Origin of the sequence: Streptomyces sp. NPDC093225 (assembly GCF_044753805.1) — a bacterium.
Classification (GTDB): domain Bacteria; phylum Actinomycetota; class Actinomycetes; order Streptomycetales; family Streptomycetaceae; genus Streptomyces.
Map to the genome: position 1 here is coordinate 517,388 of NZ_JBIVNX010000001.1, position 55,717 is coordinate 573,104.

The following is a 55,717-nucleotide window of genomic DNA, read 5'->3' on the forward strand; positions in this document are numbered from 1 at the left end:
GCACCAAGTTCGCCCTCGAAGCCCTCAGCGACTGCCTGCGCCTGGAGGCCAAGCCCTTCGGCGTCGACGTCGTCGTCATCGAACCCGGAGGCATCGCCACCGAATGGGGCGCCATCGCCGCCGACAAGCTGGAGGAGTCCTCCGGCAGCGGCGCCTACGCCGCGCAGGCCACGGCCGTTGCCTCCGCCCTGCGCTCCGAGGCCAACGCCAAGCGCAATTCCCCGCCCACGGTCATCGCCGACACCATCGGCAAGGCCGTCACCGCCCGCCGCCCCAGGACCCGCTACGCCACCGGTTTCGGGGCGCGCCCGCTGATCGCCCTGCGCCGCCTCCTGCCCGACCGTGCCTTCGACGCGATCATCTCTCGCGCTGTCGGCGTGCCCGGCTGAGACAGACAACCGACCGCGGGGCGCTGCCCGATCTCCTGGACGGTCCGATCGGCCACGACCCCGGGGGATGGCGGTCCAGCCCACGCGGCCAGCGGCCCGGCTTCACGCGTCGGGAGCACATCGACCACGCACACGCGGAGTACTGAACCGCGGATCGGGCAGCGCCATAACCCTGCGCAACAAGGTCATCCGTCCCGCACCGAAGCCCAGCCGGGCCGCCAGCCCCGACATGAAGCGCCGCCTGCGCGCCCCCTCGCCACGACCTCGACCGTGCCGAACGCGGCCGAAACCGCCTCGACCTCGACATCGTCGAGCCCCTCGAACACCAGCGGGCCCCAGAGCACTGCGTCGGTCTGGCGCATGCGCGTGGGGTGCATCCACCGGGCCCGTCGTCGCAGAAGCACAGGTGACGGTGGACGGGCCCCCGGGCTCGGCGGCGCGTGGAAGGAGGACCGTACGGTGATCGCTGTGGAGCGCAGTTTCGTGGTGTACCGACCCTTGTCCGAGCTCGTGGCGTACCTGGAGGACTTCGCCCGTGCCGAGGAGTGGGACCCCGGCACCGTCAGCTGCGTGCGGCTGGACGACGGGCCCGTGCGGCCCGGCGCCCGCTGGCGCAACACGTCGCGGTTCCGGGGCCGTACGACCGAACTCGAATACCGGCTCGTCGTGCGCGAGCCGGCACGGCTGGTGTTCGTCGGGGAGAACGGGACGGTGACCGCCGTCGACGACCTCCGCTTCGTGGGTGTGGGCGCGGGCGAAGGCCGGGCCGCAGGTGACGCCGGTGGCGGCGCGGGCACCCGGCTGACGTACCGGGCGTCCCTGACGTTCAAGGGCCTCGCCCGGCTCGCCGCACCGTTCCTGCGGCCCGAGTTCGAGAGGCTGGCCGACAGGGTGACCGCACGCCTTCCGGCCGCGGCCGAGGGGCGTCCCTCCTGACCGCGCCCCCGCCCGCCGGGCGAATCCTGGAGCCCGAGGCGCATCGTTTCCGCATCGTATGGGGGCTGTATGTCCGATTCGGTGTACGGGATCACGACCGGGGCGGTGGCACGGCGCCTGGGGGTCTCGCCGACCACGGTGCGCTCCTGGGAGCAGCGGTACGGCATCGGGCCGGCCGCGCGCGCGGACGGGCGGCACCGCAGGTGGAGTCCGGCGGACGTGGCGATGATGGAGGAGATGTGCCGCCTCACGGCGTCCGGCGTCCCGCCCGCCGAGGCGGCACGGGCCGCCCGGTGCCTGCGCGCCGGAGCACCGGCCGCGGCCTTCGGCGCACGCGCAGCCGCGCCCCCGGCCCGCCCGTCCGGCCCGTCGGGGCCTTCCGGGGCGGCGGAGCCGAGCGCGATCCCGGCCGCCGTGCCGCCACCGGGTCCGCCCCCGGCCGACGTCTCCCTGGCCGCCGCACCCCTGGCCGCCGTGCCCCCGGTCGGCGGGCCGTCGCGCGGGAGCCGTCGTGCGGGGCCGGGTGGCGGACTTCCCCTGGGCGACGTACGACAGGAGTGCCGGGGACTGGCCCGCGCGGCGGCGCGCCTCGACGGTCCGGCGATGGACGGGCTCCTGACGGAGGTCGTGCTCCGGTACGGGCTGGTCACCGCCTGGGAGGAGGTGATGTCCCCGGCACTGCACGCGGTCGGCCGCAAGTGGGAGTCCTCCGACGACCGCTACGTCGAGGTCGAGCACCTGCTGTCGTGGCACGTCTCCACCGCACTGCGGCGGGCCGCCGTCACCGGCCCCGACCCGCCGGCGGCCTCCCCGGCCTCCCCGGCCGATCCGGTCGTGCTGGCGTGCGTCCCGGCGGAGCAGCACACGCTGCCGCTGGAGGCGCTCGCCGCGGCACTCGCCGAACGGGGCCTGCCGGTGAGGATGTTCGGCGCGGCGGTGCCGGACGAGGCCCTGGTCGCGGCGGTCCGCCGGTCGGGACCGGCTGCCGTCGCGCTCTGGTCGCAGTCCAGGTCCACGGCGAACCACGCCCTGGCCCGGCACGTCGCGGACACGGCGTTCGGGATGAGAGGAGCGCGCACCGCTCCGCTCGTCCTGCTCGCCGGCCCCGGCTGGCTCGGCCGACCGCCCGGTCCGCGCATGGTCCGGCCCGGCGGACTGCGCGAGGCCCTGGACGCGATCGCGCGACGGTACGGGGACCGGGCCGCACCCGCTCGGTGACGGTGAACCACGCCGACCAGCTCGGTGCGCAGCGCACGCACCGTCAGGGCCGTCTCGTTGAACGGTGCCCGGGTCAGCGCGACGTCGACCCGTCCGGCCCGCGGCCCGCAGGTCGGGTCGGTCAGGTCGGTGGGGCGGATGCGGATGCGGATGTCGATGCCGGGGCGGCTCCGGCGGCGGGCTTCGGGCGGCATGGCCACTACCGGGTCGGTGCCGTCGCCCAGCATGCCGACGGCGATGCTCTCGCCCCCCGCCGCCGCGCCGGACCCGGGCCCGGACGCGGTCGGCGTGGTCGAGCAGGGTCCGCGCCTCGCCGAGCAGCACTGAGCCGACCGGGGGAGCGTGGCGGGCGAACAGCGGCCCCGACATCGGTCTCCAGCTGCTTGATCGCCCGGGCCGTGCGGTTCACCGTGGCCTCCGCGGGACCGCCCCTACCCGCCGGAGGCCGTCCGCGCGTCCGCCGCACCGCGCGGCGGGCGCGGGAAGAACCCGCTCGTACGGGCCCGGTAGGCCGCGTACCCGGGGCGATCGGCCATGTGCGCCTCAAGGAGCCGCTTGCCGCTGCCCCAGATGAGCAGTCCGCTCATCACGACCGGGGAGACCAGGACGAGGCGGGCGGTCCCCCAGGAGGCGCAGGCCGTCAGGTACAGGCCCCACCACACCAGGAAGTCGCCGAAGTAGTTGGGGTGCCGGGTCCAGCCCCACAGGCCCCGGTCCATGATCCGGCCCCGGTGGGCCGGATCGGCCTTGAAGCGGGCGAGCTGGTGGTCCCCGAGCGCCTCGAAGGCCAGGCCCACCGCCCAGACGGCGAGTCCCAGCACGCCGGTCGCCCCCAGCGGGCCGGGCACCAGGACGGCGACCTGGACGGGCAGGGAGACGAGCCAGACGAGGGCCCCCTGGAGGAGGTAGAAGGTCCGCAGCGCGTAGAGGGCGGGGTTGCCGCGGGCACGGGCCAGCATCCGGGCGTACCGGGGGTCCTCGCCGTGGCCGCGCCCGCGGCGGGCGATGTGGGTGGCGAGCCGCATGCCCCAGACGACGGTGGCCAGGGCGACGGCCGTCCGGCGCACGTCGTCGCCGTGACCGGCCGCGAGGGACCAGGCCACGACGGCGACGGCGGCGAACGCGACCCCCCACGCGACGTCCACGATCCGGTGCAGGCGCTTCGCGGTGCCGACGGCGAACGCCGCCAGCATGACGGCGAGTGCCGCGGCCGCCGAGGTGGCCAGGACCGCGCCCAGGGCACCGCTGTCGACGGCGGCGGTCACGACGGGCCCCCGTACCGGGCGGCACCGGCGCCCGCGCCGTCACGGCCACCCGTGCTCATGGCGTGCCCTCCGCGCCTGCCGTGCCCTCCGTACCTGCCGTGCCCTCCGTACCTGCTGCGCCCTCCGAACCCGCCGGGTTTCCCGCGCCCTCCCTGCTCTCCGAGCTCCCCGTGCCGTCCCCGCCGTCGCCGACGAGCTGCAACTGGCGGACGTCGAGATAGCCGGCCCGGAAGCCGGCCTCGGAGTAGGCGAGGTAGAACTCCCACATGCGCCGGAAGACGCGGTCGAAGCCGAGGGCGGCGACGGCCGGCTCCTCGCGAAGGAAGCGTTCCCGCCACTGCCGGAGGGTGGCCGCGTAGTGGTCGCCGTAGCCCGTGTCGTCGGTGATGCGCAGACCCGCGGCGGCGCTCTCCCGGGCGATGGCCCGCGGGGAGGGGATCAGGCCGCCGGGGAAGACGTACTTGCTGATCCAGGTGTGGGTGCGGGCGGTGGCGAGCATCCGCTCGTGCGGCATGGTGATGGCCTGCAGCGCGATCCGGCCGCCGGGGGCGAGCAGGCGGCGCAGCGCGGCGAAGTAGTCGGGCCAGTACTCGGCACCGACGGCCTCGATCATCTCGACGCTCACGACCGCGTCGTAACGGCCCCGTACGGCACGGTAGTCGAGCAGCTCGACGCTGACGCGATCGGCGACCCCGGCGCCTGCCGCACGCCGCCTCGCGAGGGCCAGCTGCTCCTCGGAGAGGGTGACGGTACGGACGCGGGCGCCCCGGGCGGCGGCGCGGATCGCCAGTTCGCCCCAGCCGGTGCCGATCTCCAGGAGCGCGGTGCCCGGGCCGGTCCCGGCCAGGTCGAGGAGCCGGTCGATCTTCCGGTGCTGCGCGGCGGTGAAGTGCGCGTCGGAGAGGATCCCGGGTCCCTCCCGGAGGGGGTCGAAGACCGCGGAGGAATAGCTCAGGCCCGGGTCGAGGAACAGCGCGAACAGCTCGTTGGAGAGGTCGTAGTGGCGGTGGATGTTTTCGCGCGCCCCCTCGGGGGTGTTGAGGTCGGCGGCGGGGCGGCGCCGGACCCAGGCGCCGCGCAGCCGGCGCAGCGGCGCCGGGACGAGGTCGTCGACGTGGCGGGCGAGGAGGGTCAGGACGTCCACGAGGTCGTCGGCGTCCCATTCGCCGGCCATGTACGACTCCCCGAAGCCGATGAGTCCGTCGGCCCCGATCCGGCGGTGGAACGCGTCCGGGTCGTGGAGCACCAGGGTCGGCGGGGCGCCGTCGCCCCCGCGGCCGCGGGGCACGGCGGGCGGGTCGCCGGCGGCGCGGACGCGCAGCGGCAGGCGCGCGAACGCCCGCTCGACGAGCCGACGGGCGACGGCGGTGCGTACGGCCGACGCTCGGGGCAGCCGGGCGACGCCGGGCCAGCGCTCGGGATCGACCGCGACGCGATCCGGTGCGCCGGGGGCTGCCGTCGCGGGGGCCGCCGGGGCGACGGCCGGCCCCGTGGTGAGGGAGGAGGTCACGGGGTGCCTTCCTGGAAGGGACGGGGTTCGCTGGAGCTGGAGCTGGAGCTGGAGCTGGAGCTGGAGCTGGAGCTGGAGCTGGAGCTGGAGCTGGAGCTGGAGCTGGAGCTGGAGCTGGAGCCGGTGCCGGTGCCGGTGCCGGTGCCGGTGCCGGAGCACGGGTGGGGGTGGGGGAGGGCCCGGACGGGGAGACCCTTGAGGTACAGGCGGATGCCGTGGCGTCGGATGCCGATCGAGACGCCGAGGGTCGACCAGGGATGGCGGAGCGCGGCCGCGAGCAGCGTGCGGGGGCGGGCGGGCCGGCGGGTGCCGCGGACGGTGGCCGTCAGCGGGCGTGATCCGTCCCCGAGGCGGAGCTGGACGGTCAGGTCGAGCCGGTCGCCGGGCAGCGGCAGCCGCATGTGGTAGGAGCCCTCGACGTCGAGGAACGGAGAGACGTGGAAGTCCTTCGCGACCTCGGCGCGGCCCTGTCCGTCGGGCCGGACCAGGTAGCAGTGGCGCCCGCCGTAGGTGTTGTGGACCTCCGCGACGACGCAGACGGGACGGCCGGCGCGGTCGTGGCACCAGTACAGGCTGAGCGGGTTGAAGACGTACCCGAGGACGCGCGCGTGGGTCAGCATCAGCACCCGGCCGTCCGCCTCCCGTACGCCGTGCGCAGCGAGGTACGCGTCGAGGCCGGCGCGCACGGTCGGCGCGTCGCCCTCGAAGTGGTCGCGCGGGTCGAAACGGGCGAGCGGCCGCAGCGGCCGCGGCGGGACGGGCAGGTCGTCCAGGTCCACCAGCCACATGTACGTGCGGTGGCGCAGCGCGTACCGGAAGGGCGTGGTGCGGGTGTGGGCGACCTCGGTCTCGTACAGGGCGGGTACGGCCGGCAGGGTGGCGGCGTCCGGCGCGTGGGGCGGGGGCGCGTCGGGCACGGGCTCGTTGCGAACGGGCGCGTCGGGCACGGGCTCGGGGGGTTCGGGCGTACCGCGCCCGGGTGCCCGGGGCAGGGGAGCGGCGGCCATCACCAGTCCACCCCCAGGTGCCGGGCGGCCTCGACGCCCGACCGGCAGCCGTCCTCGTGGAACCCCCAGCCGTGGTAGGCGCCCGCGTACGCGGTCACCGGGGTACGGAGGTCGGGCAGGAGGCGCTGGGCCGCGACGGACTCGGGGGTGTAGACGGGGTGTTCGTACGTCATGCGGGCCAGGACCGTCGACTCGTCGAGGCGGTGGTCCGGGTTGAGCGTGACGATGTGCGGCTCGGCGGAGGGCAGTTGCTGGAGCCTGTTCATGTCGTAGCTGACCTGGACGCTGCCCGGGCGGGCGGTGCAGGAGGGCAGCCGGTAGTTCCAGGAGGCGCGCGCGTGCCGCGAGCGCGGCAGCAGCGCCGTGTCGCGGTGCAGGACGGTCGGGTTGCGCGAGTAGGTGAAGGCCCCCAGGACGCGCCGCTCCAGCTCGGTGGGGTCGGCCAGGAGACGCAGGGCCTGGTCGGGGTGGACCGCGACGACCACGGCCGCGTGCTCCACCGCCTCGCCGTCGGCGGTGACCACCGTCGCGCGGTCGGCGCCGCGCACGACGGCGCGCACCGGGGTCGCGGTTCGGACGGAGGAGACGGACTTGGCGACGCGCTCGACGTACGCGGCGGAACCGCCGGTGACGGTCTTCCACTGCGGGGACCCGGTCACCGAGAGGAGCCCGTGGTGGTCGAGGAAGCGGAAGAGGTAGACGGCGGGGTAGCGCAGTGCCGTGTCGGGGGCGCACGACCAGACGGCGGCGACGAGGGGGAGAGCGAAGTGGTTCGTGAAGTGCGCCGAGAAGCGGTGGTCCCGGAGGAAGTCGCCGAAGGTGCGCGTGGTGTCGTCGGCGGACAGCAGGCGACGCGCGGCACGGTGGAAGCGCGGGACGTCGGCGAGCGTCAGCAGGTGGCGGCCCCGGCGGGCGTTGCCGCTGCCGAGCAGACCGCGGACCCCGCGCGCGCCGGCGTACTCCAGGCCGCATCCGTCGCAGCGGACGGACATGCTCATCTCGGCGTCCTGCGTCGCGACGCCGAGTTCGCGGAAGAGGCGCAGGAGGTGGGGGTAGGTCCGCTCGTTGTGGACGATGAAGCCGGTGTCCACCGCGAGCGTCCCGCCCTCCCGGGCCGCCAGTTCGTGGGTGTGCGCGTGGCCGCCGATCCGTCCTTCGGACTCGTACAGCACCACGTCGTGCGCGCGGGAGAGGACGTGGGCGGCGGTCAGGCCCGCCACTCCCGCCCCCACCACGGCGATGCTTCGTCCGCTCGTCGTCTCCACCCTCGTCTCCACCCCTCGTGTGCCGGCCGCCGTGCCCTGCCGGGGCGGCGGTCCGTTCCGTGCGGTCGTCCGGTGTCTGCGGTGGGGTGTTCGGAGCCCTCGCCCGGCCGGATGGGTCGGATCAGCCGCGGATGTCGGTGCCGATGTCGCTGCCGGTGCCGGTGCCGGTGCCGGTGCCGGATCCCGTGCCCGCACCGGGGAGGGCGAGGTTGTGGCGCATGCGCTGGAGGCCGCGGCGGGCGTGGCTCTTGACCGTGCCCAGGGGGAGGCCGGTGCGGTCGGCGATCTGCGCCTGCGTCAGGTCGGCGAAGTAGGCGAGCGCCAGGACGTCGCGCTGGACGCGCGGCAGCCGCGCCAGTTCCGTGGTGACGACGAGCCGGTCGAGGACCCGCTCGGCTTCCTCGCCCGCCCCGCCCGGACGGCCCGCCCGGCCCTCGTGTTCCAGCCCGGCACCGAGGACCAGGGCGAGTTCGGTGGAGCGCGTGCGCGCGGTCAGGGCGTCCGCGACCTTCCGGCGGGTGATGCCGCTCAGCCAGGCCGGCAGGGTGCCCCGGTCGGGACGGAAGCCGGCCCGGCCGCGCCAGGCCGCCACGAACACCTGCTGCGTGACGTCCTCCGCCTCGCGGGGGTCCCCGAGCGCGCGGGCGGCGATCGTGTGGACCAGCCTGCTCCAGCGGCGGTAGGCCGCGTCCAGGCAGCGCTCGTCGCCCGCGACGAGTCCACCGGCGATCGAGGCGTCGGTGTCGGCCCCGGTGCGTCCCTCGGTCCCGGTGTCGGTCCCGGTGTCGGTGCCGTCTCCGGTTCCGGTCCCGGTCCCGGTCGTGGTCCCGGTGTCGGTCGTGGTCCCGGTGTCGGCGTCCGTGTGCGTGCCCGTGTCCTCGTCGCTGCCGATGGGCTCCGCCAAGTCGGATCCGCCCGTCGTCCGGTGCGCGGTCATGGCGGTCCTCCTCCGGTGGGGGTGCGGGTCCGGGGGCCGTCGGCCGCCGCGGAGCCGCGGTCCGAGGGACCGTGCGGTCCCGTGCGTGTCCTCCTACGCTCCGGCCGCCAGGCCTCGCGCCGCAATCCGCATCGTTTCCGCATCGAAGTGGGGGTGCGCGCCTCGGTTCGGGCGGCTCCGCCGCTGCACCGCATCCTCCATCGCCTGATCGCCGGGCCGCCTCACCCCCGGCCCGACCAGCCCGCCGAGCTCCGCGCCCGCCCGCACGTCGTCCGGGGTCGCGCGCCTCCGGTGCCGTTGCGCCGCCGCACCACCGGGCCGCCGTACCGCTGCCCGCCGCACCGCCTCCGTGGCCCGCCCGCGGGCCAGGTCACCGGGCCCGTTCCGCGCAGGGGGTGGTCCGAGGGGGGCGCGGATGATGAACTGCCCCCCATCCGTTGGCCCATCCGCTCCGAAGAACCGACGACATACATGCACGGGGTGCGGCGGCCGTACCACACGTAGGACGGCCGGCTGCGCCCGAACGACACGGACAAAGGACCGGCATGCGATGGACGCCCCGCCCCCCGACGGCCGACCCCGGCCGCCCCTCCGCCTTCTCGCAACGGCCGGAGCGGTGCCGGTGAGCCAACCGATCCCGTTCGGCACCCGCCCCGGCCCCAGTGACCGCACGGCCCTCGTCGAGGTCGTGCAGCAGGTCGCCCGCGGCGACAAGCAGGCCTTCTCCACCCTCTATGACGCCCTCGCGCCCATGGTGTTCGGGATCGTCGTCAAGGTCGTACGCGACCGGGCCCAGTCCGAGGAGGTCACCCAGGAGGTGATGATCGACCTGTGGCGGCAGGCCGCCCGCTACCGGCCGGAGGCCGGTGGCGTCACCACGTGGGCCGCGACGATCGCCCACCGGCGGGCCGTGGACCGGGTCCGCTCGGCCCAAGCCGCCACCGACCGCGAGCAGGCCCAGGCCGCCCGCGCGCACGCGACCGCGTTCGACGAGGTCGCCGAGCAGGTCGAGACCCGCCTGGAGAGCGAGCAGGTACGCCGTTGCCTGCGCGGGCTGACCGAGCTCCAGCGGCAGGCGGTGTCCCTGGCCTATTACCAGGGGCTGACCTACCGTGAAGTCGCCGTAGCCCTGCGCGCGCCGCTTCCCACGATCAAGACACGCATGCGCGACGGGCTGATCCGGCTCCGCGACTGCATGGGGGTGAGCACATGAAGCACCACGCGTCCGACGCCCACACCCTCGCCGCCGCCTACGCCCTGGGTGCACTCGATCCTGCTGAACGCGAGGCCTTCGACGCCCACCTGAAGACCTGCGAGGCCTGCCGGCAGGAGGCCAAGGAGTTCGAGGCGACCGCGGCGCGTCTGGCCGCGGCCGTGTTCCAGCCGCCGCCCGTGGCGGCCAAGGCGCGGGTCATGGCCGCCATCGAGGGGGTGCGCCAACTGCCCCCGCGTGTCCCGGCCGCCACCCCCGTGTCCGCGCGCGCCGTCCGGGCCGGGCTGCGCCGCAGGGCCGTGCCCCTGGCCCTGGCCGCCAGCGTGGCCGCCGCGGTGCTCGGCGGCGCCGCGGTGTGGCAGGCGCGCACCGGCGAGGACCTCCGGCAGGAGGCCCTAGAGGTTCAGCGGCAACTGGACGCCGTCAGCACCGTCCTGGCCGCACCCGACGCCCGCACCGTCCACGGCAGGGCCGCCAACGGCGCCCTGACCACCGTCGTCACCTCCCGGCGGCAGAACGGGGCCGTCTTCACCGCCGGCAACCTCGCCGCGCCCGGGGCGGGCCGGACCTACCAGCTGTGGCTCGAACACGGCGGCACGATGAGCCCGGCCGGGTTCATCCAGGGGGACGGTACGGTCGTCCTGTCCGGCAGCCCCGGCGACGCGGGGGCGGTCGGTCTCACCCTCGAACCCGCCGGCGGGTCGCCCCGGCCGACCAGCGACCCCCTGCTCGTCATGCCCCTTCCCGCCTGACCCGCCCCGCCGCACGCGAGCAGCCACCGCCGCCGGGCTGCCGACCGCCGCCACGCCGCAGCGGGCCGACCAGGAACAGGAGGTGACGGTGCGCAAGTGGACCGCCCGCAAGCAGACCGCCGGCACCCGGGCCGACCGTACGACGGACGCGGGGACACGGGGGCACGGAGATCGCACGCCTCGCCTCCATGCCCGACGCATACGTCCGCGACTGGAGGGCCCGCCTGACCGACGAGGAGACCACCACACCCGGACCGTGAAGCCCGCCCGGTCCGGCGGCAGCGGGCCCGGGGGAACGTGCCAGCGACGCGCCCGCCCGGCACCCCCGCTCCCGCAGGTCGCGTACGTGTTGCCCGTCGAGGTGACCAACGAGGGTCTCTCCGTGACCCGCTGGCCCTTCGAAGTCGATGTGCACCTGCCGCAGGGCTTCAGCCCCACGGCACTCCCCGAAGATTGCGAGACCCGTGGGGGACGCCTCGTGACGTGCACTCTTCCGCGCGGGATGCTCAGGCTCGACAGGGTCGGCGTTCTGGTGCGCACCCATGCCGAGCCAGGCGTGCAGCCCGGGTACCACTACGGCGAGGCGGTGCTGCGCAGCCCTGAGGACACCGACCGGAGGGACAACCGGCAGCCCTTCAGATTCCTCGTCCGGTAGGAGACCTGGACGGACGGAGATCGGGGACGACCGCACCCGGTTCGCCACCGCCCAAGGGTTGAAGGCAGACACGGGCCCGGCCCCCCAACCCGGGGCCTCCGGCAAACGGCAGTAGTTGGACGCCGGTTCGTCAAGGACAACCGGCACCGTGCGGGTCTTCTGCTTCGCCTTCGGTACGGATCGTGGGCGTGTCGTCTTCCGTGACGCTGGGCGCTTCCTCTTCACCTGCACCTCACCAGCTTCCCGCCCTTCTGATCCCGGAGCTGCACGCCGCTCCAGCGGACGCGCGGCCGACGGCTTCTGGGCGGGCGCAGCGGAGGCCGGTACAGGGGACGGACTCGGCGGGCAGCGCGCTCAACGGCGAGGCGGTGGTGGGAGGCGTCGAGCGACCGAGCGGTGCGGAGGAGCGCCGGTGCGGTGCTCACCGTGGGCGGCTTGTCGTGGGCCCGAATGACCGAGACTCACCCGGACGGGGCAGCAGGGCAACGAGCACCTGCCCTTGCGGACCGCCGACCAGCCCTCTTGAAGGCTGCCGCTCTGCTTGAGGATCCGGACCCTCAGGCCGGACGGCGGCACTTCTCACGGCTCGTAGCAGGGTGAATTCGACCGGTAGTGTTTAGGTGAATTCTTGACTGAATTCCCGTCAGTAAGCTTGGGTTGTTTGTCTTGATCTTGTAACAGCATCCCCGGAAAGGTGCAGACCTTGACTGGGTGGCAGTCGCAACTTGCTGGATTTTAAAGAGAATTGACGTGTCGTCAGATTCGATGTTCCGGTGACATTCTGATATCTCGAGGCCTGTTCCGGTTTGCCGGAATTCTCCGCACGATCCGTCTGGCAGGCTTCCGGGCACCCACTCCTTCGACCAAAGGAATTGAGGTGCGCATGATGATTCATCGTCGAGAGAAACCTGAGCATCGGTGCAGTCCGCACGAGCCTGGCCTTCTCACGGCTGCCATGGCGTCGGGGGCGACAGCGGGGGACATCGCCTACTCCGGCCTCGGTGGGCCCGCCCATGACAGGGCGCTGCTTGGTCTACGGCGGCCTCAGGGCCGCGCCGAGGGGCGACGGCGAGCGCAAGCGACCGTATTGCACCCGGCACCCACTGCACGCGCGGCAGCGGCAGCGGCAGCACAGGCATGGCCGCAGAGCTGCGGGGCGGCCGCAGCACCGATGCGACGCACCGTGAGCAACCGCCCGTACTACGACGAGTGGCTGCTCGACGTCCAGAGCGCGGATGACCGCGCCGCCCGGGTCTGGACGGTCCACGAGGCCGGCTGACCGGCCTCCAGCAGGCATCCCCACCACCCGGCCATCCAGCGGCGGGCGGTTGCCCGTGCCGTGGCCCGCCGGGGCGCCCGCATCCCAGCGCATGAGCCATCGCGCGGGCATGTCGAGAACGAGGCCGCCGTATCGCTCGTCGTCGATCGCTTCCGCCCGCCGGATCGGTCACGCCCACCACCGCTGCACGACCGTCCTCTCCGTCACGACCCCGGCACCCGGAGGTCCGCCGGTGTCGTCGAGTCTGCCGGGCCCGATGACTGCCCATCACCTCTCGGAATGCCGCCGAACCAGAGGTCGCAGTCGCGCCCCTCGCCAGCTGCGCCGCAGCCCGGACGGCCGGGTTGCGGGCAGGCAAGTCCCCGAAGCTCTCGGATCAAGGAGCATGATGCACAAACGTCGCGAGTCCCCCCGCAAGAAAGCATTGATAGCCGCGATCACCACCGCTCTCTCCGGCGGTCTGCTGTTCGGCTTCGGCGCCCTCGCCCAGGCCGATGTGGCCACTGGCACGGTCACGGGCGGGCAGGGCAACTACCAGACGGTCAACCACCGTGCCAAGCCGTCCCTCTCGGCCCAGGTCAACGGCTCCTCGAAGGTCGGCGACAAGATCCGGATGTCCTGCCGGACCACCGGCGACACCGTGGAGAACAACCCGCGGTGGATCTACACCGGCTCGTACTACATCGCGGACGCGTTCATCCAGGAGAACACCACCTCCCTGCCCGTCTGCGGCTCGAACCCGAACCCGAAACCCACCCCGACGACTCCCACGACCGCGAAGTCGCTCCGGATCGACATGCAGAAGCAGGTCAGGACCCAGTGGTGCTGGGACGCCTCTGGCGTGACCATCGCCAAGTACTGGGGTCGCAACGTCACCCAGGAGCGGTTCTGCCAGCTCGCTGCCCAGGGCACATGGGTGAACTGCAACAACCAGCCCGCGACGCTGGAGGACATGGCCAACGGCCTGGCCAGGCTGGGGATGAGCAACAGCGGCCGCAGTCTCTACCGCAACGCCTCGTTCAGCGAGTCCGCTGCCGAGATCGCCGCGGGCCGGCCGTTCGCCGTCCGGTTCGGCTGGCGGAGTGGCGGCGGCCACATGAACGTCATCTACGGCTACGACCGCACCAGCAACATGATCGCGGTCGGCGACCCGTGGCAGACCACCCAGACCTACACCTGGTGGAACTACAACACGTACGTGAACAACAACCAGTTCCAGTGGACCCACTCGCGCATCGGCATCCAGGGCTGAGGAGAAGACCGACCATGCAGACCACTCAGACCATGCGACGCGCCAGGCGCGCTGCCGTACGGGCCGCCGTCCTCGCCACGGCCACCCTCGCCGCCGCCCTGTGCGGCAGTGTTTCCGCACACGGCGCGGAGGGCGACGGCATCGCGGGCTACTCGTCCGCCCAGCAGACCCTCCGCAACGACCAGCTCCGCGACACCGTCTCCCGCTTCCTGGTCTCGGCCCGACAGCCCGGCACCGCCTCCGCTGCGGACGGCGGCTCGGTCGGCACCCGGGGCAACGCACCTGCCGCGGTCGGCGCGCCGCCGAGGTTCGATCTCAAGGACCCGGTGCCGATGTTCGAGATCAGCCCCGAGTTCGTGGCCGGCAAGACCCGGGCGACCCCGCAGACCGCACTGCGGCTCTCCTACCTGGCCTCCCGGGTGACCACCTCCGACGGCAAGAACGCCGCCGTACTGCTCGCTCCCAAGGGGAACACCGCCACGAGGGGAAGCGGCCCGCAGGACGTCGGCGCCGAGGGCTGGGAGCTGGCCGGCATCCGGGACGGGGACAACGATGTCAGCCTTGCCGAACGCGGCACCCCGCAGAGCCGTGCCTTCACCGAGCCGCAGATCCACGCCTGGTACCGCCTCACCGACGGTGGCATGGTCGAGCCGCTCAACAAGGAGGCGACCACCGGCCTCCGCGGAAAGCGCTCCATGACCCTCGCCGCCTACCAGAAGCTGGTGCACGCCCGGTACGGCGACAAGCTGCCCGGCTCGGAGTACGACCGCAAGGGCCTGGCCGGCGGGTACGCCGGCCTGGTCGAGGGCCAGCCGGCCCAGGCAGCCGCCGCGCCTGCGATACCCGCGCCCGAGACGTCCTGGCAGCCGGTGGCCGTCACCGGGGCCGCGGCCCTCACCGCGGCCGGCGGCGCCGTGGCGTACGCGCACCGCCGGAGGACTGCCGGCGTCCGCTGACCTGCCCCTTCGTGGAAGGCCGGGTCCCTCCCGGGTACAGCCTGAGGGCTCGCTCCTCGCATGCTCATGAGCGCGGGAAGGGGATCCGGCCGTGCGGTCCGAGCGGCAACCGGGACCGTGGAGTGACGAAAGGACCCGATGGGACACAGAAGGATCAAGCGACGGCGCCTGATTCCCGGGCTCGCGGCGTTGTCCCGCCGCCTCGTCCCGAGCACTGCCGCCCGGGTTCGCCACCGAGGCGGAGTGGCATCTGTTCCGTAACAAGCGGCCCGGTACGGTCATGCTCTGCGAGTGCCAGGTGGGTGAGCACTCGATGCTGACCCGGCACCCGGGATGCGAGGGCCGGTTCCCCTTGGGGCCCGTCGGCCACATCCACACGCGCCGGCTACCCGGGGCTATCCCGCTCTACCGCTGGTACGTCCCGGGCAGCGGCGACCACTACGTATCCCCCCGAGCCGACTGCGAGGGTCCCCACACCAGGGAGTCCCTGCTCGGCTACGCGATCCCGTGAAACGAAGTAATGGGTTGTGATGACAATGCGGCCAATCTGGTCATGTGCATGCTCAACAGCGTCCGCGCTCTGTCGTGACGCACGATGCGAGAAGCGGTCAGGAGCGCGTTTGCGCTCGGTGGGGATTTACACGGCCGTCCTGTCCGTGGCGGCCGGGTCGCTCGTCGGAGCGGGGGTGCTGACGGCGCCGCGGGCTGCCGCAGTGACCGCCCCGGTCGCCATCACGGCGGACGCGCTGCCCACATGGCAGACCAACGGCATCGTGTGGGCCATGGCCCACACGAACGGGGTCGTCTTCGCCGGCGGCACCTTCTCCGCGGTCAGACCGCCAGGTGCACCGGCCGGCAGCAAGGAACGGCCTGCAGTGAACCTCGTGGCACTGAACGCGGCCACGGGCGCGCCAACGTCATGCGCACTGTCGTTCACGGTGAACAGCGGAACGGCGACGGTACGGGCGCTGACGGTGTCGCCGAACCACAAGACCCTCTACGCAGGCGGCCGCTTCGGAGCCGTCAACGGCGTCAAGGTCAGCAACCTGGCGGCCATCGACATCGCCACCTGCACCCCGAAGCCAGGCTTCAGACCGTCGGTGAACGCCACCGTGCGGGCCCTGGCCGCCACCTCCGACAGCGTCTACCTCGGCGGCGACTTCACCAACGTCGCCCACCGGCCCCGCCGCTCCTTCGCATCCGTCACCACCTCGGGTGCGCTGCGCCCCTGGACGGCGGACGCCGACGAACCCGGCCGCGCCATCGACGTCACCCCGAACGGCCACGACGTCATCCTCGGCGGCGACTTCTTCCACCTCAACGGCGCCGACTCCCACGCGCTCGCCGTCGTCAACAGCAACAGCGGAGCCCTGACCAAGGGCTATCCGGTGGGATTCTTCGCCGCCTCCACAGTGGTGAAGGACATCACGACCGACACCACCAGCTTCTACACCGCCAGCGAGGCCGTCGGCAGCCAGGACGAAGGCCGGACCGCCATCAGCCTCTCCGACTTCAGCCAGCGCTGGCGGGACCCCTGCAAGGGCGCGACCCAGGCGGTCGAGGTGTACAAGAACGTGGTCTACTCCGCATCACACGCACACGACTGCAGCGGCATTGACGGGTTTCCCCAGCAGGCCGACGGCGTGCGCCAGCACCTACTCGCCCAGTCGGTCAACGCCCCGGCGCTGCTGGGCTGGACCCCCGATACCAACAACGGGATCGGGGAGGGAGTGGGACCGCGCGTCATGGCCACCGCCTCCAAGAACGGCACCGACTACCTGTGGGTGGGCGGTGAGTTCACCCACGTGACCGGCACCTCGACCAGCACCCACGCCGACAAGCCGCAGCAGGGCCTGACCCGCTTCGCCAGTAGCCCGGACACCGGCGCACCGTCGGTGCCGCAGGAGGTCAGGGCCACCAGTACCCGGCGGGGCGAGGTCGACGTCCGTTGGAAGGCCAGCTTCGACCACGACGACAGCAGACTGACCTACCGCGTCTACCGCAACGGCTCCAGCACCCCTATCCGCACCGTCACCGGCTCCTCCATGTATTGGAAGCGTCCGCAGCTGACCTTCACCGACACAGGAGTCCAGGCCGGAGCCACCTACACCTACCGGATCACCGCCAGCGACGGCACCAACACCAGCGCCCTGTCCGCACCCGCCAAGGTCACCACGTCCACCACGCCGCCCCACACAGAGCTGCGCCGCGGCTACAACCCCAGCCAGGGCCACGTCGCCACCTCCCGCGCTCTGCCACCCGGATTCGCCCATGAGGCGACGTGGTACCTGTACACCAGCGCACAGCCCGGCACGGTCAGGCTCTACGAGTGCCAGGTGGGCGGGCACTCCCTCCTGACCCGAGACCCCGGATGCGAAGGCCAGCGCCCGCTGGGCCCCGTCGGCCACATCCGCACCAGCCACGTACCCGGGACGATCCCGCTCTACCGCTGCTACATCCCGGGCAACGGCGACCACTTCGTATCCCCTCGAGTCGACTGCGAGGGTCCCCACACCATGGAGTCCCTGCTCGGCTACGCGATCCCCTGAACCACCCGGGTCGGGAGCCTACGGCTCCGGTCCACTCCGGTGTCGGGCGCGATCCCAAGCCCTGGCCCGAACTGTAGATCGGTCGTCCCCGCGGCTGCGGGCAGCCGCGGGGACGACCCGAGACCTGCGCTGGCCGGGGTTCGCCAGTGGGCGCGATCCCCGGGGCGACAGCCCGTGGCGAGAGCATCGAACCCGGCCCCGAGGACAACTGCTGAGCGGTCCGTTGCGGCAATCTGAACGAGAGAACCCGACGATACTTGCCGGATGGATGGATCAAGGGCTTCGTGGGTCAACACCACGCACGACTGGGCCGACACCGTGGACGCGGACCATCTCGATCGGATCCGCCGGGGACCCGCGGAGTTCGTGCCGGGCGGACCCGAACACCTCGTTCTCGAGATCGTTGCTTACGCCGCTGACGAGGCAGCGAGCCGAGGCGGCGGAGGGTGTGTGGTCACGCTGCATGCCGACGGCTCGGTGTCCGTCAAGGATGACGGCCGGGGCACCGACACGCGGGTCGACGAGCATGGCCAAGTGGTGAAGAAGCCGGTCATGGCCACAAAGGATCTCCGATTCTTCGACGTCCCGGAGGCGGAGCGGCTTCCGGACGGACATCCGCGTCGCGGCATGTCCGTCGTCGCAGCGCTCAGCGAGTGGCTGATTCACACCAACCGCCGCTCCGACGGAGCCTGGAGCCAGCGCTATGAGCACGGCCTCCCGGTGACCGATCTGCAGCCCGCCGAAGCCGACGGGACCACGGGGACCTGCGTGCGCTTCCTGCCGGACGGAGCCATACGTTCGCGGTGGTCGTTGACCCCGGACGACCTGGTGCGGTGGTCCGAGTATTGGCCCTACCTGACTGCTCACCTCGACGATCAGCGCGACGGCGCGGACCGGTCAGGTCCGTGACCACGAGGCGGCACGACCGAACTGTGCCGGGGCGGCAGGGAGAGTGCCGCTGCGCCGAGCCCCTCCCAACTGGCTGTCTGCAGATCCTCCGCGGCGCGGCGCGCACGGCTGGCTCCGGCCGCAGGGCGCCGAAGCAGATGTGAGCCGGATGCGCTGCGCGCGTCGTATGACCGTGCGAGGCGCTGCTCTGGTTCGCCGACGGTGGGACCGGGCCCGGTCCATGGGGCCGGGGAGGCCGACGGACAGGCTGTGGGCGAAGCCGGCAGTTCTGTCGTTCGTTTCATGCCTGTGACCCTGTTCCGAGAGGCCAGGAGGGTAGGGCCGAGACGGCACCCAGGGCTTGATCGAGTGAGGCGCCAGCGCGGTGGGAAGGGCACGGTCCCGGCGCGCTGCCACAATCGACCGTGGTCTTCTCCCTGTGAGCCCTCGGTACCGGCCGGCCCGCCCCCGCGCGACCCACTGCGCGAGGCCTCCAGTCTCCGCTGGAACGTCTGCTGCCCTGCTCGGCCCCGTCGGCCCGTGGCTGCCCGCGGGGGAGGGAGGGGGCGCTTGGTTGGGCTGTACGCCCAGCGCGGTCAGCCGTTCCTGCTCCTCGGGCAGCAGCCGCGCCCAGGCGGCCAGCTGCCCGTAGGCGTCGACCAGGTCGGCCAGGACGCGGTAGTGCCGCTGCCGGCCCAGGGGCCAGAGGCAGTTCCAGGTCAGCTCGCGCTGGAGTTCGCCGGCGGCGGCGAGGGACCGGAGCGTCAGAACGCGTAGAGCGCGTTGCCGTTCAGAGCTGCGGACATTGCGCACCCGTTGGAGAATGTGTGCTTCCACGCGAGGCGGCTGCCGCGCCAGACGCCATCGGCCGTGACGGTGACGGGGTCGTAGTACAGCGGGCAGGCCCGGTCCGGAGTCTGGGCGGACACAAGGCGGTTGAGCTCGCCGTCGGTGGCGTTGAGGGCGTCGCACGCCGCCCGCGGGTCGGGGTGCGTGCCCTCTGCGGTGTAGGCGCAGCTGAGGACGGTCGCCCGCAGGACGGTGCCCGTGCCCGCGTCGCCCCCCTGGATGACGGTGAGGACCACGGCGGACGGGGCGTACAGGCTCGCGGGCGCCGCCTCGGCCGCGCCCGTGGCGCCGGCGAGGCAGAGGAGGGCGGCGGCGGAGACTGCGGCTAAGCGGGGGCGCATGCAACACTCACTTTCGATCCGAAGGTCAAGATGGCCGCCATATTCTGTATACGGCGCTGAATTCACGTCGAGCCTGACAGATACGAAGGTGGGCCGCACGTCGACGGTCGAATTACGGACAGACGGTGCGGACTCTGGATCACATCGGCGTTCGCACAGCTCCCGCCGGGCGCGGGCGCGGCTGTCCCGCCCGAGGTCGCGCCCCTGCGGCGCCTCCGCGCTGGTGGCGGCCGTGTTCGGTGCACAGGAGGGCCGCCAGGGTGACCGGATCGATCCGGTGGGCGGGTGGACGGGAGCCGGCCGAGCTGTCCGTGGCCGGTGGTGGTCGGGGCCGGCCAGAAGGCACGTGGCGTCGCCGTGGCCGTGGCGGGCTGCTTCGGCTACCAGAACCGTGCCTCGTCGATCCAGTCCACACCCGCGCGCAGTGTAAGGGCGGGCATGCGAAACATCGCCCCCGGGTGCCCGGCGGCCGCGGCTTCGCCGAGCCAAGCTACTAAGCCTCGGACTCCCCACCGCGTCCCTCCAGCCAGCCCGGCGCCGGCAGCAGAGGTCGGACCACGGCCCACTGCGCGTCCGTCATATCTGTCGGGTAACGCCGTTCACGCGTCCCGTTGTCCGCGGCGTTCCCGAACCGGTGCGCGAGATAGTCACACGGCGGGGTGAACGTAATTGATCGACGCTCCCGTGCGCTCAAGGCCGCTGCGGATTCAAGTATTTTGGCGCCGTTGATACGCCAGGGTGCGCCTCTCCATGCTGAAGGGAGTGGATCATCTCTGGGGGAGGGCTGGGGTGAATGTCGATCTCGGTGGAACCCGTGTCCTCGCGGTGCGGGGGCACGCTGGCGGACGCCATGCGAGGAATCGTCTTATCGGGTGAGAGTGCCGACCTCGATGGTGAGCTTCCCGGTCTGCTTTCGCGGATCGCCGGTGGCTCCCGGACGGGGCTTGCTCCGGAAGCGGCGACGGCCCGCTCCTACGCGGTAATGCGCGCGCTGTGCGCCGCGACGGACCCGCCGTCCGTGATCGTTCGCGAGGTGCACCGGCTGTGCGCCGTGCACGATTGGGCGGCGGTCGCCGAGCCGACGGCCGGGGCCTTGATGAGCGTCCACTACAACCTGTGCGTCGCCTCGATCGTGGCGCTGTCCCAGCGGCCCGAGTACACCCGGGACCTGCTCGCGGAGCTCGACGGCATGCGCTCCGTGGGGTTGCTCATGGCGACGGAGGGCACCACCGGAAACGATCTGACCTCGATCAGGACCCGGGCGCGGTACGACGAGGCGACGGACTCGTTCGTTCTGACGAGCCCGGACGCGGCGGCGTACAAGGTCATGTCGACGTCGGCGTATCCGGGGGTGGCGAAGATCGCGGTGGTGCTCGCCCGGCTGGACCCGCCGGCCGGTGCGGGCCGGCGGGACCGGGGTCCGCTGCACGCCTTCCTGGTGCGTATCGCCACGCAGGACGGGCCGGTCCCGGGAGTTTCCGTCACCCCGCTGTCGCGGGGCCTGGCCGGGGGCATGGACTACGCGCGCACCGGGTTCCACGGAGTGGCGGTGCCGCGGACGCACTGGCTGGCCGGGCCGCGTCCGGACGGTGCCGACGCCGATCCGCGCAGGCCCGATCCCGGCTCCCTCGGCCGGTTCTGGCTCACCCTGGACTGCCTGAAGCTCGGGCGGATTCTGCTGCCGAGCATGGCGCTGGCCACCGCCCGCGCGTCACTGGCCATCACCGTGCGCTACTCCCTGCGCCGGATGACGCGGGGCGCGGCCTGGGCGGCGGTGCCCGCTCTGTCCCAGCGCAACCACCGCGCGGCCCTGATGACCTGCCTGAGCCGGGTGTACGCGGCCACCGCGCTCGTCAACGACGCCAAGGACCGCTGGGCCGCGGGTATCGCGGAGCCTGAACGCACCCTGATGGTCAACAGCGTGAAGGTCCACGCCTCCTACACGGCCCTGTCGGTGATCGACGAATGCCGGGAGCGGGCCGGGGCGCGCGGGATGCTGCTGGGCAACCGTATCGCCGAGTACCTGGGCATCGCGCACGGCGCGGTGACGGCCGAGGGCGACAACCAGGTGATCGCCCTCGCGCTCGGCCGCCTGCTGGCCGCCCGGCCTCCAGTCCACCTCGGCCGGCTCGACGCGCACGGCCCCGCACCGTCTGGAGGGGCCTTCGACGCCGCGCGGCTGCGGTCCCTGCTACAGGCCCGTGTCCGCGGCCTGCTCGGCGAAGCGGCCCGGATCCACCGGGCCAGCGGCCGGGCGCCGGGACGCGAGACGGCCGCGGAGGCGTTGCGCGACGCCGCGTTGGCGTACGCGGACGCCGAGGCGTTTCGCAGCCTCGGCGAACGGATCCCGGCCGACGGCGCCGACGCGGCGCGGTGCGTCCTGGAGCACTACGGCCTGGGCGCGGTACTGCGGCACGCCGACTGGTACCTGGCGCACGGGCTTCTGGACCCGCAGTCCTGGAACGCGGCGCGCGAACGCCTCGAACACGGCCATCGGGAGCTGGCCGAGATCGCGCAGGACCTGGTCGACGCCTTCGGATATGCCCCTGAGTTCCTCGGTGCCCCCATGCAGGACGGGATCGGCATCTGAGTATCACCGTGCGCCCGCGGGGGAGCACGCCGTCAAATCATCCCAAGAGGAAGGCAGTACGCGATCATGAGTGCACACCTGGAATCCAAGCACCAGCGCGCGTTCGAGCAGCAGCTCGACCTGGACGGCAACGGCTACATCGAGCGCACGGACTTCGTGGCATTCGGCGTGCGCGTGCTCTCCGCCTGCGAGAGCAGCCCGACCTCCGCCAAGGGCAAGGCGCTCGTGGGCGCCGTGCTCGATGTCTGGGAGGCGTTGCGTGCGCAGTGCGACATCGACGGCGACGGGCGTATCAGCCCGCAGGAGTACCACCGCGGCATGACGGGCGCCTTCGTGCACGAGGGCGGCGGCTACGACCGCGCGTTCCACCCCGCGGTGCGCGCCGTGCTCGAACTGGCCGACACCGACGGCGACGGGATGATCACTCCATCGGAGTTCCGTGCGCTGCAGGCGGCCCTGGGCACCCCGGACGGCGAGGTGGACGCCGCGTTCCAACGCCTGGACGCCGACGGCCGCGGGGTGCTGAGCATCGATCAGATCGACGCAGCGGCACGGCAGTTCTACACCGGCGAGGGCCAGGAGGCCGCCGGTGACCTGCTGTTCGGCGCGCCGTGATCCGCTCTTATCCGCCTCTGGTCGCCGGCGCACCCGAGCCAGCCGATCACTGGGTGTACACCGCGCGCGCGAGCGCCCTGATTCGAGATCCACTCACCGTCGGCCGCATGGTGTTGCAGCGCGAGCGCGGCCAGGCCGACGGCGAGGACAGCGAGGACCCCCGGCTGGCCGGGCGGGTCGCACTGGCCCGCCCGGACCAGCTCGCCCGCGCGCTGCGTGCCGCGCGCACCGCCCAGCCCGCCTGGGCCCGCGTCCCGCTCGACCAGCGCCTCTCGCTGGTCTCCGCATTCCATCGCCGCCTGGCCCGCCGCGGCGAGGAGTTCGTCGACCTGTGCGTCGCCGAGGGCCACCCGCTGCCGGTGGCCCGGTGGGAGCTGTCCGGAATGCTCGAAGGCTCACATCAGGACTCGGTCGCCTTCGCCCGCCGCACCGCCGAGCATGAGACGCGGGTCGGACGCCGCACCGTGCGCCTGCATTACCAGCCCGACGGCGTGGTCGCAATCAGCCCCCCGCAGAACGCCCCGGCCAGCGCCGGCGCGCTCGGCGTCTGGGCACTGGCCGGCGGCAACGCCCTGGTGGTCGGGGCGCCGCGCAGCAGCCCGCTGGCGCTGGCCTTCCTCTATCATGAGATCGTCTCCCCGGCCCTGGTCGAGACCGGCGCGCCGCCGGGCATCTTGTCTGTGCTGTGCGGTGATACGAAGGAGACGCTGCGCTCCTGGCTCGAGAGCCCCGACGTCGACACCGTCTTCTACTTCGGCTCCTCCGGGCGCGGCCTGGCACTCGCGGCCGAGTGCCTGGCCCGGGGCAAGAAGCCGGTGCTCGAACTGTCGGGCAACGACGGCGCGCTGATCTGGCGCGACGCGGATCCCGCCCAGGCGGCCCGCGCGCTGGCCGAATGTTTCCACGCCTCCGGGCAGATCTGCATGGTGCCCCGCTACGCGATCGTGCACCCGGACATCGCCGACCGGGTCATCGCCGCAGTGGTCGAACAGGCCGAAGCACTACGTCCCGGGCTCCCCGAGGATCCGCAGGTGCTGCTCTCGCCCGTGTTCAAGGCGCCCAGATTCCGGCAGGCACTGCGCGAGGCGACGGCGGTCGGCGCCCGGGTCGTGACCGGCGGCGCCCAGTGGGACCACACCGGCCGGCCGGCCACGGACGGCATGTTCATCCAGCCCACCGTGATCCGGATCGACGGCCTCCAGGCGGCGTCGGCGATCCCCGGCGTCTACGAGGAGACGTTCTTTCCGCTCCTGAAGCTCGTCGTGCCCGACCGGGCCCCCGACGCCGAACTGCTGGGCGGGGCCCTGGCGTTCCTCGACGCGAACCCCTACGGCCTGCGCAACTCCCTGTGGGCGGCCGACGCCGACGTCATCGCACGGTTCTCCAACGAACTGCGCAACGGCGGCATCCTGAAGATCAACGACACGCACAGCGGCAACATCCCGGTCCTGCCCACCCACGGCGGCACTGGCCACTCCGGCGGCCCCTTCGGCGGCGCCGCACTCCCGCTCCTGCGCACCAGCAGACTCCAAGCCGTCTGCGACGCCACCCACGCCACAGCGCAAGACCACGTCCTGTGACACCCGCAGCGGCCACCGGGGCCACGACGTGCCGCTTGCGGCACGTCGTGGCCCCGGTGGCCGCCGTCGAAGCCGCGGCTGTCCGTGCCGACGACGGCGTCCGCCTTGACGGACTGCGAGTCGATCACGCCGGCCGTCGGCTCCGCATCCCGGCCCGCCTTCTGGCGGACCCGGTCGCGCAGCCGGTCGTGGAACTCCCTGACCAGCAGGTGGTCGCGCCAGCGGCGGAAGAACCCGTAGACCCGGTCCCACGGCGGGAAGTCGGCCGGCATCGCCCGCCACTTGATCCCGTTGTCCACGAGATACCGGATCGCGTCCAGTATCGCCCGGTGGCAGTACGCCTCCGGCTGCCCGCCCCGGCCCCGCATCCAGCCCGGCACCGGCAGCAGCGGCCGGACCACAGCCCACTCCGCATCCGTCATGTCCGAGGGATACCTCCGAACACGTAACAGATGATCGGCCGCGTTCCCGAACCGGTGAGCGACACAATCACACGACAGAACCGGCCTCGGGGAACATCGGTACAGCGGTTATCGGTGAGAACGATCATGGTCGGGACGTAGTGCAGCTCGTAGAGCACGTAGAGGGCGAGCTGGAGGTCCTCGCCCCACGGGTCGGCCGCCTCGACCGTCCCGGCAGGGGCGGCTGGAGCATGGCCGCACCGCAGGGCCTCCAGAACGGCGGACGACAGCCTGCCACGCCCCTGCGGCAGGAGCGGAGCCCGTTCGGCGGGCGGGGGTCGGGCAGCGGCTGAGGAGGCAGGGGGCATCGCCGGGCCCTCTCCTTCGGTGGCGGTTCGGCCGCTTCGCGGGAGCGGCGGCGGTGGCTCGTGTCGCACCAGGGGTACGAGCGGCTGCGGCGGCAGGTGCAGACCGCGACCATGAACCGGTCCGACCGGTCCGACCGGTCCGACCGGTCCGACCGGGCCGTCGTCCCGTCCTCCAGGACGATCTCGACGGGCCCTTCCACCAGCACCGGTCCGCAGGACTCCACACAGACCCGCCGGGCGGCGGGGGACGCGGTGGCCGGCCCGTCGGCGGCCGGACCGCCCCGATCCGCAGGACGGTCCGCAGGGCCCGCGGGCTCTGCCCGCCAGCCGCGGTCGTCAGAGGCGCCGTGCACGTACGACCACCAGTTCCTCGCGTTCGGCGCCCTTCTCCGCCAGGCCCTGGCCCTCCAGCCAGACCCGGCGTGAACGCAGGACCGGCCCCCATGCCACTTCGGCGCGAGCGGTGACCTGTGCGCGAAGACCGAGGGCTGTCAGGAGGGCGAGTGTCCGTTCGGGTCCGCACAGCTTGGAGTGGACCATCAGCAGCACCCCTCCGGGCCGCAGGACGTCCGCGGCGGCCGCGCAGACGCGGTCGATGACAGCCCGGCCGTCGGCGCCCGCGTCCCAGGCCCGTGCAGCCCCCCTCGGCGGCGAGGCGTCGGGCGTGGGGACGTACGGCGGATTGGCCAGCACCAGGTCGAAGCGGGCCCCCGCCGTGCGGGCGGCGAAGTCGCCGTGCAGGACGCGCAGCCGCAGGCGCCGGCGCCAGGCGTTCAACCGGGCCGCCAGAACGGCACGCCACGCGACGTCGACGGCCGTGACGGCCGCGCCCCTGGCCGCGGCGTCCAGAGCGAGCGCGCCGGTGCCCGTACCGATCTCCAGTACCTCGTCATGACGTCCCAAGGGCTCTTTGGCTAGGGCGTCGGCGAGGAGCAGGGTGTCGGCCTGGGGGCGGTATACGCCCGGCGGCGCGATCAGGCCGGGGACGTGGTGGCCGTACGTAACGGCGGTGCCGGTCACTTGTACCTCCGGGAAGGCACGCCCGGATCCGGGCGCTGTGCGGGCGCTGCGGATCAACGGTGGTGCGGCCCGTCGGCGGCGCTGGTCGACTCATCCGGCGTTTGCCAGGAGTCCTCGCGGGCCTGCGCGGGCGGTGTGTGGTTCCCGGGACGCGCACCGGGGTCCTTGCCGGCCCGGACGCGACGGGAGCCGTACCAGAACGCACCGAGCAGCACCGCGACCACGACGACGCCAGCCGCGATCATCCACAGGCTCGGCGATCCCGAAGCGGCGAGGGGAACAGATGCGAGAGAAGCGATCATGCGCCGCGTCTACCCCTGGGTTCGCGCTTTTCACGCCTGCGCCGAAGCCGGAATGGTGTCGGCCGCGTGGGGTAGCAGCGGCGGTTCGAGCCAGTAGTGCAAGCGGGTCGAGGGGAGGCTGGTGGTCCAACCCGCACGACGACGGCGGTGTGACTGCGGCACCGTGGGAGCCGCGGTCCGGGCCTGCGCCGAGTACGCCGCTTCGTCGACGACGCCCACTCCTCAGCCCCCGGTTGCTGATGTCCAAGACACCGCGTGGCTGGTCGTCACCGCCCTGGTCAACGCCGTGCGCCACACCCCACGAGGCCCTGCACCCTGGAGCCTGAGGGGCAGGGTGGGTTCGATGCCGATGCCACCGTCACCAGCCCGGATGTTCCCGCCCGCGGCCCCAGGGCTCGGCTGGGTTCGGCTGGCGGTTGGTGAACCAGCTGGCCCAGGAGGTCGAGGTCCGGCCCAGGCGCGACAAGACCGTCCATACATCACAGAAGAGCTCGTCCGCCGCCGCAAGCCCCCAGCACCCTGCTGACACCCGGCTCCCAAACCGCCGCTGCGGACGGGGCTGGGGTGGGAGCGTACGGTGGAGTAATCCCGGCTACGGTCGTCCGGCGCCTGCCGGGCGTCGGCCGGCTACCGCTGTCCGCCGAGGTTGGTGCCCCGGCGGGCTCCCCCGCCCCCTCCGGGCCGGTGCGGGGCGGGATGCAGGGGCGGCGGCGAGGAGGCGGTTGTGACCGGTACGGAACCGTCCCCTGCCGGGGATCTGCCCTTGCCCGCGCCCGATCTGAAGACCGACACCGTCTTCGTGGGCGAGGCCGTGGTGTGCGTGCTGGCCGGCGACCTGCACCAGGGCACTGAGAACATCAGCGCGCAGGCTCTCGCTGGCGCTCTTCAGCGGCGGCCGGCCCTGCTGGCAGTCGACCTCGACGCGATCGAGCTCTTCAGCGCCGACGGCCTCAACGTCCTTCTCACCCTGCGCGAGAACGCCCGCGCCCAGGGCGTGCCGCTGGTGCTTCTCTCCCCGAGCCGGGCGGTGCGGCGCGTACTCGAACTTGCCGACGCCGACTCCCTCTTCGAGGTCTGTGCGAGCGCACAGGAGGCCCTCGCGCAGCACGGGATGTAATCAGCTGGTTCGGGCCGGTATACGCGGCTGGGGGTCGGGCAGGCGCGAAGCGACACAAACGCCTGCGACGGCCTAGTCAGGAACGCCATGGGGTTCACCCCGTCCGAGGTTCCGCACCACCGTGAGCTCGACTTCGAACCCGGTCACGGCGGGGCGTGCCGCGCAGGCCTGGCCTTCGCCCGCCAAGCCCTCACCGACTGGCAGCTGACCGCCCAGGCCGGGGACGCGCTGCTGGTCGCGGCGGAACTCCTGGCCAACGCCGTCAAGCACGCCGGCGGCCCCACGCGCATGAGCGTCGACCACACCGACGGCCTGCTGCGGATCGCGGTCACCGACCCCAGCCCCGCACCGCCCCACCGGCGCCGGCACCGGCCGGAGTCGATCGGAGGCCACGGCCTCTTCCTCGTCGACCACCTCGCCACGCAGTGGGGCACCCTCCCCAACGGGATCGGGAAGACGGTCTGGGCCGACCTCGCCCTGCCGCCTCAGGCCGATCCCTAGCCAGTGGCCACGAGGCAGGACCACCGCACGCACAAGAGGCATAAAGTGTGCAGTTCTATGCCTGGGTGAGACTCTGCCGATCACCGAAGCGCGGGCGAAGTTCGGCTCGCTGGTCCGCCGGGCGTCCCACGCCCGCGAGCGCATCACCATCACCGACCACGGCCAGCCCGCGGCCGTGCTCATCAACCCCCAGGAGCTCGCCGACCTCGAAAGACGCGCTCGCTCTGGCCCTCTACCGTGAGCGGCAGTCCGCCGGCGCCGCCACGGTCGTCCCGCATGACGACGTCCGCGCCCGGCTCGGCCTGGAGCGCGCGTGACCTACACGATCGACTGGGACGAGGCCGCCATCAACACGGCGGCCCACTTCTCAAGGACGACCCCGACGGCCTGCGCCAGCTCATGGACGCCGTCGACCTCCTGGCCAACCAACCCCGGCCCGAGGGCACGACCCCGTACGGCTCCCCGGACCTGCGCCGGATGCACGTTGGCCGCTACCGGGTCCTGTACGAGATCACCGAGGCCACCGTCACCATCATGGTCATCCACGTCGATCGCCTCGGCTGATCACTCTGCCGAAAGCACGCCCGAAGGGCCGGACCGAGCAGGGTCCGGCCCTTCGTCGTTCCCATCCCCGAAATGGCGGGGCGGTTCGTGGACGACGGTCGGAGTCTGCGTCGCGGGATTTCGGGTTCCGGTCTGGCGAAACCGGAATCGCAAATCGTATAATTCGGGCATGGAGTCGGTTGAGCCTCGGACCAGCTGGACGTTCGTCACGAACCACGCCCGGATCCTCGCCATGATTCTTCGGGATCCGGAGATCCGGCTGCGGGACCTGGCCGACAGCTGCGGGCTCACCGAACGGGCGGCCGGTGCCATCGTCGGTGATCTGGAGAACGCCGGGTACCTCACCCGGGTACGCCACGGCCGCCGTAACCACTACCAGGTGACACCCGGGACCCTCTTCCGTCATCCGGCCGAGGGTCCCCACGAGATCGCGAACCTTTTGCACCTGTTGGTCGACCTCGACCCCCAGGCCGGAGCGACCGGCCACCCTTCCACGGACGGTGATCGCCGTGAGCGTCAACCACACGGCTGACCCGCGCACCGGCGCGGGGCCCGAGGCCCCCTGTCGCCGCCCCCTTCCAGGTCTTCCTCCCGACTTTCGGGGTGGTGAAGGAGCAGGTCATGACCTCTCTTCCCGACCGCCTGCCCGTCGCGGCGGAGCACATCAGCGGCACCATGCATCCGTCGGTCGTCGCCGTGGTCTTCGAGCCCGGGCCGCGGCGGGTGCTGGCGCGTGTGCGCGGCGAGATCGACATGGGAGACGGCGACGGGCTGCGTGGGGACCTTCTCGCGGCTCTGGAATCCAGCCGCGACGGTCTCGACGTGGACCTGTCCGCCATCACCTTCTGCGACACCACCGGTCTGCACATCCTGCTGGACCTGAACCGGCTGGCCGTGGAGGCCGGGAAATCGCTGGTGTTGACCGCCCTGAGCCGCCCGGTCGCCCGCCTGCTGTACCTGAGCGGGGTCCAGCACGTGCTGACCGTCCGCGCCTGGCCCACTCCTGTCCGGCATGGAAGAGCACCCGTGGCCGAGGAGGCCGCTGCGACACGTGGTCGGCTCGAGCTGAGCGAGATACTGGCAGCGACCGAGAGCGCCGCGCCGGTGCACTCACTGGATGTGGTGGCGCGCAATCTTCGTGACCGGTTCGATGCAAGGTACGTGTCGTTCCTGTTCGTCGACATCGTCGGCCGGCGCCTGCTGCGCGTCCACGACACCGCGGCCGAGCCGGGGCGGCAGCCAGCCGAACAGGTCCCGCTGGCGGGCAGCAACGTCTACGACGACGTGCTGCGCAGCCAGCAGCTGGTGGTGGCCGAAGACGGCCCTGACGGACAGCGAGTGCTGGCCCCGGTCACCAACCGCGGCGACACCATCGGAGTCCTGGAGCTCTTCCTCACCCAGGTCACGCCGGAGGTACGCGCGCAGGTCCAAGACGCCGCTCACGCGCTGGCGTACATCATCGTCACCGACCGCCGCTTCACCGACCTCTACCACTGGGGCAACCGCACCGGCCCGGTCAGCCTTTCCGCGGAGATCCAGCGCCAGCTCCTGCCCTCCGCCTCCTGCTGCGAGGCCCCCGAGTTCACCCTGGCCGGCGCACTGGTCCCGGCCTCCGACATCGCCGGCGACACCTACGACTACAGCCTCGACACCCACGCCCTGCACCTGTCGATCACCGACGCCATGGGCCACGACGTGAGCGCCGCCCTCATGGCCACCCTCCTGGTCAACGCCTCCCGCGGCGCCCGCCGCGCCGGAACCGACCTCGCAGAGCAGGCCCGCCAGACCCACCAAGCCCTCCTCGACCACGGGCACCACAGCATCGCCACCGGACAACTGCTACGCATCGCCCTGGACGGCACCCACGCCCAGCTCGTCAACGCCGGCCACCCCTGGCCCTACCTGCTGCGCGCCAACACGGTCACCGAGCTGCAGCTGGCGGTGAACATGCCCTTCGGGGTCCCCAAGCAGGGCGCCTACCAGGTCCAGGACCTCGACCTGCGCCCCGGCGACCGGCTCCTGCTGCTCACCGACGGCATGCAGGAACGCGACGCCCGGGCGGTGGACCTGCCCGCCCTCCTGCGCAAGACCGAAGCCGAGCACCCCCGCGAGGTCGTGCGCACCCTGGTCGGCGCGGTCACCGACGTCTACGGCGGCCAGCCGCCGAAGGACGATGCCACCGTCCTGTGCCTGGACTGGCACGGGCCCCAGTCCGCTGCCTCGAGCTAAGTCGCGGTGGCCCGGCAGATGCCTGCCGGGACCATGATCTGCGGGACGGTGAGGGGTGGTGCCAGGGTTCCTGACGTGTTCAGTCGCCGACGTACCACGTCTGGTTGTCTCCGCCGTTGTCCTGCCAGAGCTGAGCGGGGGCTCCGTTCGCGCGACTGTAGCCGCCGATCTCGATGTTGTACTTGTTCCAGAAGAACTGGTACTCCGCCCCGGTGCCGTGACGGCGTAGGAAACGCTGGTTGTCGTTGTAGTGGCAGTCCCACTGGATGAGCTGGACGCCATTAGCTACGTTGCCGCCGGGGATGTCGACGCACTTGCCGCTGTTGGCATTGGCCAAGGTCCATTGGTTCACGCCGTAGATATCGGCCACGTACCACTGCTGGTTCTTTCCGCCTGTGCACGTCCACTGCCGCACGGCCGCGCCGTCTAGCAGACTCCAGTCGGCGACCTCCAGACATTTCTGCGTGCCGAGATTGATTATCCGGAACGGCCCCTCGATCGTGGTCTCTGCCTGAGCGGGGGACGCCACGCCCACCGCTAGGATCAGGCCGGAAACAGCCGACAGTGCCTTCGCGACACGTCCGCGGAGATTCGCCATCTGTTTGTCCTCTCATCGTGAGTGCGGCGGCTGTTGCCGGCCGCCGTGTGTGCGCGTTTTGCCGTCGCTTCGCTGTCACGGGCCCGCCGCGGAGCGGGATATTCCGAGGCGGTAGTCGCGTCACTGCTTGTTCGAGCGACAGCCCGCTCCCGTGCCCACGTCGAACCTGCAGTGGTCGAAGTCAGTTCCTTCACCGTATTCGCCGATCACCAGTCAGGGCGGTTTCACCCTGCATGCCATGGAACGTGGTGAGGTGTCACTCTGCACAACGTTGAGGCGCTCAGGAGGGTCCAGGCCCGATCCCGCGGATATCACCTTCGCCGACTGATGGGTGATGTGCGGGGGTTGACGGCGGGGCTTTCTGGGGTGGGGTTCGTTCTGCTGGTTGTGTGAGGTCCGGGCGGTTCTGGCTGCTTTTGGTTAGGCCCGTCTCGGTGGCCGGGTACCGCGGGCACGACACCGAGCCGGCCTGGACTCTTGTCGTGGCCTGGATCCTCGCGACGGGCTCTACGCACCTGCTCATCCTTCGCGCGCTTTTCCTGACCTCGCGTCGTCTGGAGGCTCTGCTGTTCCTACGCTGTCGTAACGGCCTGCATGGGGCTCTGGTCGTCCACACCATGCGGCTGCCCGCCGGCCTGGACCGGTCCTGTCCGGCGTCCGCCACCACCAGCTTGCCGACGCATGCTCGCCCCCGCCGCCCCCGCCGCAGCGCCCCTTGGCGAACCGCTGGATGGCCCTGCCAGCCTTGACCGCTTTCCGGGCCTTCGTCAAGACACGCTCAGCCCCCGTACTGCGCCCGCCGCGCGGCCTGGCACGAGGGACATGTGGGCGACGCCCCGGGCCCTCCGTATTTGCAGGTGGGGGCGTGGCAGATCGCGCACGGGCCGGTCTGGCTCGGCGACCAGGTGACGGGCTGGGGTCTGGCGGGGGACTCGGGGGCGGCCATGGCGGACTCCTGGGCGATCGGAAGACGTCACTCCTATTGGATGGGCGCAACACGCCACGCACGCCAGAGCGGCCAGGCCGCCCAAGGCCTTCGGGGCGCGGTGGAGGCGGGGGTCAGCAGCAGGGTCCGGCATGGCGGTTCTCCTCGGCGAGGTCGGTGAAGGGGATGGGGCAGCAGGAACTTCCGGCGCAGACGGTCAGGTCGTCGCACCCGGCCTCGACGGCCGCGGCCAGGGCGCCACGGATGGTGGTGAGATCGGCGATCTTCGCGTCGACCTCGGCGAGCTTCGCCGCGGCCCGCTCCTGGAGACCCGCGATGGGGCGGCGGTGCCGGTGACGGCCCGCTTCCAGCAGCTCGCCGACCTCCTCCAGCGTGAACCCGAGCCGCTGCGCCGACTTGATCACCCGCAGCGCCGTCACGGCCTCCGCCCTGTACAGGCGGTGCCCGCCGTTGCTGCGCTCCGGCTCGGCCAGCAGCCCGCGCCGCTCGTAGTAGCGCAGGGTCTGGATGTTCACCCCAGCCGCCTCCGCGACCTGCCCGCTGCGCAGCCCCGCGCTCACCGCCGGCCTCCGGCGGCAGCGGTTCGCGCGGCCAGGGCGTCCAGGACCGCGGCGTGCTCCTGGTCCACGGCGATGTCCAGGCCGATCAGGCCCTCGTCCGGGGTGACGGTGAAGGTGAAGAACGAGCAGCAGCCGCCCTCCCGCTCCGCCAGGTCCCGCACCCGCTCCTCGTACCGGATCCGGCGGCCAGGTCCAGGCGCAGCCGCAGCGGTCCGGGCCGCGACAACGCGGTCAGTCGCTCGGCGAACAGCCCATCCCACTCCGCGACCCGCAGAGGCCGCTCCTCGGTGGGCAGCGTGCAGGACTGCGGTACCCACGCCAGATCACTCATCGTGCTCACTCCCGTCGTCACGTCCCTGGTGGGGACACCTCCGACGGTAAACCTGTACCTAAGTACCGGATGCAAGCCCCCTTGTCGGAAGTGGGCACGATCGATGCCACCCTCTGGCCCCCTTCCGCGACTGTGCATCGGAGTTGTCCATCCAGGCCAGGTATCGCGCTCAGTCACAACTGTGACTGATGTCCTGTGCCATCGAATCTTGATCGCGTGCCATCGATCTTTAACGGATGCCACGGCCCCCAGGCGCTGGGTGACCCCAGCGGCCGGAGATCGTTGCCAGGGCATGATGAAGATCGTGAAGCGGCTGTCGGCCGTTCTTGCCGTTACCGGCGTCGCTCTGGCCTCGGCCGCAACAGCCCATGCCGAAGTCACCGTGAAGGCCAGCCCCATGGCCCGTTCGGCAGTGCACACGCTGCACATGGAGCGGGGTGTGCGCACCGCCGTGCCGGACCAGGCGTGGCAGACGCTGGCCCTGATCGACGCCGGCCAGTGGCCGCCGAACGACGGGTCAGGCACGAGGGGCGGGGATGTCTGGCCCAATCGGGACGGTGTGCTGCCTGTTGCCGACAGCGAGGGCAACCCGATCCAGTACCGGCAGTGGGACGTCAACCGTAGGACGCCCGGTCAGAACCGGGATGCACAGCGAATCGTCACGGGCGATGACGGCAGCGCCTGGTACGCCGCTGACCTGTTCGGCACTTTCGAGAGGATGCGGTGATCGCGACCGCCGTGGTCGGCGGGGATTGAACGCATCTTCTTAAGCCTGTCTTTTAACCTTTGCGAGCTTTGATCTGGTTTCGCTCGGTGATGCTTTCGGGGCGTCTGGTGGTCTTGCCGACGTCGTGACGGGTGGCGGGATGCCGGTTCTTCGAGCCAAGTGGCCGTCCTGGTGCCGGTGTTGAGGGTTTCGGTGCACGGGCGGGACAGTGCAGGTGCGGGCGGAGGTTCCGAAACCCTCGTCGGACGCGGGCCGGGGTGAGCCGGGCGGGCTCGGTCGGCTTCTCCCAGGGGCGGCGGAGGTCGGCAGCGGCCTCGCGGGTGAGGCGGAGCTGGGTGTGGGCGGCGATCACGAGCCACGTCCACCGGTCCGCGGCCTCGTGGCGTTGACGGTTTGATCTGGCCCCACTTTTCCGGCCTGAACTGGCTCCATGTCGCGGTTCCCTCGGTGCGGCTTCCGGCTTGACTTGGCCCCGGCTTCCGGCTCGGACTGGCCCCGTCAGCGATGGGCCCGGCCCATGAGAACCGGGCTGTACTGTCGTGTCGGGTCAGAGCGGGCCGTCGTCCGAGTCTCGTGCCCATTCCTCGCGCGGCCGCAGACTCGAGAGGATGCCTTGGGCCTCGTCGCGGACCCCGTCGTCGTCATCGGTGGCGAGCTCGTGCAGTTGCTGGATCAGCCGGTCCGCGCCATCGGTTGTCATCCACTCAGGGTTGCAGTCCAGAGCAGCCCCAAGCTGATCTCTGGTCCAGAATTCGACAGCCTGGCTGCTGGCCAGCAGCACGCAGCGAAGGCCAGCTCTGTCCCTGCGTGCAAGCAGTGCCTCTGCCGTCTCCTGAGTGACCCCGGAGTCTCGGAGATCCAAGAGGAGACGGTGGAGGACGTCCGCCACTTCGTCGAGCTTGTCCGACGCTGCAAGCCGCCGACCGACTGCTGCACGAATGGACCAGTCCGGGGAATCGGCATTCCGAAGGGCCGTGCTCAGTTCTTGATCACCGGGAGACGCCATGCCCCCAGCCTGCCAGGGGCGTCGTCGATCTCCATGCGATTTCCTAGCTGCGCTGCTGCTTGGCCCTGGTCTGGGCGAGGTGGTAGGAGTCGGTGCCGGTTTCGATGATGGTGCCGTTGAAGGTGAGCCGGTCGACGATGGCGGCGCAGAGCCTGGGGTCGGTGAAGGTCTTGGTCCAGCCATCTGGGGCTGGCACTTGTTCCCTCACAAGAGTTGCCGCTGCGACCTGGCCGTATCCCCCTCCTGTGGCCCTCGTTGATTCTCGCGGTGACGCCACGATTTTGAAGGTGCCACCTTGACCGTTCAGGCGCGAGGAAGGTGTGCCGGTGGCCGAGGCGAGACTGCAGGTCATCGCGGGCGGGGCCGTCCCGCAGGAGCCGCTGACGACGGATCCGTGGCAGTTCCAGACCGCGTGCGTCGACGCGTTCGTCGCCTCGTGGCGGGCCCGCGGGTTCAGTCCGGTGACCATCGACAACGACATCGGGCAACTGGAGCGGACCCTCAAAGCCCTGGGCCGGCCCGCGTGGGAGGTGACGCCCGAGGACATCGACCGCGTGATCGGCGACCTGGCGGTTCAGGGCCGCAAGACGTCCACCCGGCGTGAGTACGTGCAGATCTTCAAGGGCTTCCACCGGTTCCTTCAGGCCCGCAAGGCGCCCGAGATCGAGGCCACATTCGGCGTCCGCCTGGTCTGCCCGATCGACGAGTTCAATGCCTCCCGTCACGTCGGCGACGATTCACCGGCCCTGCTGCCGCCGCCGACGCCGGAGCGGGTGAATGAGTTCTTTGACTTCATGAAGCGGCGGATCGCGACCGCGAGGAAGTACGGACCCGCCGCCCGGGACTATGCGATGTTCCGGACTCTGTATCACGCCGGACTCCGTTCGGAGGAGGCATCGCTGCTGGAGAGGCCGGACCTGCACTTCACCCGCGGCCCGTTCGGCAAACTCCACGTCCGCTTCGGCAAAGGCGCCCACACCTCCGGCCCCCGGCCACGCTGGGTGCCCATGCTCGACGGCCTCGACCTGGTCCTGCGATGGTTTCTGGAAGACGTACGGCCCAAGTTCCCCAACTCGCCGGTGCTGTTCGCCGACGAGTCGGGCGGCAACCTGCATCGTGGGACCATCCGCAACCGGCTCCGCTATCTGATGGAACTCGAAGGCCGCCCGGCGACCGACCGCTTCAGCCCGCATGCCCTGCGACGAGCGTGCGCGACCCACAACTATGAACGCGGCGTCGACCTCGTGGCCATCCAGCAGATGCTCGGTCACTGGACGGTCAGCTCGACCATGCGATACGTCCGGCCGTCCGCCACCTTCATCGAGGACGCCTATCAACGGGCGGTCGCCAGCACCCTGGCCGAGCTGACCGGGAAGGACACCACGGCATGAAGATCCAGTGGCGGCTGCGGATGGCCGCCGCCCAGCGCGAGGTCTGGACCGGGACCGAGCTGCGGCGGCTGCTGGCCGAGAAGGCCGGCCTGGAGCTGTCCTCAGCGTCGGTGTCCGCGCTGTTCACCAAGGAGCCCTCACAGGTGAAGATGACCACGCTGGCCGCGTTGTGCACCGCTCTGGAGTGCACCCCCAACGACCTGATCGAGGTCGACACCACCCCCGTCGAGCGGCCGATCGCACCCCCTCGCCCGGTCGCCGACCTGCCTCAGGCCGCCTCGGCCCGGGGCCGGTCGATGCCGCCCCTGTGACGGCGGGCCGCGATGGGCAAGAGACAACGGGACTGCGTCACCTGCGGCGCCCCAGTCGGATATCGCGACCGTCAGCACTGCTGCCGCTGCTGGGGGCGGCTGAAGGAACAGGCGGCGAGAGCTGCGTGTCCCTCCTGCGGTCTGGACCGTGTGCTGCAGGACGACACCGGCCGCTGCATCGTCTGCTCGCGTGTCTGCCAGCAGTGCGGCCATCCGGTCCGATCCGCGAACAGCGAGCTGTGCCGGGACTGCCGCAACAAGGCCAAGAGGCTCGCGGCCCAACAAACGTGTCCGCGCTGCGGCAAGCCGGGCTATCTGCGCGAGAACACCGGCTGGTGCGGACCCTGTTCCCACCCGGGCTCACCGAAGAAGCCGCCGCGGGTCTGCCGCGAGTGCGGGCAGCTGCGGCGACATGCCGGGCTGGGGATGTGTTCGGCCTGCTGGCAAAAGCACCCCAGCCGCCCTTTCATCCGAGGCGAACACCTCCGGGAACGACTCGCTGACCCGCCCGTGTGGCTCGCCGATTTCATCGCCCAGATCGCGGCCCGCCACTGCGTCGCCCGGGCCTGCGGCTTCATCACCGATCTGGGCCGGCTCCTGGAGGACGAGCACTCTAACTCGCCCCAGGCTCTGCTCGAGCGATCCCGCAGACCCGGCCGGTCAATGGGCTCCTTCGCCCGTGCGCTTGAGGACTTCTTCACCCTCCGCGGCCTGGCCCTGCCCACCGACCAGGCCGAACGGCTTGCCGCGGGCCGACGTCGCCGCCGCGTCGAGGCCGTGCCCGTGCCCCTGCGGTCGGCCGTGGAGGCGTTCGATGTCTCCCGGATGCGGGCCCAGGACCGGGCCCGCCGGGCTGGCACCCGCCCCCGCAGTAACCACACCCTGGAAGCCGCCCTGGCCACCATGCGTGACCTGGCACTCTTCCTGGTCAACGAGCGGGACAAGAACGACTGGTCCCTCGTCGACGTCCACGACGTCGAAGCCTTCCTGACCACGCTGCCCAGGGCCCGCAAGCGGCGCCTGACCGTGCTGCGGCAGTTCTTCCGGTTCGCTCGTGCCCAGAAGCTGGTGCTGGTCGACCCGACACGCAACCTGATCATCAAGGAAGCGAACAGCTTCCGCGGCCAGACCCTCACCCTCGGCCAGCAGCGCGAACTGTTCCGCCGCTGGAAGACTGACGAGCACGTTCATCCCCACGAGGCACTGGTCGGGATGCTCGCACTGCTGCACGGAGCCTCCAGCTCGGAGGTCCGCATGCTGCAGATCTCCGAAGTGGACCACCTCGCCCAGACGGTCCGGCTCGGCAAACGACCCCATCCCGTCCCGCTGGACCCCGCCTCCTGGACGGTGCTGCAACGATGCCTGGCCCACCGCGAGACTTGGCGGACCGAGAACCCGCACATCGTGGTCACGAAAGGCACAAAGGCCGGGCGGAATCCGGCCTCAACTGCCTATCTCTCCCACGTCCTTGATGACTGCGGATTCCCGCCCCGGATGATCCGCAGCACCCGCCTCGTCGACCTGGTGAACACCCTGGACCCCAAGCTCGTCGCGGCCGCGTTCGGGATGGACCCGCAGGCCACACTGATCTATCTCGCCGACCACGTCGACGAGGGGCGGCTCCCGCTTCCGGATGGCAGCCGAAATACCAAGAGGCCGCACTGAAAACTCGTACAGAATTGCGGGCATGACCGCCTTCTCTTGTACCAGCTGCCAGCAGCGGATCAGCCCTGATCTCCAGGAAGTGCCGATGCCGCCGCCGGTCACCGAGGAAGCCCCGGGACACAGGTTCCTGCCACCGCTTGTGCCGCGTGGGTCGTATGCGGCCAGTCCCCATACTGGCGCGCCGGTCCTGAACCTCGACGACATCATGGGAGTGAAGAGGCACCCTGATCCCAGACGCCGCAACGGATGCTGTGGACTCGACGGCCTGGACGGCCCCAACCTCGTCTGCGGCAACTGCGGAGCGGAGGTCGCGACCCAGCAGTCGGACTGCTGGTCTCAGCAGCTGATTGCTCTGATCCCCGACGCGGTGACCGAGATGGTCTCCCCGTCTGCTTGAACCCGTGAAGTTTCGGCAGCACCTCGCACGGGTTCGCCGGAACATGTGCGCTTTGCCGAACGACTCGTTCGAGGCGATCGCGACGCTGTTCTTTTCCTCCCTCTCGGTCAGAACCTGGAACAGCATCTCGGCTCCCCGCCGGTCCAGCTCGAGATATCCCAGCTCGTCAGTGCAGAGAAGATCGACACGCCCGTAGCGGGGGATCGTCTTGGACAGCTGCTTCTCGTCGGCGGCCTCGACGAGCTCGTTGACGAGCTTGGCGGCCAGGGCATAGCGGACGCGGCAGCCGACCATGGCCGCGGCAGTCCCGAGGCCGATCAGCAGGTGGGATTTCCCGGTGCCGGAGTCCCCGATCAGGCAGAGCGGCTCGCCCTTCTTGACCCAGTCGCAGGTAGCGAGGTTGTTGACCACAGCCGGGACGACGTTGGGGTTGGCGTTGTAGTCGAAGTCGGAGAGCCATTTCTGGCGGGGGAAGCCGGCTGCCCGGATCCGTCGCTCCGAGCGTCGCCGGTCGCGGTCCTCGCACTCGGACATCAGCGGCTCGGCCAGGAACCCCCGGTAGGAGAGCTGTTCGCGTTCGGCGCGGGCGACGAGGTCGGGGAACTGGGCTCGCATCGTGGGTAGTCGCAGGACCCGGCAGGCGGTGTCGATCGCAGCGTTGGAGGCGGTCTCGGTCAGGTTGTGGTGCAGGCCGGTCATGGCGCGTCCTTCCTGGGGCGGTTCAGCAGCTGGTCCCAGCGGTCGAGAGAGGGCAGGGGACGCTGGTCGGTGGGGAGACGGGGGCCCGGCGGGCGTTCAGGCTGACCACCTCGCTGGGTTCCGGCCCGGGCAGAGCCGGCGTCGGCCCAGTGACCGTCACGGTGGGGGAATGGCCATCGCTCTGAGCGGCCTTGCGGGCTTCGAGGGCGACGATGTCGGCGGCGTGGGCGCCTGCCGCGAGGGCGGACTGGATTCCGGCGATCACATCGCGGTGTTCGAGGTGCCGGTGCAGCAGGAGCACGTGGACCAGCTGCTCGGTGCCGTCGATATCGCCTTCGGCTTTCTTCGCCGCAGCCCAGAACGCCTCGTGGGCGGCGGTGAAACGTGCCCTCGCCGCGGGCTTGGTCCAGGGTCTCGGAGCCTGCCATGGCGCCGGGCTTGGCCAGCAGGACCTCAAGGAAGTGGTCCAGGACCACCCGCTCGGCGCCTTTCGCAGTAGCGGGGGTGGCGGGCGATCTCGGTGCGGCCGTGGAAGACGATCAGGTCGCTGGAGCGGAGCACGACCCGGATTGTGCGGCCGATGAACCGGGCTGGAACCGAGGAGCGGCAGACCCGCACCGCGACCATCCCGTAGCGGTCCACCCGCGGGGTCAGCACGACGCCGGTCTCGAAGGAATCCTGCGGCAGCGGCATAAGCAGCACGGACTCGCGGGCGAAGTCCTGGCCGATCGTCCGGATCCGCATCCCGATCCGCCGGCTCTCCTCCGCTTGCTCGAACTCGGCGAAGGACGCGTTCAGCTCATCCAGAGATCCCACCCGGGGAACGGGCGTGAGGTAGTTGCGGCGGAAGTAGCCGACCTGGCCCTCCGCTCCGCCTTTCTCGTGAGCGCCGCGAAGTCCCGGCTCGCAGTAGAAAGGGGTGAGTCCGAAGTGCTGGCGGAACTCCTTCCACCTGGGGTGCTCCTCCCGTGACCGGCTCTTGTGGATCACCCTGGAGACCGCCGGCGAGAGGTTGTCGTAGCGGATCTGCCCGCCCGGGACGCCGCCCAGTGTGCGGCAGGCGTGAACGTGGCCGTCCAGGAAGGCCTCCTGGCCGCAGGACGTGGTGATGCGGTGCACCGCCTTGCCCGAGTAGGCCAAACGCAGGGCGAAGACGAAGCACTTCGTCCTCTCGCCCGCCAGGTCCACCCATGCCTCGCCGAAGTCGACCTCGGCGTCCATGCCGGGCTGGTTGTGGCGGATCACGAACCCCGCCGCCGGTGCCGCCCCCGCAGCCTCGGCGATCTCCCGACGCCGACGGGAGACGTAATCCCAGACCGTGGTGTAGGCGACCTCTGCCCCGCACTCCTGCCGCAGCCGGTTCAAGATCCGCTGGACCGTGTGCCGCTGCTTCGGCGGCGCCTCCAGATCCCCCAGCAGCCACTCGTCGATCGTCTTCTTGAACGGATCCAACCTGGGCGAGGGCCGCACCGGGGTCTTCCGAGACCTGGGCACCGGCGACGCCAAAGCCTCCCGTACCAGCCGACGGTGCACGCAGTACTTGCGGGCCAACGCCCGCATCGACAGCCCTTCCTGCCACGAGTCACGGCGGATCCGCAGGAACAGCTCTTCCCTCGACAGCTCCATCCGGCATCGCCCCCACACGGTGGCCCACCACGACCGTCCCACCGCCCGCCACCCGGTGGGGCCAGATCAGACCGGAACAACCCCAGAACGCTCCCGTACGCCCCCAGAGGTGGGGCCAACTCAAGCCGGAAAGTGGAGCCGAATCAGGGCGTTGATGCCATCTGACCTACGCAGCCAGTCCATGCCTCCGCAGCAGCCCGGCTACGGCTACCCACAACAGCCGTGCAGCCAGCAGCCCTCGCCCTACGGCCAGCCGCAGTGGACCCCTACCCCGCCGCCGAGGCAGGGCATGAGCACGGGCGTGAAGGTCGGACTCGGCTGCGGCGTCCCCGTCATCGGACTACTCCTGCTCGGCGCGTGCGGGGCCATCATCAGCGCAGGACAGGACGCCAAGCCCAAGACAGCTGCGCCCGTACCCTCTCGCTCCCACTCAGCCAGCACCGGCACGACCGCGGCGCCCGTGCTCGTGGGCAAGAGCCTCAAGCAGGCGAAGGCCGCCGCGGACGCGGCGGGGTACAACGCCATCTCCCACGACGCCGGACCGGACGACGCCGGCCAGTGGGATGACGACAACTGGAAGGTGTGCTTCCAGACCCTGGCCGCCGAGCCGGTCGCGGGAATGCCCACCCTGGACTTCGGCGTGGTCCGAAATGAGTGGCCGTGCCCGGCCAAGGACGGCGAGCCGATCCCCTACCCGAAGATGCCGAAGGTCATCGGCCAGACCCTCGCGCAGGCATCGAAGGCCCTCACGCCGATCGGCTTCGAGAGAATCGAGCGGCAGAGCGCCTACACCGATGTCTCCCTGCCCGCCTCCGTGGACGACTGGAAGGTCTGCTTCCAGGACCCCGAGCAAGGCAAGGAGATCCAATATCCGAAGACCACTACGGCCTACCTCAAGTTCACCGTACCCAGTACCGCATGCCCGACGACGGAGTACACCCAGCTCCACCCGGATCCGACGCCACCGAGCACCGGAGACGACAACACAGGGGACGACACTTCCAGCTCCGGCGGCGGCGGAAACGTCTACTACAGGAACTGCACTGCAGCGAAGCATGCTGGCGCCGCCCCCATCCACAGGGGCGAGCCCGGATACCGGCGGGCGCTCGACCGGGACGGCGACGGCATCGCCTGCGACAGCTGACCATCCAGGACCCGGCGAGCGGGGCGCTTGCTCCAGCTCACGGCTGGCTCGGCTCCCGGCCGCGTCCGGGCGGTCAGCTCACCCGCCGGGTCGCCCCGTACGTTAGATCGACATCCGACTGCGCCCGCACGGGATCTGTCCTCGAGGAGTCAGCGTGGGACGCGGTAAAAAGATCTTGATTGTTTGAGGCAGCGGATGGGTCGTCTCGTTCGACTTGGGGGCATGAACGCATTCTTGGCGCACGGTTTCGGTGCGTTGACGACACTGGCCGAGCACCCGTGGACCGTCCTCGGCGTGTATCTGCTGGGCGCGGTGGCGGCCCCCGCTGCTGTGGTGTCGCGAGGCCCGGCGCCGAACCGGGTGGTCGGAGTGTGATCGCTCTGTGGCAGGCCCGACCCGCTTACTGCGCCCAGCCGACTCCCGGTCTTCGTCTTCTTGATCTTCGTGACCGTGTTCGGGTCCTGCGGCCAGCGCTGTCGTTGCCGTGCGGAGGAGGATCAGGCGCCGGGTGCGGATGCCGCCGAGGTGCCCGTGTCGGTGAGCAGCGTCATGCCCGGAGCGAGGTCCTGGGCGACGCGGCGTCCGAGCGGTGGCGAATCCGCAGTCTGCCACCAGCCCCGAGAGCGCCCCGTTAGCGGGCGGTGAGCGCCCTCGCCCAAGGTCGGGGCAACGGGGGGGGCGCACGGCGCGTCCGCCCAGAGAGAGCTGAGGCAGCATGGCGGGGAACTCGAAGACAGCGGTCCTGAAGGCGGTCGGCATCGGCGGCGCCACGGTGGGCGTCGTCCTGGGCCTGATGGGTCCGCAGGCGTCCGCGGCGGGGCAGGACGTCCTGCTCATCAAGAACATGAACAGCGGCAAGTGCCTGGAGATCCCCTGGGGCCAGAACCAGAACGGCGCGCCGGCGCAGCAGTGGGACTGCAACGGTGGCCGCAACCAGCAGTGGCTGGACTACGGGACCACGGCCGCCGACGGCCGCCACGCCCACGTGTACCGCAACGTGATGAGCAACAAGTGCCTCGAGGTCGCCGACTGGCGCGAGGACGCCGGCGCGCCGCTGCGGGTGTGGGACTGCCACTGGGGCGCGAACCAGAAGTGGGTCAGCACCGACGGCCGGTGGCAGTGGGCCCTGGTCAACGAGAACAGCGGCCTGCTGATCGACATGCCGTACGCCAGCAGGGCCGACGGCACGCAGGCCGTCCAGTGGTACCGCAAGGGCTCGACCGACGACACCAGCAACCAGGAGTGGGACTTCCAGCAGGTGTAGGACGCCTGCCGGGCCGGGCCGGGCCGCGGGCGGCGCGGGCCGTGGGCGGCGTGGGCCGCCGCCGCGGGCCCGGCGGCGCCCCTGCTACGCGCGCAGGGGCGCCGCCCCCGCGCGGCCCGCGCCGCCGTCGGACCACGCGGACCGCGCACGCCGGGCGGACCGCGCCGCCCCGACGGCGTCCAGGTCGGCCAGGCCGTCCTCGCACCGCCTGATGATCTTGCTGATGCTCAGCTCGCGCGCGAGCTCCAGGGCCTGCCGCCAGTGGTGGCGCGCCTGTTCGACGGCCCCGAAGTGGGCGTGCGTCCGGGCGGTGACGTCCAGCGCGTCGGCCGTGGTCGCCTGGTAGCCCAACCGCCGGCTGATGGCCAGCCCCTCGTTCAGGGCCTGCAGGGCTTCGCGGCGGCGTCCGAGGACCCTGAGGGTGTCACCGAGGTTGATGAGGGCGAAGGCCGCGTACCCGTCGTTGCCCGCACTCCGGCACATGCCCAGGACCCGCCGGTAGCTCTCCTCGGCGCGCTCCGCCTCGCCCCCGGCGAGCTGGATTCCGCCCAGGACGTGGAGGGTCCCGCAGTCCAACGGGTCGCCGAGTTCGTGGATGAGCTCCAGACAGTCCGCGATGGCGTCGGAGGCCCGTGCCACGTCGCCCATGAGCTGGTACGCCTGCGCGATGTTGGCCATGGCCTTCACCCGTGCCCGGTCCTGCCCGAGCTCCAGGAAGAGGTCGTGCGCCTGCTGGAGGTACTCCAGGCATTCGCCGTACCGGTCCGCCATCCCGTGCACCGCGCCCAGGAGGTTGAGCATCCGGCCCCGACCCTCCGTGTCCCCGTGCCCGTGGGCGCTGTCCAGGGCACCGGTCAGCAGCCCCATCAGCCGACCGTCCCACCAGGAGGCGTGGCAGTACCCGAGCAGTCCGACGGCGATGCGCCAGGCGAGGTCGGGCCGGGGGCAGGCGTCGGCCTGCCGGGCCGCGCTGCACAGGGCGGGCAGCTCGCGCTCCACCCAGGCCAGCGCCTCCGCGCCGGTGCCGAGCGCGGGCAGCGGCGCGGCGGTGCTCGGGGCGGATACCGGCGCGTGGCTCAGCGAGGTCAGCGTGAGCACCAGGTGGGAGGCCGCTGCGTACCAGGCCTGCAGGCGGGTGAGGGCCACCGTGCGCTCCCGTGCGGTGAGTTCCGTGCTCGCCAGTTCGGCCGCGTACTCGCCGACCAGGTCGTGGAAGCGGAAGTAGCCGCCCCCGCAGGCCTGTACGAGATGGGCGTCGACCAGCACGTCGAGGAGGTCGGCGGTCTCGTCCGACCCCAGCCCCAGGAGCGCCGACGCGGCCTCGGCGCTCAACGGGTGCGCCGGCCACAGCCCCAGCTGCCGGAACGCCTGCGCCGCGGCCCGTTCGGCGGGATTGCCGCTGCTGGTGAGGGCTCTGTGACTCATGGCGATCACACCGCGGACGGTCAGGTTGTCGAGGGTCAGGTAGTGCAGGCGCCCGGCCGCGCCGAGCCGACGGGCGAGCGTGCTCAGCGGCCACTCGGGCCGGCCGGCCAATCGCGCCCCGGCGATGCGGATGGCAAGCGGCAGGCCGGCGCAGGCCGCCAGGATGCGGGCCGCCGCCTCGGGGTCGGTCGCCAGCCGTTCCGGTCCGCACAGGCCGGCCAGCAGCCGGCGGCCGTCGTCCTCGAGCGGGTCGAGGGCGATGCGGGTCGCTCCGGTCAGGCCGCCGAGGGCGTGGCGGCTCGTCACGATGGCGGCGCACCCCCCGGTGCCGGGGACGAGCGGGATCACCTGATCGGTGTCGCGGGCGTTGTCGAGGACCAACAGCGCCCGACGCCCGGCGAGCATCGAGCGGTAGAGCGCGGCGAGGTCGTCCACGTGCGTGGGCAGCGGGGTCCTGGCCCCGAGGTCGAGGAGCAGCCGCGCCAGGACCTCCTCCGCGGTGCGCGGGTCGCCGGAGCCGAAGCCCCTGAGGTCCACGTAGATGCGCCCGTCAGGGAACTCCTCGCCCAACCGGTGCGCGGCGTGCAGGGCCAGGGCCGTCTTCCCGATCCCGCCCATGCCCGAGATCGCGACGAGCCGCAGCCCGGACCCGCCGGGCCCGGCCACTACCCGACGGAGTGCGGCCAGCTCTCTCCGGCGCCCAGTGAAGTCGGTTATGTCGTACGGGAGTTGACTCGGGGCCGGGGGGAGCGGGACGGTCGCGTCGTCCTCGCGCCGTGCTCCCGAGCCACCGGCGCCCGTTCCGCCGCTCCCGGGGTCCACCGCGCCGGGCTCGCCGTGCTCGGCCGCGAGGATCCGCTGGTGGGCGCCGCGGATCGCCGGCCCGGGGTCGATGCCCAGTTCCTCCACGAGGGTGGTGCGCAGGTTCTGGTAGGCCACGAGGGCCTCGGCCGTGCGGTCGGTGTGGTGGAGGACGAGCATCAGTTGCCGGTGGAAGGCTTCCCGGAACGGGTGCTCGGCGGCCAGGGTGGCGAGCTCCGAGGCGAGGCCGTCGTACCTGCCGGCGTGCAACTCCGCGTCGTAGTGCCACTCCAGGGCCTGCAGGTGTAGGTCCTCCAGCCGCACGACCTCGGGTACGCCGCCGAGGCCGGGGATGTCGCAGAGGGGGCGCCCGCGCCGCAGCCGCAGGGCGGCGGAGGTCTCGGCGGCGACGGCCGTCCAGTCCTCGGCGAGGTGGGCCGCTCGCGCGAGCCCGACCCGGGCCGCGAACTCCTGGCTGTCGAGCTCGCCGTCCCGTACGTCGAACACGTAGCCCGGTGGGTCGAAGCGCAGCCGGGCACCGGCCAGCGGCCCCAGCGCCTTGCGCAGCCGCAGCACGTGGTTGTGCAGGGCGGCGTTTGCGGTGCGCGGCTGCTCGTCCCCCCACAGAACGGTCCGCAGGGAGGCGCAGGACACGGTGCGGCCCGGGTTGAGCAGGAGCGTCGCCAGGAGCAGCCGCCCCTTGGGGCTGCTGATCGCGACCGCGCGTGCGCCGTCGTGGACGCCCAGCGGGCCGAGCAACGTGAGATGCATGCAGGTCTCTCCCTCGTGTGTGCGTGCGGTGCACCCTTTCCCGGACGGCCGTTAGCGCCTGATGAGCGGCCTGAGAGCGCGGCGCGGAAGGCTGGTCCGGGCGGGTAGCCGCCGATCAAGGTAGCCACTTGTCTCGGCTTCAACCATGCAGTCGCAGGCGTGTCAGCCAGACCTGCGCTCGGCGTCAACGAATCCCGCGCGCGCCGCACAGGGTGCGCCCGTCACGCGAAGGGGGAATGAACGGTGGCACGGACGCAGGGAGGTACTGAGGTCAGGGCGCGCTCCGGGGGACCCGGGGGATCCCGCGGCCAAGAGAGCAGGCCGGGTCACCACCCCGACCTCCTCGTCGAGATGCGTCGGATCAAGAGGGTCTCCCGGCTGACCTACAGCCAGCTCGCCGAGCGCGCGCACTACAGCCGCTCGTCCTGGGAGCGCTTCCTGAACGGCAAGACGACGGCGACCCCGGCCGTGGTCAGGGAGTTCGCGAAGGCCGTCGGATCGGATCCGGTCCCCCTGCTGGCCCTCTTGGATCGCCCGGGTCCGCCGCCTCGAGCGACGGCCGCCCCGTTCCGGGTGGTGCGCAGCCCCGGCGGGCGATCCCCGGTGCGGCGCCGCAACACGCTGCTGGCGGTCGTCTTCATCGCCGGTGTGGCGGTGGGCGACCTCCTGACGTAGGACCCCGCGGCGGGCCCGCCGCACCCCTATCCACCCGGGCCATCGCGCCCGCCATTCGACAAAAGGAGTCCGGTCGGTGACAACTGACGAGGTGAAGAACGGTTCCGTGCACCCCACCGTGCGCACGCGCCGCAGTCGGCTGCGGGCGGTGGTGGCCACCGGAGCGCTGGCGGTGACGGCCGCGGTCGCACTGTCGACCGCGCCCCCCGCCCTCGCGGAAGCCAACCCCACCCTCGACGGCAACTACGACACCTGGGACGCGTACGACCTCGAAGAGAACAAGCCGGAGCGGTGTGCCGACACCTCGGACCTGTTCCGCTTCCGCTTCTACTTCAATTCCAACTACGGCGGTTCGTTCATCAACATCGGGCACCCGATCTGGGACCTGCTGGCGGTCTACATGGGATCGGGCCCGCAGCCCCTGCGCTTCTGCGGCGGTCCGTCCGCCGGCATGGACCAGGTCGTCGGGAACAACGCCGCCTCCGGGTACAACTGGTACGAGGGCTACTGCGCGACCGTGTACTACTACCACGGCTACGCGGGCGCGAAGGAGGGCCTGGCCGATGAGTTCTCCCCCCGTTCGGGCCACAACCTCGGCCCGACGTACAACGAGAACCGCTCGATCAACTTCCGCCCGTGCTGGTAGGAGCCGTGCGACGCGACACCCCCCGCACGCTACTGGCCGCCGCCGTCTTGGCCGCGACGCTCGCCACCGCCGGCTGCTCCGCGGCCCGGGACGGCGGCCCGGCGGCCGCTCCCCGACGCCAGGCGGCCACCGTCGGGGAGCCGAGCGACCCGACGGGCTGGACGCTGCCCCTGATGGCGTACCTGCCCACCCGCGAGCAGCGCCGCACGCTCGTACGCGCCGAACGGTCACTGGTGGGCCGCTGCATGACGGCGTTCGGCCTGCGGTGGTCGCCGCCGGCCGACTTGCCCGAGGTGGGCCCGCGCAACGACATGGACTGGCGGTACGGCATCCACGACGCCGCCCTCGCCGCCACCCGCGGCTTCCAACCCGACGACGGTCAGATCGCCCGGTACGAGGCGGTACTGCGCGCCCAGGACGCGCGCCCGCGCCTCTCGCACGACGCCGAGGTCGTCCTCGGCGGCACCGGACTGCCTCGCGAGGCCCTGGCCCTCGCCGGCCCCGAGGTGCGCTCGGGAACCTTCCACGGCAAGAAGATCCCCGAAGGCGGCTGCTTCGGCCAGGCGCGCAACCGCCTGGAGACCGCCACGTACGGAGTGTCCCGGTCGGCCTCGGAGCTCTCCGGCCGCTCGTTCCTCGAGGCGGCCCGCGATCCCGCGGTCAGGTCGGTCTTCACGCGCTGGTCGGCCTGCATGAAGGCCGAGGGCTTCAGCTACGCCGACCCACCCGCCCTCTTCGACGACCCGCGCTTCGGCCGCCGACCACACCCCGTCACGTCCCTGGAGATCGCCACCGCCCGCGCGGACCTCCACTGCCGGGCCGGCCTCCACGTGGCAGAGGCCTGGCACACCGCCGAAGAGCACCTGCAACGCCAGTACATCAAGGACAATCACCACGCGTTGGAAGCCGCCCGCCACGCCCTCGCCCGCTCCCTCCGAGCCGCGGCCCGGGCCCTACCGCCCCCCGGCGCCCCGCCTGCCCATTCGCCGACGGGCCCACCCACGACGTCAGGCCATCCTGCCGGACCGCGACCCGGCCAGTAGGCGTAGGGGAGCCCAGGAGCCAGGAGGATCGACCCCTTCGACCTGACAGGCCCAGCGAGAAGGGGGCAGCGACGGGCACGTGGTGGAACATCCTCGACCGGTCGGGCTCGTGGCGGCACCGGCCGCGGCCGGCGCGGCCGCCCCCGCCGCGGCCTTCCCGGCGTACTTCGTCGTCTAACAGCAGGACGGGGTGGCGAGCCTGACCCTGCCCCACGCCGACCGCCGCGCCCGCCTCGAAGCCCTCTTCACCAACCACGGCCTGACCGCCCCGTGGACCCTGTGCCCGATGTGTCCGGGGTTGAGGGCCTAGTGATCAAGGGTTTGAACACGCGTCATCTGTCCGGATACCGCGGTGGCGGGTGGACGAAGATCCGTCGGCGGGACAGCACGGAGGCGATCATCGGCGCCGTCACCGGCACCTTGAGCCGCCCCGGGCTTCTTGTCCTGGGCCGGTACGACGACGCCGGCCGGCTGCGCGCGGTGGGCCGGATGGTCCCGCTGCGCCCGGAAGCGGCCCGGCAGGTCCCCGAGCATCCGACCGCCGACCCGGGGCATTCCCGGACCGGGGTGCGATTCGCCTCGGCCTGGGGGAGCCGCGACGTCCTGGACGTGGTCCTGGTCCGGCCGGAGGTCGTGGCGGAGGTGAGCGCGGACCGCGCCGTGGACACGGCGGCGTCTACCGGCATCCCCTGCGCCACCTGCGACTGCGCCTGGACATCGGAGTGCAGGACGTACCGCGGTTCGGATCCGGTCCCGCCACGGTGGCCGGCTGAGCTGACCCCCGTCTCGTCTGCTGCCCCGCTGCGCGGAAGCTCGTCTCCGTGGTCGGCCACCACCGCTGAGCGGACAGCCGGGCCGGCCGCTGCTATTGAGGGGTAGCCGGGGCTGGTCGTGGGGGAGCTGGTGCGTGCCGCACGGCTGGGGAGACGGTCCGGCGCGCACACCTGCGCCCACGGCCGGGTGTCGCCGGCGGCTGATGCCCTTGTGCGGGCAGGCGCCGGCCGACCAGCGGCCTATGGGGCGGGTTCGCAGGCGACGGTGGTGGTGGGGCCCTCCTCGGCGAGTCGGAGGAGGGCTTGGCGCTCGGCGTCGTCGACGGCCAGGTCCCACCGCAGCTTCGTGCCGACCCAGATGGCGGCGTAGGTGCAGTGGTAGGAGCTGTCCGTGGGCAGCCACTCGGCCGGGTCTTGTCGGCCTTTGACCTGTTGGAGGCGCCGGAGACCGCGATCAGAGTGTCCGGGCTGTTCTGGTCGTTGGCGTACGTCTAGCGCCGCGCCGTGGTCCAGGGAGTCTGCTCTGGCGGTACTGGGCGAAGTGTGGGCGATTGACCGGTTCCGGTCGGCGGCCGAGGACCGGTCCTCGGCCGTGACCCAGCCCTAGCTGCGGCGCCGCCCTCGTGGTGCGCACCCTCAGCCCGTACAGCTGTGCGTTGTCCTCCAGCGAGCAGACGGCGACCGCGGGCCCGGTGCGCCACTCCTGGGGGTCTGGGTGAGCAGGTCCAGTGTCAGCAGCACCAGGCCCCGCCTGCCCGGGCCGGCCGGAGCGCGGCCGCGATGGCGATGAACGTCTTCCCGGTCCCGCTCGCGGCCACCACCGTCGCCCGCAGCCCCGCCTTCGGGACCGGCTTCCTGCGACACCGTGGGTGGTTGTCGAGCATGCCGTAGCCCGGTGGGGCTGGTCCTGCCGTTGTAGGGGGCGGTTTGGTGCGGTGTAAATGGTGTCACTGGGATGAGTTGTAGTGGACAACACGGCGTGGTGTAGCGGGTGGGACCGGATCGGCCTGCTGTTCGTGCGGCCGTTGGAGGAAGCCCAGCGGCGCGCCGTCCGCTGGGCTTGCCCGGGCCCGATGGGCGCGGGGTGAGGGCGCGGGTGCCCGTGTTGGTGTGGCGGGCCGGCCGGGGCTGGCGGCCCGGTGCCAGTCGCTGGTGCCCGCTCGCCCCGGGCCGAGGTCGGGGCGAGCGGGCGCAGGGCCGTCAGTGCGTGTCACGGGGCCTTTCCGGGACCATGTACGGCCCTGGAGTGCCCGGGAAGGCGAGTTGACACCGCTGACCGCTGCCGAGTTGTCCGACGGCTTCGACACCGACCCGGTGCGGCGCCGCGGGTGGTTGTCACTGGGGTGCGGCGGTAGTTGTGATCGTGGGTGGGGTGTCGTTTGTGCTGGTCAGGGGGTGGGTCTGCTCCTGGTGGTGACATTCTGGTGCGGTGTGTTCGGTGTCATCGTGTGCGTTGTTGCTGGACAGCGGGTTGCGGTGTCTATGGGGTGTGGCAGCCGGTGTCCGGGGGTGGGGGTGGCCGTTGTTGTCCGGCCTCAGAATCCCGCCATCGATTTGTCGAGTACCCCGCCTGTCGCGCCGTACAGGCTGCACTTTGCGGAGTGCCCGGATCTTCTTCGGAGTGTGAGGCCGAGCAGGAGGAAGGCGAGGAAGAGCCCTCCTTCGAGTGCGGCGACGATTGGGTTGTAGATGAAGTACACGAAGGCGGCGACTCCCAGCCAGACCGCGATGGGCAGTAGTGATCCCCGTAGGACAGTGCCGAAGCTGACGGGAACCAGGCCGTCAGGCAGTACCCGTTCGTTCCACAGTTCGATGTGGGTGCGTGTCATGCAGCGCTCGTTGGTCATGCCCTGATCAGATCACCCCCCCGCACTGATCGACGTGGTGGTCAGTCAGAAACCCGGCTACAAGGGGTCCGTGGGGCGGGCCCGGTGGCGGTTGTGCTTGTACCGCAGGCCACCGGGCATTGTCTCCTGTTCGCGGCTTTTGGCTCTGTGGCCCGTTTTCTGGCGGTGTCATGGGGATGAGCCGTTTTGTTGGCCGGGGTCGGGCCGGGGTGGTGGTGTGCGGTGGCTGCGTGGCCGGGTGACGACGCGTGGGTCGGTGGGGTGCTGCCGTCGGTGGTGGGTCGTGAGGGTGCGGTTGTCCGTCTGATGGCGTTGGATGCCCGGGGTGGGTTGACGTCGGCTCATGTGCGTTTGGTGGCGCAGGGGCTGGGTGTGTCGGTGCGTACGGTGCGCCGTTGGGTGGCGGCGGCTCGTTCTGAGGGCCGGGTGGGGCCTTTGCCACGGGCGCGTTTCGCGGTCACTCCTCATGTGCGGGGGCTTTTGGCGGTGTGGGGCGGGAACGTGGCCGCGGTGCACCGGGAGTTGGTCGCTGTGGCCCGGGCGGCCGGGGACCCGGACGCGGTGCCGTCGCTGGCGACACTGCAGCGGGCGGTGGCGCGCGATCTGTCGGCGGGGGAGCGGGCGGGTTTGCGTGGGGGTGAGGCTGCGCGGCGTCGGTATGACGTGTACGGGAAGCGCCCGCCCACGCACCGCAACGCGTGCTGGGAGGGGGACCACAAGCGGATCCCAGTGCGTGTGGATCTCGAAGGCGCGGCGGTGTGTCCGTGGGTGACGTGGTTCGTCGATGTGGCGACGAAGGTGATTGTGGGTGTGGCGGTCACGCCGCATCAGCCGGCGAGGGACGCGGTGCTGGCTGCGCTGCGCTCGGCGATCAGCCGCGCCGAGCCGTACGGTCCGGGCGGTGGTCTGCCGGGGGTGGTGCGGGTGGATCGGGGCAAGGAGTTCCTGTGTAGGGCGGTGGAGCGTGCTCTGGGTGCCTTCGCGGTTCCGGTGGAGGGTCTGCCGGCGTACAAGCCGTACCGCAAGGGCACCGTCGAGGCCCTCAACGGTGCGGTGGAGGAGATGCTGCTGGTCTCTCTGCCGGGCTACACGCATCGTGCTCGCCCGGCGGAGGCGTACCGGCCGGATGCGGCGGAGGACTTGCTGCCGTATCCGGACTTCGTGAAGGCGTTGCTGGACTGGGTCGCGTGGTGGAACACCGAGCACCGCCCTGAGGGACTTGCGGACGGGGTGACGCCGCTGGCGGCGTGGGAGGCGGATCCGACGCCGGTCGAGGACGTCGCGGAAGAGCGGCTGGCGTTCTTCGCGCTGGAGGACGACGGCCGGCAGCGGAAGATCACGACGAAGGGAATCAGCTGGCGTCGCCGCTTCTACATCGGGGACTGGATGGCCGGGCACGTCGGCACGGCGGTGCGGCTGCGGTACCTGCCGCACTACGACGGACAGATCGAGGTCTTCGCCACCGAGGAGTGGGGCCGGCATCTGGGCACCGCCTACCTGGCCCAGGCGGCGACGCTGGAGCAGCGCCGGGCGCTGAGTTCGGTCAGGGAGAAGAAAGCCAGGCAGCTGAAGGCGGATCTGAAGGCGGCGGAGAAGCTGCGCCGGACCCGGTACACGGCAACGACCACGGCTGCTGCGCCCCGTCCGCGGCGCACGGTGACCGCCGCGCAGGCACAAGCAGAAATCGTCGAGGCCCAGGCGGGGGATCTGGCGGCCCGTGCCTTGCCGGACCTGATCCCGCCCCGTGAGCCCCCACCCTCGTGGGCCCGCCCGGTCGTCCGCCCCCGTCCCGCAGTGGGCCCGCTGTCGGCCTCCAGGCAGCCAACGGACGGCGGGCCGCAGGGAGCATCTGGCGTACCGGAACAGTAAGGAGTGTTGATCAATGGCGACTGCCGAACGTAAGGGCCGGCTGCCCCGCGAGCGGGAGGACCACTTCATGCGCCTGCCGGGCGCCCAGGTGGTCTCCACACGTGCCCTGCTCATGGTGCGGGAGAACATCCGCGCCGCGATCGAAGCGCGGGCGATGATCTGCATCTACGGGCAGGCGGGCCGGGGCAAGTCCTTGGCGGTGAACACCTCGCTGCGTGAGCTCGCGCCGAAGCTGACGCGCCGGATCCAGTTCCGGGCCCGCCCCTCGACCCGGGACCTGCGCCACGAGCTGTTCCACGCCTTGGGCCTGCAGGGCCGTCCGCCGGGGCAGCCGATCGAGTTCGACCGGATGCTGCGCGGCGCCCTGGAGGAGACGCACGTCCTGGTCTGTGACGAGGCGCAGTGGCTGTCGAAGATGTGTTTCGAATATCTGCGCTACTTGTGGGATGACACCGGCTCGGACCTGACGATCGTGTTCACAGGCGGCGACGGCTGTTTCGAGATGCTGCAGAGCGAGCCGATGCTGGAGTCCCGCGTGTACGCGTGGCAGGAGATCGAACCCATGCCGCTGGACGAGGTCCTCACCGTCATCCCGGCGTTCCACCCCGTCTGGGCGGACGCGGACCCGGATCTGATCGCCATGTGCGACCAGGAAGCAGCCCACGGGAACTTCCGGGCCTGGGCGAAGATCACCCATCACCTCACCGTCGGGATGAAGGAGTCCGGACGGATCCTGGATGAGGACCTGCTGCGGTGGTCCTACAGCAAGCTGCGCCACCGCCTGGTGGCCTGACGTGCTGGACTGCCCGAGTCCTCCGCCTGTCACGGTGGTCCTGGATCCCTACGACGACGTGGTCCATACCCGTGCGGCCATGGCCTCCCACGCCCCGCAGCACGGACGACTCACCGTGCACCCGACCCCGGGGACCGACGCCGCCATCGCGCTCGCGTACGACGTCCTCGCCGCCCTGGGCAAGCCCGTCCCCCTGACCGGCCACCGCCCGCTCGATGCGGGCCCGGCCTGGTCGATCGCGGCCGCCTGGATCCTGGCCACCCCCATCACCCACCTCACGCTGCTGCGTGCCCACCTGCTCACCCCGCACCGCTTCCGAGCCCTTCTGGCCTTGCGCCGGCGCACCGGGGTGCGCCTGATCCTTGTCTGCCACCACCGGGCCATGCGGGCGTTCCTGGAGCGCGAACTGCGGCAGGTGGAACACGGCATCGCCGAAGCCTGCGCCCTGCTGCCCGAGGCCGAACCGGCCACCATCGAGCGCCAGACGACCCAGGCAGGGCGACCCCTGGCGAACCGATGGATCAGCCTGCCCGCGCTGATCACCCTCAAGGCCCTCGACGACGCGACCCCTCCCTGCCGGTGAGCCGCGCCGATGGCGGCGGACGGGGACTTCTTCCCGCCGGTGATGCCGCTGGCCACCGAGACCGAGGTCGCCTGGCGGCTCCACCGTGCCACGGCGCACCCGTACCTGGCGGCGCAGCTCGCCACGGCCGCATTCACCGCCGCCTCCACCACCCAGCTCAATACCGCACACGTCCGCGACCTGGGCCCGGACGCCTCCACGATCACGCTCCACGACCACGGACTGCGCAGCGGCTGCATGACTCACCCCGTTCCCGCCTGGGCCCGCCCCTTGCTGAGAGCAGCAGCCCTCCTCCGGAGCCTGACAGCCGGCACCAGCGGATCACTCTTCAGCGATCCGCTGGGAAGCGAGGGCCTACCGTCCCTGACAGCCTTCGCCGAAGAGTGCAAGCTCCGCCCGCCCCAGCCGCCACGCCCCAAGTCACGCCGTGGCCAGCGCGGGAAGACGCCGCGGGTGAAGGAGACGGAGAAGACCATTTGGCCTGTGTGCACCGCTCACTTCCGCCTCTCGTGGGCCGGAGGTGAACCTGATCTGATGCACGGCTGCCCGTATCCGCCTCCTCATACCCGGAAGACCATCGAGAGGCGGAAGAAGGGATGGCTGCCGCCGGACTATGGTCTGCGCGAGCTTCGCCACCTGCGCTGACAGTCAGCGGATCTGGCGTCTGTTGGCACTGGTCTGGAGGGCCGTTCGTCCTGGTGACGGGGCCCAGGTGGCTGTCATGGTGACAGGTCGTTGCGGCTTTCGCGGTGACAAGCAATGACGTTCTTGTCGGACAGGGTACTCGACAGCTCGTGTCGCTGGTCAGTGGAACTGAGCGGTCGTCAAGGATCTGACCTGGGGTTGTGCAGGTTGGCTGAGCGAGTCATGGCTGCGCTGACTCACTGAATCTGGGCAGAGTTACGGGTGCGCCGGTCGTCTGACCTGCGGACCTTCCGGCTGGAGGCCTGGTTGCGAAGGTGGGTTGAGCATTGCGCAGTTTCACTGATCCGCGACACGACAGCAGCAGCCCGGTGGGCGATCGGTGGATGATGATCTGTGTTTGTTTGTCAGTGGCGGTTCGGCGTTGTGATGTCAGTGGTCGGGGGTGGGGTTGTCCCTGGTCAGGACGGGTTTGAGGGCTGTTTTCCACTGACACGGGTTGCCGATTTTGTGCTGACGTTTTTGACGTATTGCCTGGTCGTTTTGGTGGCGTTTGGTATCACGCCGTTGCTGTTTGTGCTGGTCAGGGGCTTAGGCGTACGCGGATGGCGGCGGCGTAGTTGGCTAGTTCGCTTT

Annotated in this window: 52 protein-coding genes and 9 pseudogenes (2 of these 61 cut by a window edge); 38 read left to right on the plus strand and 23 right to left on the minus strand. The window is 71.4% G+C overall.

What is annotated here, in order from left to right; translation table 11 throughout:
• On the plus strand, positions 1-389 hold the 3' end of the coding sequence (locus tag ACIQCH_RS01695) for an oxidoreductase (RefSeq protein WP_402576787.1). The gene continues 442 nt to the left of window position 1, outside the view; only the last 389 of its 831 coding nucleotides appear in the window; its start codon lies off the left edge, out of view; it ends in the stop codon at positions 387-389.
• A gap of 185 nt (positions 390-574) precedes the next feature.
• On the opposite strand, the gene ACIQCH_RS01700 is transcribed toward ACIQCH_RS01695, so the two are convergent.
• A complete protein-coding gene (locus tag ACIQCH_RS01700; protein WP_402576789.1) occupies positions 575-751 on the minus strand; it encodes a hypothetical protein in 177 nt (58 codons plus the stop codon).
• 97 nt (positions 752-848) lie between these two features.
• Between ACIQCH_RS01700 and ACIQCH_RS01705 the strand changes: the two genes are divergently transcribed.
• The gene (locus ACIQCH_RS01705) at positions 849-1,325 is read left to right on the plus strand and encodes an SRPBCC family protein (RefSeq protein ID WP_402576791.1); all 477 of its coding nucleotides are present in this window, start codon (positions 849-851) and stop codon (positions 1,323-1,325) included.
• A 69-nt stretch (positions 1,326-1,394) separates the two neighbouring features.
• A complete protein-coding gene (locus ACIQCH_RS01710; protein WP_402576793.1) occupies positions 1,395-2,543 on the plus strand; it encodes a MerR family transcriptional regulator in 1,149 nt (382 codons plus the stop codon).
• Positions 2,544-2,974: 431 nt separating this feature from the next.
• Here ACIQCH_RS01710 and ACIQCH_RS01715 read toward each other — a convergent pair whose 3' ends face one another.
• The 5 genes from ACIQCH_RS01715 to ACIQCH_RS01735 form a co-directional block, all read right to left on the minus strand.
• The gene (locus ACIQCH_RS01715) at positions 2,975-3,808 is read right to left on the minus strand and encodes a DUF1295 domain-containing protein (RefSeq protein ID WP_402576795.1); all 834 of its coding nucleotides are present in this window, start codon (positions 3,806-3,808) and stop codon (positions 2,975-2,977) included.
• A gap of 55 nt (positions 3,809-3,863) precedes the next feature.
• Positions 3,864-5,318, minus strand: a complete 1,455-nt coding sequence (locus ACIQCH_RS01720) for a class I SAM-dependent methyltransferase (RefSeq protein ID WP_402576901.1) — start codon at positions 5,316-5,318, stop codon at positions 3,864-3,866.
• Complete coding sequence (locus ACIQCH_RS01725; RefSeq protein WP_402576797.1) at positions 5,315-6,325, minus strand: DUF1365 domain-containing protein; 1,011 nt, start codon at positions 6,323-6,325, stop codon at positions 5,315-5,317. The genes ACIQCH_RS01720 and ACIQCH_RS01725 overlap by 4 nt, the downstream gene beginning before the upstream one ends.
• Positions 6,325-7,590, minus strand: coding sequence for an NAD(P)/FAD-dependent oxidoreductase (locus ACIQCH_RS01730; protein WP_402576799.1), 1,266 nt, complete (start codon positions 7,588-7,590; stop codon positions 6,325-6,327). The genes ACIQCH_RS01725 and ACIQCH_RS01730 overlap by 1 nt, the downstream gene beginning before the upstream one ends.
• A gap of 121 nt (positions 7,591-7,711) precedes the next feature.
• Positions 7,712-8,527 carry a sigma-70 family RNA polymerase sigma factor gene (locus ACIQCH_RS01735; RefSeq protein ID WP_402576801.1) on the minus strand — a complete coding sequence of 272 codons (816 nt, stop codon included), beginning with the start codon at positions 8,525-8,527 and terminating at the stop codon, positions 7,712-7,714.
• A 622-nt stretch (positions 8,528-9,149) separates the two neighbouring features.
• Here ACIQCH_RS01735 and sigK point away from each other — a divergent pair.
• The 8 genes from sigK to ACIQCH_RS01775 all read left to right on the plus strand — a co-directional run bounded on the left by sigK (position 9,150) and on the right by ACIQCH_RS01775 (position 18,848).
• Complete coding sequence (sigK, locus tag ACIQCH_RS01740) at positions 9,150-9,740, plus strand: ECF RNA polymerase sigma factor SigK (protein ID WP_402576803.1); 591 nt, start codon at positions 9,150-9,152, stop codon at positions 9,738-9,740.
• Positions 9,737-10,492, plus strand: a complete 756-nt coding sequence (locus ACIQCH_RS01745; RefSeq protein ID WP_402576805.1) for an anti-sigma factor domain-containing protein — start codon at positions 9,737-9,739, stop codon at positions 10,490-10,492. The genes sigK and ACIQCH_RS01745 overlap by 4 nt, the downstream gene beginning before the upstream one ends.
• 346 nt (positions 10,493-10,838) lie before the next feature.
• Positions 10,839-11,147, plus strand: a complete 309-nt coding sequence (locus tag ACIQCH_RS01750; protein WP_402576909.1) for a hypothetical protein — start codon at positions 10,839-10,841, stop codon at positions 11,145-11,147.
• A gap of 1,664 nt (positions 11,148-12,811) precedes the next feature.
• The gene (locus tag ACIQCH_RS01755) at positions 12,812-13,678 is read left to right on the plus strand and encodes a papain-like cysteine protease family protein (protein WP_402576807.1); all 867 of its coding nucleotides are present in this window, start codon (positions 12,812-12,814) and stop codon (positions 13,676-13,678) included.
• Between the two features lie 14 nt (positions 13,679-13,692).
• A complete protein-coding gene (locus ACIQCH_RS01760; RefSeq protein ID WP_402576809.1) occupies positions 13,693-14,634 on the plus strand; it encodes a hypothetical protein in 942 nt (313 codons plus the stop codon).
• A 629-nt stretch (positions 14,635-15,263) separates the two neighbouring features.
• Positions 15,264-17,183, plus strand: coding sequence for a hypothetical protein (locus ACIQCH_RS01765; protein WP_402576811.1), 1,920 nt, complete (start codon positions 15,264-15,266; stop codon positions 17,181-17,183).
• Between the two features lie 264 nt (positions 17,184-17,447).
• Positions 17,448-18,092, plus strand: coding sequence for an ATP-binding protein (locus ACIQCH_RS01770; protein ID WP_402576813.1), 645 nt, complete (start codon positions 17,448-17,450; stop codon positions 18,090-18,092).
• Between the two features lie 549 nt (positions 18,093-18,641).
• Entirely contained in the window at positions 18,642-18,848 is a 207-nt protein-coding gene (locus ACIQCH_RS01775; protein ID WP_402576815.1) for a hypothetical protein, read from the plus strand.
• On the opposite strand, the gene ACIQCH_RS01780 is transcribed toward ACIQCH_RS01775, so the two are convergent.
• A complete protein-coding gene (locus ACIQCH_RS01780) occupies positions 18,836-19,261 on the minus strand; it encodes a subtilase-type protease inhibitor (protein WP_402576817.1) in 426 nt (141 codons plus the stop codon). The two genes, ACIQCH_RS01775 and ACIQCH_RS01780, sit on opposite strands and share 13 nt — an antisense overlap.
• A 499-nt stretch (positions 19,262-19,760) precedes the next feature.
• Positions 19,761-19,931 (minus strand): annotated as a pseudogene (locus ACIQCH_RS01785) (transposase); the annotation flags it as partial.
• A gap of 348 nt (positions 19,932-20,279) precedes the next feature.
• On the opposite strand from ACIQCH_RS01785, the gene ACIQCH_RS01790 reads away from it, so the two are divergent.
• The 3 genes from ACIQCH_RS01790 to ACIQCH_RS01800 all read left to right on the plus strand — a co-directional run bounded on the left by ACIQCH_RS01790 (position 20,280) and on the right by ACIQCH_RS01800 (position 24,046).
• Positions 20,280-21,851, plus strand: coding sequence for an acyl-CoA dehydrogenase family protein (locus tag ACIQCH_RS01790; RefSeq protein WP_402576819.1), 1,572 nt, complete (start codon positions 20,280-20,282; stop codon positions 21,849-21,851).
• Positions 21,852-21,917: 66 nt separating this feature from the next.
• Complete coding sequence (locus ACIQCH_RS01795; RefSeq protein ID WP_402576821.1) at positions 21,918-22,466, plus strand: EF-hand domain-containing protein; 549 nt, start codon at positions 21,918-21,920, stop codon at positions 22,464-22,466.
• A gap of 107 nt (positions 22,467-22,573) precedes the next feature.
• Positions 22,574-24,046: an aldehyde dehydrogenase family protein gene (locus ACIQCH_RS01800; RefSeq protein ID WP_402576823.1), complete on the plus strand. Its 1,473-nt coding sequence runs from the start codon at positions 22,574-22,576 to the stop codon at positions 24,044-24,046.
• Positions 24,047-24,300: 254 nt separating this feature from the next.
• Here ACIQCH_RS01800 and ACIQCH_RS01805 read toward each other — a convergent pair.
• A pseudogene (locus ACIQCH_RS01805) lies at positions 24,301-24,468 on the minus strand (transposase); the annotation flags it as partial.
• A gap of 140 nt (positions 24,469-24,608) precedes the next feature.
• Between ACIQCH_RS01805 and ACIQCH_RS01810 the strand changes: the two are divergent.
• Complete coding sequence (locus ACIQCH_RS01810; RefSeq protein WP_402576911.1) at positions 24,609-24,800, plus strand: hypothetical protein; 192 nt, start codon at positions 24,609-24,611, stop codon at positions 24,798-24,800.
• 77 nt (positions 24,801-24,877) lie between these two features.
• Here the strand turns inward: ACIQCH_RS01810 and ACIQCH_RS01815 are convergent.
• From ACIQCH_RS01815 to ACIQCH_RS01825, 3 genes and pseudogenes are all read right to left on the minus strand, one after another.
• Positions 24,878-25,168: pseudogene (locus tag ACIQCH_RS01815) on the minus strand (CDGSH iron-sulfur domain-containing protein); the annotation flags it as partial.
• Entirely contained in the window at positions 25,152-25,835 is a 684-nt protein-coding gene (locus ACIQCH_RS01820; RefSeq protein ID WP_402576825.1) for a HemK2/MTQ2 family protein methyltransferase, read from the minus strand. The gene ACIQCH_RS01820 and the pseudogene ACIQCH_RS01815, both read right to left, overlap by 17 nt.
• 53 nt (positions 25,836-25,888) lie before the next feature.
• On the minus strand, positions 25,889-26,137 hold the full coding sequence (locus tag ACIQCH_RS01825; protein WP_402576827.1) for a DUF6479 family protein: 249 nt from the start codon (positions 26,135-26,137) through the stop codon (positions 25,889-25,891).
• A 763-nt stretch (positions 26,138-26,900) separates the two neighbouring features.
• Between ACIQCH_RS01825 and ACIQCH_RS01830 the strand changes: the two genes are divergently transcribed.
• The 7 genes and pseudogenes from ACIQCH_RS01830 to ACIQCH_RS01860 all read left to right on the plus strand — a co-directional run bounded on the left by ACIQCH_RS01830 (position 26,901) and on the right by ACIQCH_RS01860 (position 30,548).
• Entirely contained in the window at positions 26,901-27,254 is a 354-nt protein-coding gene (locus ACIQCH_RS01830) for an STAS domain-containing protein (RefSeq protein WP_402576829.1), read from the plus strand.
• Between the two features lie 87 nt (positions 27,255-27,341).
• Complete coding sequence (locus tag ACIQCH_RS01835) at positions 27,342-27,755, plus strand: ATP-binding protein (protein ID WP_402576831.1); 414 nt, start codon at positions 27,342-27,344, stop codon at positions 27,753-27,755.
• Between the two features lie 61 nt (positions 27,756-27,816).
• Positions 27,817-28,072, plus strand: a pseudogene (locus ACIQCH_RS01840) (type II toxin-antitoxin system Phd/YefM family antitoxin).
• Positions 28,032-28,319: a type II toxin-antitoxin system RelE/ParE family toxin gene (locus tag ACIQCH_RS01845; protein ID WP_402576833.1), complete on the plus strand. Its 288-nt coding sequence runs from the start codon at positions 28,032-28,034 to the stop codon at positions 28,317-28,319. Before ACIQCH_RS01840 ends, ACIQCH_RS01845 begins: the two are co-directional and overlap by 41 nt.
• Positions 28,320-28,488: 169 nt before the next feature.
• Complete coding sequence (locus ACIQCH_RS01850) at positions 28,489-28,851, plus strand: helix-turn-helix transcriptional regulator (protein ID WP_402576835.1); 363 nt, start codon at positions 28,489-28,491, stop codon at positions 28,849-28,851.
• Between the two features lie 143 nt (positions 28,852-28,994).
• Positions 28,995-29,294 (plus strand): annotated as a pseudogene (locus ACIQCH_RS01855) (STAS domain-containing protein); the annotation flags it as partial.
• A gap of 99 nt (positions 29,295-29,393) precedes the next feature.
• Entirely contained in the window at positions 29,394-30,548 is a 1,155-nt protein-coding gene (locus tag ACIQCH_RS01860; protein ID WP_402576903.1) for a PP2C family protein-serine/threonine phosphatase, read from the plus strand.
• Between the two features lie 79 nt (positions 30,549-30,627).
• On the opposite strand, the gene ACIQCH_RS01865 is transcribed toward ACIQCH_RS01860, so the two are convergent.
• From ACIQCH_RS01865 to ACIQCH_RS01875, 3 genes are all read right to left on the minus strand, one after another.
• Positions 30,628-31,146 carry an RICIN domain-containing protein gene (locus ACIQCH_RS01865; RefSeq protein ID WP_402576837.1) on the minus strand — a complete coding sequence of 173 codons (519 nt, stop codon included), beginning with the start codon at positions 31,144-31,146 and terminating at the stop codon, positions 30,628-30,630.
• Positions 31,147-32,205: 1,059 nt separating this feature from the next.
• A complete protein-coding gene (locus ACIQCH_RS01870) occupies positions 32,206-32,652 on the minus strand; it encodes a MerR family transcriptional regulator (protein ID WP_402576839.1) in 447 nt (148 codons plus the stop codon).
• On the minus strand, positions 32,649-32,813 hold the full coding sequence (locus tag ACIQCH_RS01875) for a hypothetical protein (RefSeq protein ID WP_402576841.1): 165 nt from the start codon (positions 32,811-32,813) through the stop codon (positions 32,649-32,651). The genes ACIQCH_RS01870 and ACIQCH_RS01875 overlap by 4 nt, the downstream gene beginning before the upstream one ends.
• Before the next feature lie 462 nt (positions 32,814-33,275).
• On the opposite strand from ACIQCH_RS01875, the gene ACIQCH_RS01880 reads away from it, so the two are divergent.
• Positions 33,276-33,710, plus strand: a complete 435-nt coding sequence (locus tag ACIQCH_RS01880) for a ribonuclease domain-containing protein (protein WP_402576843.1) — start codon at positions 33,276-33,278, stop codon at positions 33,708-33,710.
• A 52-nt stretch (positions 33,711-33,762) separates the two neighbouring features.
• Here the strand turns inward: ACIQCH_RS01880 and ACIQCH_RS01885 are convergent.
• From ACIQCH_RS01885 to ACIQCH_RS01895, 3 genes and pseudogenes are all read right to left on the minus strand, one after another.
• Positions 33,763-34,089: pseudogene (locus ACIQCH_RS01885) on the minus strand (transposase); the annotation flags it as partial.
• Between the two features lie 168 nt (positions 34,090-34,257).
• Positions 34,258-34,491: a hypothetical protein gene (locus tag ACIQCH_RS01890; protein WP_402576845.1), complete on the minus strand. Its 234-nt coding sequence runs from the start codon at positions 34,489-34,491 to the stop codon at positions 34,258-34,260.
• 268 nt (positions 34,492-34,759) lie between these two features.
• A pseudogene (locus tag ACIQCH_RS01895) lies at positions 34,760-34,897 on the minus strand (ATP-binding protein); the annotation flags it as partial.
• A 145-nt stretch (positions 34,898-35,042) separates the two neighbouring features.
• On the opposite strand from ACIQCH_RS01895, the gene ACIQCH_RS01900 reads away from it, so the two are divergent.
• The 4 genes from ACIQCH_RS01900 to ACIQCH_RS01915 all read left to right on the plus strand — a co-directional run bounded on the left by ACIQCH_RS01900 (position 35,043) and on the right by ACIQCH_RS01915 (position 38,480).
• Positions 35,043-36,107, plus strand: a complete 1,065-nt coding sequence (locus ACIQCH_RS01900) for a tyrosine-type recombinase/integrase (RefSeq protein ID WP_402576847.1) — start codon at positions 35,043-35,045, stop codon at positions 36,105-36,107.
• Positions 36,104-36,418: a helix-turn-helix transcriptional regulator gene (locus tag ACIQCH_RS01905; RefSeq protein ID WP_112437628.1), complete on the plus strand. Its 315-nt coding sequence runs from the start codon at positions 36,104-36,106 to the stop codon at positions 36,416-36,418. The genes ACIQCH_RS01900 and ACIQCH_RS01905 overlap by 4 nt, the downstream gene beginning before the upstream one ends.
• Positions 36,419-36,568: 150 nt before the next feature.
• On the plus strand, positions 36,569-38,083 hold the full coding sequence (locus ACIQCH_RS01910) for an integrase (RefSeq protein ID WP_402576849.1): 1,515 nt from the start codon (positions 36,569-36,571) through the stop codon (positions 38,081-38,083).
• 22 nt (positions 38,084-38,105) lie between these two features.
• Positions 38,106-38,480 (plus strand): hypothetical protein, encoded by a 375-nt coding sequence (locus ACIQCH_RS01915; RefSeq protein WP_402576913.1) that lies wholly within the window; start codon positions 38,106-38,108, stop codon positions 38,478-38,480.
• Positions 38,481-38,534: 54 nt separating this feature from the next.
• Here the strand turns inward: ACIQCH_RS01915 and ACIQCH_RS01920 are convergent.
• Positions 38,535-39,179 (minus strand): annotated as a pseudogene (locus ACIQCH_RS01920) (ATP-binding protein); the annotation flags it as partial.
• Positions 39,176-40,805: pseudogene (istA, locus tag ACIQCH_RS01925) on the minus strand (IS21 family transposase). The pseudogenes istA and ACIQCH_RS01920, both read right to left, overlap by 4 nt.
• Positions 40,806-40,986: 181 nt before the next feature.
• Between istA and ACIQCH_RS01930 the strand changes: the two are divergent.
• The 3 genes from ACIQCH_RS01930 to ACIQCH_RS01940 all read left to right on the plus strand — a co-directional run bounded on the left by ACIQCH_RS01930 (position 40,987) and on the right by ACIQCH_RS01940 (position 43,213).
• Positions 40,987-41,949 carry an excalibur calcium-binding domain-containing protein gene (locus ACIQCH_RS01930; protein ID WP_402576851.1) on the plus strand — a complete coding sequence of 321 codons (963 nt, stop codon included), beginning with the start codon at positions 40,987-40,989 and terminating at the stop codon, positions 41,947-41,949.
• Positions 41,950-42,171: 222 nt separating this feature from the next.
• Positions 42,172-42,324, plus strand: coding sequence for a hypothetical protein (locus ACIQCH_RS01935; RefSeq protein WP_402576853.1), 153 nt, complete (start codon positions 42,172-42,174; stop codon positions 42,322-42,324).
• A 340-nt stretch (positions 42,325-42,664) separates the two neighbouring features.
• On the plus strand, positions 42,665-43,213 hold the full coding sequence (locus ACIQCH_RS01940) for an RICIN domain-containing protein (protein ID WP_402576855.1): 549 nt from the start codon (positions 42,665-42,667) through the stop codon (positions 43,211-43,213).
• Positions 43,214-43,297: 84 nt separating this feature from the next.
• Here ACIQCH_RS01940 and ACIQCH_RS01945 read toward each other — a convergent pair whose 3' ends face one another.
• Positions 43,298-46,210, minus strand: a complete 2,913-nt coding sequence (locus tag ACIQCH_RS01945; protein ID WP_402576857.1) for an AfsR/SARP family transcriptional regulator — start codon at positions 46,208-46,210, stop codon at positions 43,298-43,300.
• A 351-nt stretch (positions 46,211-46,561) separates the two neighbouring features.
• Here ACIQCH_RS01945 and ACIQCH_RS01950 point away from each other — a divergent pair, with 351 nt between their 5' ends.
• The 4 genes from ACIQCH_RS01950 (at position 46,562) to ACIQCH_RS01965 (ending at position 49,453) form a co-directional block, all read left to right on the plus strand.
• Complete coding sequence (locus tag ACIQCH_RS01950; protein ID WP_402576859.1) at positions 46,562-46,885, plus strand: helix-turn-helix domain-containing protein; 324 nt, start codon at positions 46,562-46,564, stop codon at positions 46,883-46,885.
• Between the two features lie 76 nt (positions 46,886-46,961).
• Positions 46,962-47,531, plus strand: coding sequence for a hypothetical protein (locus ACIQCH_RS01955; RefSeq protein ID WP_402576861.1), 570 nt, complete (start codon positions 46,962-46,964; stop codon positions 47,529-47,531).
• Positions 47,532-47,536: 5 nt separating this feature from the next.
• Positions 47,537-48,574: a hypothetical protein gene (locus tag ACIQCH_RS01960; protein WP_402576862.1), complete on the plus strand. Its 1,038-nt coding sequence runs from the start codon at positions 47,537-47,539 to the stop codon at positions 48,572-48,574.
• Between the two features lie 321 nt (positions 48,575-48,895).
• Positions 48,896-49,453 (plus strand): hypothetical protein, encoded by a 558-nt coding sequence (locus ACIQCH_RS01965; protein WP_402576863.1) that lies wholly within the window; start codon positions 48,896-48,898, stop codon positions 49,451-49,453.
• Positions 49,454-50,882: 1,429 nt separating this feature from the next.
• On the opposite strand, the gene ACIQCH_RS01970 is transcribed toward ACIQCH_RS01965, so the two are convergent.
• A complete protein-coding gene (locus tag ACIQCH_RS01970; protein WP_402576865.1) occupies positions 50,883-51,194 on the minus strand; it encodes a hypothetical protein in 312 nt (103 codons plus the stop codon).
• Positions 51,195-51,500: 306 nt separating this feature from the next.
• Here ACIQCH_RS01970 and ACIQCH_RS01975 point away from each other — a divergent pair, with 306 nt between their 5' ends.
• The 4 genes from ACIQCH_RS01975 to ACIQCH_RS01990 are packed head-to-tail and all read left to right on the plus strand — an operon-like array spanning position 51,501 to position 55,084.
• Positions 51,501-53,063 (plus strand): Mu transposase C-terminal domain-containing protein, encoded by a 1,563-nt coding sequence (locus ACIQCH_RS01975; protein ID WP_402576905.1) that lies wholly within the window; start codon positions 51,501-51,503, stop codon positions 53,061-53,063.
• A 13-nt stretch (positions 53,064-53,076) separates the two neighbouring features.
• Entirely contained in the window at positions 53,077-53,856 is a 780-nt protein-coding gene (locus ACIQCH_RS01980) for an AAA family ATPase (RefSeq protein WP_402576867.1), read from the plus strand.
• A 34-nt stretch (positions 53,857-53,890) separates the two neighbouring features.
• Positions 53,891-54,439, plus strand: coding sequence for a hypothetical protein (locus ACIQCH_RS01985; RefSeq protein WP_402576869.1), 549 nt, complete (start codon positions 53,891-53,893; stop codon positions 54,437-54,439).
• A 9-nt stretch (positions 54,440-54,448) separates the two neighbouring features.
• A complete protein-coding gene (locus tag ACIQCH_RS01990; RefSeq protein WP_402576871.1) occupies positions 54,449-55,084 on the plus strand; it encodes a hypothetical protein in 636 nt (211 codons plus the stop codon).
• Positions 55,085-55,664: 580 nt separating this feature from the next.
• Here ACIQCH_RS01990 and ACIQCH_RS01995 read toward each other — a convergent pair.
• Positions 55,665-55,717: the 3' portion of a hypothetical protein gene (locus ACIQCH_RS01995; protein WP_402576873.1), read on the minus strand. 967 nt of this gene lie beyond the right edge of the window; 53 of the gene's 1,020 nt are visible here — the last part of the coding sequence; its start codon lies off the right edge, out of view; the stop codon is at positions 55,665-55,667.

What these genes read in the sequence shown, in the direction of transcription:
- ACIQCH_RS01700 (WP_402576789.1), bottom strand. Translation starts at nt 751, where the DNA reads ATGCGCCAGACCGACGCAGTGCTCTGGGGCCCGCTGGTGTTCGAGGGG.
- ACIQCH_RS01710 (WP_402576793.1), top strand. Translation starts at nt 1,395, where the DNA reads ATGTCCGATTCGGTGTACGGGATCACGACCGGGGCGGTGGCACGGCGC.
- ACIQCH_RS01725 (WP_402576797.1), bottom strand. Translation starts at nt 6,325, where the DNA reads ATGGCCGCCGCTCCCCTGCCCCGGGCACCCGGGCGCGGTACGCCCGAA.
- ACIQCH_RS01735 (WP_402576801.1), bottom strand. Translation starts at nt 8,527, where the DNA reads ATGACCGCGCACCGGACGACGGGCGGATCCGACTTGGCGGAGCCCATC.
- ACIQCH_RS01745 (WP_402576805.1), top strand. Translation starts at nt 9,737, where the DNA reads ATGAAGCACCACGCGTCCGACGCCCACACCCTCGCCGCCGCCTACGCC.
- ACIQCH_RS01755 (WP_402576807.1), top strand. Translation starts at nt 12,812, where the DNA reads ATGATGCACAAACGTCGCGAGTCCCCCCGCAAGAAAGCATTGATAGCC.
- ACIQCH_RS01760 (WP_402576809.1), top strand. Translation starts at nt 13,693, where the DNA reads ATGCAGACCACTCAGACCATGCGACGCGCCAGGCGCGCTGCCGTACGG.
- ACIQCH_RS01770 (WP_402576813.1), top strand. Translation starts at nt 17,448, where the DNA reads ATGGATGGATCAAGGGCTTCGTGGGTCAACACCACGCACGACTGGGCC.
- ACIQCH_RS01780 (WP_402576817.1), bottom strand. Translation starts at nt 19,261, where the DNA reads ATGCGCCCCCGCTTAGCCGCAGTCTCCGCCGCCGCCCTCCTCTGCCTC.
- ACIQCH_RS01795 (WP_402576821.1), top strand. Translation starts at nt 21,918, where the DNA reads ATGAGTGCACACCTGGAATCCAAGCACCAGCGCGCGTTCGAGCAGCAG.
- ACIQCH_RS01800 (WP_402576823.1), top strand. Translation starts at nt 22,574, where the DNA reads ATGGTGTTGCAGCGCGAGCGCGGCCAGGCCGACGGCGAGGACAGCGAG.
- ACIQCH_RS01825 (WP_402576827.1), bottom strand. Translation starts at nt 26,137, where the DNA reads ATGATCGCTTCTCTCGCATCTGTTCCCCTCGCCGCTTCGGGATCGCCG.
- ACIQCH_RS01835 (WP_402576831.1), top strand. Translation starts at nt 27,342, where the DNA reads ATGGGGTTCACCCCGTCCGAGGTTCCGCACCACCGTGAGCTCGACTTC.
- ACIQCH_RS01845 (WP_402576833.1), top strand. Translation starts at nt 28,032, where the DNA reads ATGACGACGTCCGCGCCCGGCTCGGCCTGGAGCGCGCGTGACCTACAC.
- ACIQCH_RS01850 (WP_402576835.1), top strand. Translation starts at nt 28,489, where the DNA reads ATGGAGTCGGTTGAGCCTCGGACCAGCTGGACGTTCGTCACGAACCAC.
- ACIQCH_RS01865 (WP_402576837.1), bottom strand. Translation starts at nt 31,146, where the DNA reads ATGGCGAATCTCCGCGGACGTGTCGCGAAGGCACTGTCGGCTGTTTCC.
- ACIQCH_RS01880 (WP_402576843.1), top strand. Translation starts at nt 33,276, where the DNA reads ATGATGAAGATCGTGAAGCGGCTGTCGGCCGTTCTTGCCGTTACCGGC.
- ACIQCH_RS01905 (WP_112437628.1), top strand. Translation starts at nt 36,104, where the DNA reads ATGAAGATCCAGTGGCGGCTGCGGATGGCCGCCGCCCAGCGCGAGGTC.
- ACIQCH_RS01915 (WP_402576913.1), top strand. Translation starts at nt 38,106, where the DNA reads ATGACCGCCTTCTCTTGTACCAGCTGCCAGCAGCGGATCAGCCCTGAT.
- ACIQCH_RS01930 (WP_402576851.1), top strand. Translation starts at nt 40,987, where the DNA reads ATGCCTCCGCAGCAGCCCGGCTACGGCTACCCACAACAGCCGTGCAGC.
- ACIQCH_RS01935 (WP_402576853.1), top strand. Translation starts at nt 42,172, where the DNA reads ATGAACGCATTCTTGGCGCACGGTTTCGGTGCGTTGACGACACTGGCC.
- ACIQCH_RS01940 (WP_402576855.1), top strand. Translation starts at nt 42,665, where the DNA reads ATGGCGGGGAACTCGAAGACAGCGGTCCTGAAGGCGGTCGGCATCGGC.
- ACIQCH_RS01945 (WP_402576857.1), bottom strand. Translation starts at nt 46,210, where the DNA reads ATGCATCTCACGTTGCTCGGCCCGCTGGGCGTCCACGACGGCGCACGC.
- ACIQCH_RS01950 (WP_402576859.1), top strand. Translation starts at nt 46,562, where the DNA reads ATGCGTCGGATCAAGAGGGTCTCCCGGCTGACCTACAGCCAGCTCGCC.
- ACIQCH_RS01970 (WP_402576865.1), bottom strand. Translation starts at nt 51,194, where the DNA reads ATGACCAACGAGCGCTGCATGACACGCACCCACATCGAACTGTGGAAC.
- ACIQCH_RS01975 (WP_402576905.1), top strand. Translation starts at nt 51,501, where the DNA reads ATGGCGTTGGATGCCCGGGGTGGGTTGACGTCGGCTCATGTGCGTTTG.
- ACIQCH_RS01980 (WP_402576867.1), top strand. Translation starts at nt 53,077, where the DNA reads ATGGCGACTGCCGAACGTAAGGGCCGGCTGCCCCGCGAGCGGGAGGAC.
- ACIQCH_RS01990 (WP_402576871.1), top strand. Translation starts at nt 54,449, where the DNA reads ATGGCGGCGGACGGGGACTTCTTCCCGCCGGTGATGCCGCTGGCCACC.